The following is a 57671-nucleotide window of genomic DNA, read 5'->3' as shown; positions in this document are numbered from 1 at the left end:
AACAACGCTTGGTTGTGGAAGAGATGATCGAAAAAGTAAAAGAGATCGATCCGCTTTATGTGGAAGAAATGGATGATCCGATCCCTCTGGAAGAAACTGCGGAGTATAAATTTTTCAAAGATTTCTACCAAGACAACTTATTCGAATACAGACCGGAAGCGGCTAAAAATTTCGTAAGAGAATTCGATGAGGATATGGATAACCGTTATTCAAGACTAGTTTCCTATTCTTCTAACGGTCCGGAAGTTTTGGCTTCTTCTGTTCGTGCAGTTTTAGGTTTATCTAAAACTTCTCTGAACGATGAAGAAGCGATCCGACTCGTAATGGATCCTTCTAAGAACAAACATCTGACTTCTACTCTGAACGAAACTACTTTGAGTCCCCTTTCCAGAGCAATGTTCAATGTACATTATTCTTTCAAAAAGAGGATCTCCCATTCTGCAGACAGCCAAGATCAAAGACATAGAATGGTACCAGGCTCCCGTCCTGTGCTTATGAGCCAGTATACCGGAATGCCCGACTACATCGTTCCTAAAGTTGTATTAAAATATCCTCAATTAGAAGAAACTTATAGAAGAAGAATGGACGGAATCTTCAAGAGCCTGAACCGTTTTATTGAAGCGGGAGGAAGCCCTGAACACGCTTCTTACCTTCTTCCGAATGCATTCCCGGTCCGTTTTTATGAAAGTGGGGATCTACTAAATCTTCATCATAAGTGGAGAGCAAGAACCTGTTATAACGCTCAGGAAGAAATTTTCCAGGCTTCGATCAACGAACTTGTAGATTTAACTAAGGTCCAACCTGAGATCGCAAAATGGATTAAAGCTCCTTGTTGGATCCGCTTGCAAGGTGATATCAAACCTTATTGCCCTGAAGGGGATCATTATTGCGGAACCCAAGTTTGGAAAAGAGAATTGGATGAGTATGACAGGACTCTTTAGTCTTTCGGAAAGTTTTATCTAGTTTCTATTCTGAAAATTTTTCCGCCGTAATCTACAACGTAGATTTCTCCGTTCGCATCTTCCCCGAAGGAAGATACATTGGATGAAAATCCCATTTCGGAAGTATGTTCTAACGGGTCGGTAACTTCGGTTCCGTCCCAAAGAATAGACCAGATCCTTTTTGCAATAAAGTCGCCGTAAAAGTATCTTCCGTTTAATGCAGGAAAGTTCGAGCCTCTATACACATAACCGCCTGTGATAGAACTTCCTATAAAATGATCGTATTCTAATTTCGGAAAGCTGATCCCAGATATAGTACATCCAAAAGAAGGATCATAACAATGATTTCCTTCTGTGAGTCTCCACCCGTAATTTTTCATTCCAGTATTCGCTGGCTCTATATTCAATTCTTCGAAATTGTTTTGTCCTACGTCTGCAATGTATAGATCTCCTGTTCCCCGATCCAAACTGAATCTCCAAGGATTTCGAACACCCCAATCCCAAATATGAGGATTTTCTAATCCAGTCGCAGGTCTATTCCCAGGAACAGGAGTCGGATAATTATCTATATCTATTCTTAAAATTTTACCAAGAGAAGATTCCAGATTTTGTGCCTCGTTATTCGGATCCCCTGCCCCGCCTCCATCACCCATTCCTACCAGAAGATAACCTCCAGTATCGAAAGCCATCATTCCTCCATTATGATTACTGAATGGTTGGTCTACCGTAAATAGGATGGAACCTGAAGCAGCATTTGCAAGATCAAGGTCGCCGGAAGATCTGGAATATTCCGCAACCACCGTATCTCCATCGGATTTGCGAGTATAGTTCACCCAAAATCTTCCGTTCGAATTATAATTTGGATGGAATGCAATCCCGAGTAAGCCTCTTTCTCCTGAGAAAGCAATTAAATCTAAACCTTCCGCTCCCAGATCTAAAAATGGAGAAGGAAGAAGAGAGCCATCTTTGATCAAACTGACCTTCCCACCTTGTTCTAAAATGAAGATCCGACTTGCATCTCCGGAAGGAGATACAAGAAACAAAGGAGAATTTAATCCGGAAGCGATCTCATTAAGTTTCAAACAAGGTGGATTTCGATCTTCACTACATCCGGATAATATAGGAAGAAATGGAAAACGAGAACCGCCCGGTTTAGAACATTCTGCCAAGAATATAGATAGTGATACGATCGTATATATGCAGATCTTTTGGATTTTAGATGCCGGTTCCATCTTATTTAATTTATGATCCTTCTAATATAGAAAACAAGCTGAAAGCTCAGGCTTCTCGCATTTCAAAAAAATAAAAAAAGAAAGGACTAAAAACCGATTTCGGAGTAAACCATCCTTGAGCAGATCATGAAAACAGTATCCCCCACGAGGACCGAAGAACTGGTCCGATACCGCAGATTCATTCACAAACATCCCGAACTCAGATACGAAGAAGTAGGGACAGCGGATTTCGTCGCTAAACATTTAGAGTCTCTAGGTTATACTTTCCAATCCGGGATCGCAAAAACAGGCATCGCTTGTCTGATAGACTCCGGAAAACCGGGCAAAACACTTTTGGTAAGAGCAGATATGGATGCACTTCCTATCTTTGAAGAGAACAAGACGGATTATACTTCTACTTACGAAGGAGTCATGCATGCATGTGGTCATGACGCCCATACTTCCGTTTTAATGGGACTCGCGTCAGATCTGAAAGAAAATCCAAGTGCTATCATTCCAAAAGGAAGGGTCTTGTTGGTATTCCAACCGGCGGAAGAAGGCGGACAAGGCGCAGATCGGATGATCGAAGAAGGAATATTAGAAAAATACGATGTTTCTGCAGCGTTAGCTCTTCACGTATGGAATCATATCCCTGTAGGAAAAGTGGGAGTAGTAGATGGCCCGATGATGGCTGCAGTAGATGAATTCCAGATCACAGTCCAAGGGATTAGCGGTCACGGAGCTATGCCGCAACATACAGTGGATCCTATATTAGTAGGTTCTCATATAGTTACTTCTCTCCAAAGTATCGTATCCAGAAATACTGACCCTTTAGATTCCTGTGTGGTCACAGTGGGTGCTTTCCATGCGGGACATGCATTCAATGTAATTTCTGAAACGGCAGAGTTGAAAGGTACAATCCGAACATTCACGAAAGAAATGTTCGATAAGGCCCCTGAGTTATTTAAAAGAATCGTAGAGAATACTGCCTCCGCTTTTGGTGCAAAGACGACCATCCAGTATGAAAGAACAAATGCTCCAACAATCAATCATCCTGAAATGGCAAGTATCGTCCGGAAAGCTTCCGAGAATATTTTAGGTCCAAATTCAGTCACAGAAGAACATGCAAAAACTATGGGTGGAGAAGACTTCTCTGCGTTTTTGATGAAGGTTCCGGGATGTTATTTTTTCGTGGGTTCCATGAATGAAGAAAAGGGCTTTGTGCATCCACATCATAGTTCAAAATTTGATATAGATGAGACTTCCCTTCCGATCGGTTTGTCTGTAATGAAGGAAGCAATCAGACTTTATTTGGAAAGTAACTGAGGACCTGCGATAAGAGTCTGAAGCCAGTCGTTGGAACTCCTACATTGGAGTAAAACCGGCCCCCACCACTTCTCAGGCTCCCCAAGGCTCCTCGTTTTTCAGAATTTCCTTTTTCAGTTCTGGATTCTCTTTTCTAAACGACTGAAATCCTGAACTTAAGATCCACTCCATTCTTAAAAGTGAACTTAAAAAACTACTAGTCGAAATATTCCTTTCCCTAGCATAACCCATGGATTCCCAATAGTCGGAGCCATAAACCCTGATCCTTTTTCTGGAATCGCTATTTTTTACTTTTTCAAAATCGAATCTTAGAATTTTACCTTTTCGTCTCCTTTCTCTAAAAGAAGAGATCAAGAATTGTAGGATTTCCTTCGGTTCTCCCAAATAGATTATCGCATCTCTCCAGATCGGCTCCATTTCCATGGGGATTCTCCAATCAACTTGGATCATTCCTTTATTTTCTAAAATTTGTTTTCTAAAAACTTCTTCCATATTTTCTCCCGAATGTCGGGGTCGAATCAACAATAAGGAAAGTATATCATCAAATGAAAAATGAAAGATATATTAAAATTTTTGAATTTAGTTCGTCTTAGGTCCAAATTAGCGACTAAGACGAAAAGTTTGGAGACGTAAATAGGAAATCCAACCTGCCATCAATCACAAAACCAACAGACTAACAATTCACAAAAAAATGGATGGAATCAATATTCCGAAGAATATTATAAAAAACTGATTAATGCGCTGTAATAGGAATCTAAATTACCGGCATTTTCTTTCTCTTTTACGAATTCAGGCTCTCATCGCCTCTATCTCGTCTATTTCTTTTGCGATCATAGAAGTTAAAACTACAGGATTGTCTCCATTAACAAGAACATCATCCTCTATTCTAACTCCGATCCCTCGGAATCCTGCAGGGATCGTTTCATCCGTGGGATCGAAATACAATCCAGGTTCGACAGTTACAACAAGCCCGTTCTTCATAGGCATGCTTTTTCCATTCTCAAAATAACGACCCACATCGTGAACATCCATTCCGAGATAGTGACCGGTTCTATGCATATAAAATCTACGATATTCTCCTTTTTCAATGACCTCTGAAAGATTTCCCTTCAGCAGCCCTAAATCGATCAAACCGGAAGTTAAATTTTTAACAGTCTTCTCATGAACTGCGTTAAATTCCACACCTTGTTTTGTGTCCAAGATTGCCTGCTTCTGCACATCCAAAACCAATTGGTAAATTGTTCTTTGTTCTGAAGTGAATTTTTTTCCGGACGGGAAAACACGAGTAACGTCTGCGGTATAATAATCCTTCTCAGCTCCGCTATCCACTAAGATAAGTTCATTTTCGCCGATCTTCGCGCGATTCGTTGTATAATGTAGAATGGTTGCATTTTTTCCTGCAGCGACTATATGACCATAACCTCCGCCCCAGGCACCATGTTTTAAATATTCAGATTCCAGAATGGACTCTAATTCGAATTCGAACATTCCAACTTTGGTCTCTCTAAATAATCTTTCGTGACCGAGAGCGGTGATCCTGGAAGACTCTTTTAATTTTTCGATCTCTTCCGGAGATTTGTACATTCTCATTTCATGAAGAAAGTTCGGGATCTCCCATCTTTGAGGGCCGAATTTACCTTCTCTCAATCTTCTGTTCAAAGAACTGATGAGCTCAAGCAACTCAGAATCTCTTTTGGAGTCCTTTCCGAAAAAATGATATAATGTGAACTGATTGGTAAGAATATCAGAAATTTTATGATCCCATTCTCCCAAATCAAAACTTTGATCCAACTCTAACCTTTTTTTGATCTCTTCTTTACCGAGGCGAATGCCTGTCCAAATTTCTTTTTCCTTATCTTTAGGAAGTGCAAAATGAGAGGAGAAGTCCCTACGTAAGACCAAAATACCGTCTTCTTCCTCAATGCCTGTTAGATAATAATAATCGGAGTCCTGTCTGAACTTATACTCCACATCTCTATTACGGATCTTTTGAGGAGCTGCAAATAGAAGTAGGACTTCCGACTCTTTTAAAAGATTCTGAACTTCTCGGATCCGTTTTCTAAAAATGTTTTGGTCCATAATTATCCTTTTATTAGACGAATTCCTTCTTCCACCATTCTGTCCGTATCCTGTTCCAACATACAACGAAAATGTTTTTTTGGACAGACCCTTCCCCCATGTATACCACAAGGACGACAATCTAAGCCGTTCACCTCTGATATAAAAACTCGACTCGCGAGAGGAGTATAACCGAATGCAGGGACCGTAGCGCCGAACGCCGCTAAAGTCGGAACATTAAATGCGGAAGCAAAATGAATGGGAGAAGAATCGTTGGTCACAAGAAGTGCGGCCCCGCTCATCAAATAACTCATCTCGGGAAGACTTGTCTTACCTGCGAGATTGATCCCGAAACCTTCCCCCACTTCTTCACAAAGTTTAAAGTCTCCTTTGCCTCCGGTTAAAACGACTTTCAGACCGGTTCTCCTATGAAGAAGTTTACTGACAGTTTTGAATTTATCCGCAGGCAAACGTTTCGTTTCCCAAACAGAAGAAGGAGAAACCAGGATATAATTTCCTTTTTCTAAGCCGTTCTTTTTCATTTCGGATTGGATACCGATAACGGATTCCGGTTTCCAAAATAGTTCAGGCTGTCTGGAAATATTTTTTCTTTCTTCTTCTGAATAGATAAGAGAAAGAAGTTTGTCCACCTCGTGAGGACCTCTCAATATTCTGGGTTTTCTTTCATTCAGTAAAAATGAGAACCCTGCGGTTTTATATCCGATCCTCCTCTTAGCTCCGATTAAAAAAGAAATGATGGAAGAACGAAATGAAAAATGCGGAGAAATACAAATAGAGAAATTATGTTTTCTTAATTCTTTACAGAAATTCCAAAAACCAAAAAAGGAAGATTTGATCTGCTTTTTATCCAAAGGAATGATGCGATCTATCCAAGGATTCGCTTCCAAAACGGATTCAGTTCCCTTGTTCACGACCACAGTCATTTTAGAACCGGGAAACCTTCTCTTGATCTCCCTAAACAGTGGAGTAGTTAAGATCAGATCTCCTAAGAATGCTGTTTGGATGACTAAAATATTTTCAGGCATTTATTTTTTGGCCTCTAAGATGGTTGCAAAATTATTCACACCCAATCCACCGATGGATAAACTCAGTGCAGTGTCCGCATCATTCCCGTTCATAAATTCACAAAGTTCCGCTACTTGGGCAAGCCCGGAAACCCCTACAGGATGGCCTCTCGTTTTCAATCCTCCGGAAGGATTGATTGGAAGTCTTCCTCTTTTGTCGGTGATCCCTTCTGCTACATTCGCAAGAGCTTTTCCTTGTGGAAATAAACCCGCATCTTCTGCAGCAATAATCTCAAAAATCGTAAATGCGTCGTGAAGTTCAGCAACTTGGATGTCAGAAGATTTTTTACCAGATTCTGAATAAGCCTGCTCGAATGCGGATTTGGATGCGGGAAAACTAAGTCCACCTGGCACCCCGTTGACCTGGCCTAAGCCATGTCCAGTACCTGTGATCTCGATTTTTTTACGGTCCTTCTTCAATCTTGCCGGATCAGTTTCTAAGAGCAACGCGCAAGAACCGTCCGATAACGGAGAAATATCATATAAACATAATGGACTTGAGAACATAGGAGAAGAGAAATACTCCTCTTCACTTAAGTTTTTTTGAATATGCGCGATCTTATTTTCAAGACCATTATCATGAAGTTTCTTAGATAATCTAAAAAGTTCCTTCCTAGTATATCCAAAATCTCTTAAATACCTGGTGGCAGTCAACGCCCCGCCCTGTGCCATGGACATAGCCAGGTTCCTTTGTTGGGAAGAAAGTACGGAACCTAAAAGCAGGTTATTCTCTTCTCTCGGAAGTCTGCTCATGACCTCCGTTCCGATCACAATCCCTCTTTTAAATTTTCCTGATAGAAGAAGATAACGGGCCAGATGAAGAGCAGAAGCCCCACTGGAAGATGCAGTCTCTGAACGGATCGCGAACAAGGAAGAAAGGCCCAGATCCTCTTTGATCTTTGCAGGTAAAAAAATTTCCCCAGTATAACGTTCAGGAGCCATACATGCAAAGATTAGAAACTCTGGAATAAAGCCTGGATTCTTCTTAAGTAAATGATTCGCAGTATCATAAGAAAGCGATTGATAGTCGGAATCAGTCTTGCCAAATTTGCTTAAATGAGAGTCGAGCACATAGGCCGAGGTCATATTCCTACAAATTTCCCCGCATCTGATTTCGAGCAAAGTCAAAAACTTAAAGAACTACTCTGCCTTTTTTTGAATCTCGCTTTTCAAAATAGGCACTCTCGTTTATAGTGATCTGAGGTAGGAGAAACGACGTGAAAGGAAACCAAGAAGTCCTCGAAATCTTAGCGGAAGTGCTCTCCGCCGAACTCACAGCGATCAACCAGTATTTCATCCACGCTAAGTTGAACAAGAACTGGGGTTACGAAAAACTTGCTTCTTACATGAAGAAGGAATCCATCGAAGAGATGAATCACGCAGACCAAGTGATCGAGCGTATCCTCTTCCTGGACGGTGTTCCTGATCTGCAAAGATACATGAAGATCAATGTAGGCAAGGACATCGAAAATATCCTAAAGAATGATTTAGACGTAGAGTATAATGCCGTAGAACGTTTGAATCGTGGGATAGAAATTTCCACTAAAAACAAAGACAACGGCACACGTGAATTGCTCGAGAAGATCCTCGTCTCCGAGGAGGAGCATATCGACTGGCTCGAGGCCCAGCTAGAGATCATCAAAACCATTGGGGTCCAAAATTATTTGGCCCAACAAATCACCTAAGCATTGAATTCCAAAAAACCATCCCCTAAAAAATCCCCTTCTTCCGGCTATGGCAAGAAGGGGCCTGCTAAATCAGGTTCTTCTTTTTCAAAACCGACTCGCTCAAAAAACTCAGGGTTAGATCGAGATTCAGATCGTAAACCTTATCGCTCTAAAGAAAGAAGCGATTCAGAAAAACCTTACCGTTCCAAAGACGGAAACTCCAAGTCAGGATATTCTTCTGACAAACCAAAAGACAGACCTTTCAGAGCAAGAAAAGAAGAAGGATCCGAAAGACCTTATAAAAGAAGAGAAGATAGAGAAACTTCTGATTTTAAAAAAGAAAGAGGCAACTCCAAACCTTTTCGTTCAAGTGATGATCGTAAACCTCCAGCTCGCTCCGGAAATCGTAAATTTTCAGACGATGACAGAAAGCCTTATCGTGAAAAAGATTCAGGCAGAGAAGATTCTGACCGCAGGGCTCGTAAGCCATTTGCTCGTGATTCAGATCGCGGAGACAGAAAACCGTTCTCTCGTGACTCCGACCGTGGAGACAGAAAACCATTTTCTCGCGACTCAGATCGCGGAGACAGAAAGCCATTCTCTCGTGATTCAGACCGCGGAGAAAGAAAACCATTTTCCGGAAATACAAGAAGAGGAGAAGGTAGAAGTTCCTACGGAGAAAATTCTGACCGTGGAGATCGTAAACCATTCTCCCGTAATTCAGATCGCGGAGAAAGAAAACCGTTCTCTCGTGACTCCGACCGTGGAGACAGAAAACCATTTTCTCGCGACTCAGATCGCGGAGAAAGAAAGCCATTTTCCGGAAATACAAGAAGAGGAGAAGGTAGAAGTTCCTACGGAGAAAATTCTGACCGTGGCGAACGTAAACCATTCTCCCGTAATTCAGATCGCGGAGAAAGAAAACCGTTTCCACGCAGCTCAGATCGCGGCGATCGTAAACCATTCTCTCGCGACTCAGACAAAGGCGAAAGAGGCCGCTTCTCCCCTAGAGGAAAAGAAGGATTTCGTTCAGAACGTCCAACACATTCCTACGAAGAGGACAATTATAGAGAAGGCATTCGTGCCGGTTGGCAATCTGCAAAACTTTCTCTTTCAGAATTCGATAGACCGGAAGCGCTCACCTATCATGCGTCATGCGGTGATGGCCTGGCATTCTTATTGAAAGAAGAAGTTAAGGAAGCAGGCCTAGAAATTATCTCCGACAACAGAGGAGGAGTTTTCTTTAAGGGACCTTCTAAAAAAGTCAGAGACTTCTGTCTGAGTTCCGGAATTTCTTCCGGCATCAGCTTCGAATTGTCGTCTTGGCAAGATATACAAGGGCCAGACGACCTATATGAAGTCGCAGCAATGTTCCCTTTTGAGAAATTACTTTCTCCAGGCACCAAGTTCAGAATAGATGCTGCAACAAAAGACAGCCTGCAAGACTCACGTTACGCGACGTACCGCTTAAAAGATGCGATATTTGATAGATTCAGAGCGCAAGGTTTGGAACTACCGGAAGCCGATCGTGAAGAACCTGAGGTTTTATTCTATCTTCGTTCCAGAATGAACCAGGTAAAATTATTCCTGGCATTACACGCTCAACCTTTACAAAGAAGAGGTCATGGAAGAGAAGGTGGAGAAGCTCCGCTCAGAGAAACCTTGGCCCAGGCATTAATCCGTTTTTCAGGTTGGAAACCAGGAGAAGCGTTATACGATCCATTCTGCGGTTCCGGAACTCTATTAATAGAAGCCGCACTCAGAATGAGAAACGGCGGTTGGGTGAATTATAAAAGTTTATCCAGATCTTCTATCTTCACTAGACTTTTTGGACCTTGCAAAGCGAAAGAAGAATTGGACTCTAAGGAAATCCTACTCTTCGGTTCCGATATCTCTGAAGAAGCTATCGAACTAGCAAAGAAGAATGCAAAAGAAGCGGGAGTCGCAGACTTGATCCGCTGGAAGGTTGCCTCCGCAGAAGAACTGGATTCCAGTCTCGGATTCAAAGAAGGGAAAATCGTGACCAATCCTCCTTACGGAGTCCGTTTGGGAGATAAGGAATCCGTTTCAGAACTCTATTCTAGCTGGGGAGAAGCTCTGAAAAAGAATTTCTCCGGATCCTATGTAGCAATGGTAGCGGGAGATCCTTCCCTTTTGGGCTTCTTAAAACTGAAGTCTGACAAAGAACAATCCGTCACCATAGCTAAGTTAAAAGGAAAATTAGTTGCCTATCGGATCGACTAAGCCAGACTCCCGGGAGAGATGAATCACCAGGAGATCCTACTCAAACTTTTAGAAGTCACAGAAAACTCCAAGGACAGTTTTCAGTTCCTGAAACTATTCCAGTCCTTGGAGCCTGAAAAATTCGCGGTCATCCATGCTAGCTCAGAGACCTTGACCGAATCCGCGGAAGCATTCTTATACAACTTAAAATTATTACAAAAGTTACAACTATTCCCAGTAGTCGTTCTGGAAAAGGACGGCGTCTCTTACGCAAATTTATTCTATCGGTCCCCTACTTCCAAGATCAGTCTGGATTCTATCAAAGACCAGTTGGAAGAAGGACAAGAACTTCCAGGTTCCAGAAACCTTCCAGCAAAATGGTTCAGAAATCCAAGCCAAGCATTGGAGTCGGTTCTTTCTTCTTTAAAGGAAAAGAAGATCCCTGTATTCGTGACAGACCAAGGCGGATCGGAAATTTATCCTTATCTTTCCAACTTATGCAAAGAGCTGAGAACTAAAAAGTTAATCCTTCTTACAACAAGAAGTGGATTTCATACTTCTGAAGATAAGAAGATCTCCATCTTAGATTTCGAATCGTCCGAAACTCTTCAAAAAGAAGACGAGTCCTTATTCAAAGAATGTAAAAGAATTTTCGAATATACGGGAGACCCAAATCTTCAGATCGCAATCACTTCTGCGCCCGGTTTATTGAAAGAATTATTCACTATCAAGGGTAGCGGAACTCTATTAAGAAAAAAGAATAGAATAGAATTCCATACGGATTTTCAAAAGATAGATCATAAACGATTGAACGAGCTGATAGAAGATTCTTTCGGAAGAGGATTAAAACAAGGTTTTTGGAATAAGGAATTTTCAGGGATCGTTTTAGAGTCCGAATACAAAGGATGTGCGCTTCTTCAAAATACTCCCTGGGGAACATTTCTCTCCAAATTCGCGGTGAATGAGATCGCAAGAGGAGAAGGTGTAGGAAGAGATATCTGGGATGAGATGTTAAAAAAGGCTCCAGTCCTTTTCTGGAGAGCCAGAGCGGAAAATACAATCTCAAAATGGTATGCAAAAGAATGTAGCGGCCTCCAAAAAGAAGGTATCTGGATCTATTTTTGGATCGGAGTCCAAGAGAAAGAAATTCCTTCTGTCTGCGATTTTTTAAGAAACCTTCCGGAAGATCTGGAATCTAAACAACGGATCAATTCCTAATGGAACAGAATGTTTTTTTGTATGACGGGGACTGCGACTTTTGTTCCGGCCTTGCTTCTAAATTATCCGGACTGTCTTTGGACAAAGACATAAAATTTGTAAGTTTCAGAGATCTATCTTCTCAAGATTTGAAAGAACTACATCCAAGTTTAGAACCTAAATTAGTCGCAGGCAATGTGCAGCTTATCTCCGGAAATATGAGATACCCTGGTTTCTTTGCGGTCCGAAAACTTTCTCATTCTTTAAAAGGATGGAGATGGGTTTCTCCACTTCTTTATTTGCCATTGATTCCTTTACTCGGAATGTTCTTTATGAGCCTTTTGAAATCGATCCGATCTAAGGTCTAAAGAGAGACCTGAGGCATTACTTTTTTTAGACCTTCATAAAATACTAAACGTGCATCCAATGCGAGTTTAGATCCTTCTCTTACTTTTTGCATTTTTTCAGGGTCTGTTGCAACGGCTTCTATCAGCTTAAACATTTTTTCGGAATGAGATTCGTCTGCTTCCAGATTCACTTGGAAAAATTTCCCTTCCGGAAGAGTAATTCTTGATTTTAGGTCAAAATAAGACTTATACATTCTGGAATATTCCAATTTTAGAAGATACTCATTCGCCGGCCCAAGCGCTCCTAATGCTGAATAAAAATCGGTGGTAGTAATTCTTTTCATCAAATCCAAATAAGCACCTGTTTCAGGTAGCATATCTTCTCCAGAAACGGTCTCCCCCATTTCTGAAAGGAATTTTCTAAGGATAGAAACATGTGAATCTTCTTCTTTTCCTTCTCCCAATTCTTCCCAAATATTTTGTACGAGCACGATCTTAGAGGGCACAAAATTGGTAAGAGCCGCCGTATTTAAGAACCAGTTCACAAATTCCACAGACACAAAATATTCCTGTTTCAACCAAAGAAGAAGGTCCGAGTGCTCCATTTTTTCTTCTTTTTCTTCCAACCATAGATTTGCAGTCAATACAGGATGATATTTGACCTGGTCCATCAATTCTTCTCGAAACGTTTTCATCCGTCGATCCCGCTCGTTTGTTTTTCTCTTTTTAGTTTTGAATAGAGAAACCTTTCTTTTAAAAATTCCTCTCTTGCGATTCCCAATAATTCTTTCATCAGATCCGAATAAGTTCCGAAACTTCGGGAATAACAGATCGGAAAACTGCTATAATAGGAAGATAAACCTGGGGTTAGATTCCATTCCAAGAACATAGGCTTTCCCTGAGCATCCGCCTTCCAATCCAAACGAACCGCTCCGGAAGGTTTGAGTAATTTACATAATTCTAATGAATATTTCTGGATAAATTCAGTTCTCTCTTTATCCAAATCAAAATGTAATTTTTCAGGCATACTCAGTTTCGTTTTAGTAATTTCTCCATAGATCGTTTCAGTAGAATTTTCCAAACCAATCCTCGCGACCTTACTTGCCTTGTATCCGGACTCAGACGACCCTATAACTGCAAGTGTCCATTCTTCTCCCGGTAAATAAGATTCACAGATCCAAGAGGAATACTCGTTGAATTTAGATTGTAGGAATTGATTTAAAGCAGCCAAATCGGAGATCAGATTTTCTTCTCCGACTCCTAGACTGGAACCTTCGAATCTAGGTTTGAAGAAAACTGGGAATTCAGATTGCAGTGGAAATCGCGCACCTCGGAATATGGAATCCGAATTCCACCCCTTCGAATCCTGCGCTCCATTTTGGAAGGATGTAGTCACTTCGACAAAACCCTTCTCCCAAATTGTCCAAGGGCTGGTAGGAACACCTGCAGAAACACAAAACAATTTAGAAAGATGTTTATCCAAACTTAGATTCTGAGCATACGCATCTGAACCTGTATGAGGAAAGCCTGAATATTCTGCGATCGCCGGAAGCAAAGCCTCCCTATTTCGAGAACGGAAACCTTCTACCAAATGGAATAAGACAGGTCGATTTTGTGGCTCTAAGTTAGAATAATCAGAGAGTTTTTGTAGTAACTTCGACGGAAATTCAACGACTTCTACCTTCTCTCCCAGATCTTCCAAGCAACGTTTGATCTCTTGGACAGAACTCATATCTTCCCATTCTTGTGTGTCCTTTAGGTCCAAGTTTGGATTCTGGATATCTGCAACGATCAAAACTGATGGAGAATCTGAATTCATTTTCCAGATTCTCCTAAAGGACCAAGGCCTTTAAATGCGGAATAGGAATTCTGTAGTAACTTCGACCAAGTTTCCTCACTGATCTCAGGATAAAATTCCTCATATTCACTGCCTACAGGTTCAGGGCTCAAATGATAAGTCCCTCTCACAGCGGATCGGAACACATGATTTCGAGAAGGTTTGTGAAATCCAAGATACCAATTCGGCCCAAGGCTCACCTTTCCACCCCCGCCGGGAAGATCGTTCACAAACTGCGGGATCCCCATACCTGCAACTTTTCCGCGCATATATTCAATAATTTGAATGCCTTTTGCAAGAGGAGTCCTAAAACCGCGAGAACCAGGGATCAGTTCCGGATCATACATATAATAGGCGCGGATCCTAAGTTCCAAAAGTTTTCGATGGAGTCTGAGCATTGTTTCTTCATCGTCATTGATCCCTTTTAGGATCACACATTGGTTCCCAACGCTCACTCCAGCTTTCAGAAGTTTAAGTATCGCTTCTTTTGCCTCGGAAGTGCATTCTTTTTCATGATTGAATTGAGTATTACAGAAAATGGATAAACGATCCGTATTATGTGATTCAACGATCTTGCATAGATCAGTCGTGATCCTCATAGGAAGAGTAACAGGATTTCTTGTTCCTAACCTGCAAATTTTTACATGAGAGATCTTTTCCAAATTCTCTAAGATCCAATCTATTTTGGAATCGGAAAGATTAAGAGGATCTCCACCCGAGATCACCACATCCGAAATTTCAGGATGATTTCGAATATAATCAAAACATAATTCCAGATCCGCAGTTTCCATTCGCTCAGTTGAATCGGAAACCTTTCTTCCTCTCATACAATGCCTGCAATACACGGAACATTCATGATTCGAAAAAAGTAATACTCTATCCGGATACATATGAGTGAGTCCCTTAACGGGAGAAAGATCTTCTTCATGCAAAGGATCTAATGTTTCTTCCGGAGAAAAGAAGGACTCTTCCCTTCTTGGGACGATCATTTTTCGGATAGGACAATTCGGATCTTCCGGATCGGAAAGAGAAAGATAATAAGGAGTAGTTCCTACATTGAGTCGGATGGTTTCTTGGATCCCGATCTTTTCGGATTCGGTTAAATGAAAATATTTTGGAAGGTCTTCTGCCTTCACCCTTCTTTGGAGCTGGGCCTTATAATCAGTCCAGACAAAAGAAGAATATAAACTCTTTCTAGAATCTGCAGGTGACTCTAGATCCGCTATTCCCCGGTTTTTCCCCAATCTCTCCATCCGGAACTCTTTTCCCATCCTTATGCCCACGCAGGGAAAATCAAGCGAAGGAAAAAAGGAATGCTCCGATTTCCCTACCCAAAACTATTGTCTTGCTAATGGATTGGAATCCCAAACGGGTCCGCGCACTTGCCTTCGATGTGGACGGAACCCTATTTTCTTCCGAAGGAATCATCTTAGAGACTTATGCGGAAGCAATCCGCAGATTTTCAGCCAACTCCCAGATCCCACTCGAGGTCCCAGACAGAGAAAGGATCATGCTCGAGATCGGAAAGCCTGTCAAAACCATCTTCTTAAACCTGGTCCCACAACTGAGAGAATCCGAAAGAGACCAGATCTCCGACTCGGTCCTGGAACTTTTGGTGTCGAAGATCCGACAAGGAGAAGGTGAATTCTATCCTAAGGTCAAAGAAACAGTTACCTCCTTAAAAAATAAGGGGTATCAAATTTTAGCGGCCTCGAACGGTAGGATGGCCTATGTGAAAACCATCCTGGAAGTTTCCGGGATTTTTCCTCTCTTCGATCCGATCGTAGTCTTGGACAATGAAACGATCAAAACCAAGCCGGATATAGTCGCCAAATACATCCGAGATTATTCTTATTCTCCGGACGAGATACTGATGATCGGGGATAGAAGTTCCGACCACGAGGCAGCCCGTAAAAATGGAAGCCCTTTCGCATTCTGCGCCTATGGCCACGCGCCTGAGGGAGAAATCCCTGACTGGGAGGTGAGTCTGGCTCAATTGGAAGACCTGGATCGAATATTCTAATCACTTTTCCTGGGAAAAAGTGAGAAGGCAGTTTCCGGATCGGCCGAAAATTGTATTGTGCCCGAATCGGATAAACTTAAATCGCTTCTTTATATCCTGACAGGGGCTCTATTCGTTTTAGTTTTATTGGATAAGTCTATGGGGAACAAGAATACACCCACCCCCGGACAAGAATCCCCTTCTTTCTTTTCTAAATTTAATACGATCGGAAAAACAAACCCACTATCTCCTTCTTCTTCCGAGAACAAAGGAAAACAAACCCATGAAGAGGTAATGGACCGGGCAGAAGATGAAATTTTAACCGAGTTAATGCAGAATGGAGAAAACTCTTCTTCCGAAGAACCTATATCCGATTCCAACGATCCGGAAGAAATGTTTATCCCTATTGTAGAAATGCCGAAATCGGGACAACCATCCGGGCCATCTTCCAATATCCGTTTGGATCATTCTCCAGGAGAGATCAAACTTTACTTTTTGAAGTTTTATGGAAGAGGGAACAAAAGTCACTCCAGACTCGTTCAGTTAAAAAGGAAATTTGATCATGGGGATAAAATCCTTTTTATCTTAAAGGAACTCACTAAGGGCCCATCTACAGAGGAAAAAACCCAAGGTGTTCTGAACGCTCTTCCTAATAGAATGGAATATTCCAAAGAATACTCCGTGGAGAATGGAGTATTAAAACTGTATCTTGGCCCTGACTTCGAAGCTAGCGCCGGCCCTGAACTTCTAAAGGACAGAGTGGACCAGATCTGTTATAGCATTTTGGAAAACTCAGAACTAAGAGGGATTAGACTCTATATCAATGGAAAACAAGTCCGCTCTCTGGGTGGTGTAGGACTTCCTATCCCGGAAGTTCTTACCAAAAATCCAAGAAAGATCGCTACTCTCTAAAACGTATTCATAAAGGAATACATTTTGTAGGAGTTCCAACCTGCGAGTTAATCCGCGATATTGCTATTTCTCCTAACGCTATCGGAATTCCAATCTTCTGACAAATACGCCAATCACTTGCCTCAGAATTTTTTTGACTAAATTTAGATTCTTCCTTGCTCCAAGATAGGTTGTGTTTGAACGCTGGTCTTATTAGGGAGGTGCGAGCCTTCCATGCGGAAATGAAAACAAATGTTCAAGTGGTTCCCAGGCATAGACCGAAGAATTCGCTTACTATCTAAGCGGATCTTTTTTAATCGATATCCCCAAGGATTTTTAGAAACCAATTGGAGCGAAATTCGCCAATCCTTGGTGGCCCATTATTCTCTCTGTATTGTAATCAGTTTAATCACCTATTTCCTACCTAATTCACGGGACTTCGAAGACGAATCTCTGATCCTTCTTCAATCCAGTAGGATCACGTTAATCGTCCTTTCACTTGTATTTTTATGGAGACATGCCCGCAAAAAGGACTGGGTCCCTAAAAAGCTGGAATTCTACAAGGTTTGGACCTCTTCTACTCTTCTTATCTCATTCTTTCCTTTCTTGTATTTGGATAAGATCCACTACGATGTATATCTTCACCAAGCATCTGCGATCTTACTCAGTATGAATCTTCTTCTTTGGTTAACCACTACCACCGCAGTTGCCACAAACCTAGCATTTTGCCTGATGTTCTTAGGTGTTTGCTACTTAGGAGATTCTCCCGTGGAAGCAATGAAAGAATTTCCGAGCCTTCTCACCTATCTATTCGTAGGGACTTTCGGAAATGTGATCATGAACTATTGGAGAACCATGGATTACCGAGATAAAAGAAAATTATCCGGCGCTGTCCTACGACTAAAGGCAAAAAATCTGCATATCAGAATGATCTCCAATCTGGATGATCTTACTGATCTTTATAATCGCAGGTATCTGATAGAACAATTTGATATCTTCAAGAAGAGAGCAAGACGTCACAAATTCCAAATGGCTTTAGTGATCTTGGATCTAGATCATTTAAAAGAGATCAATGATAAGTACGGGCATATGATGGGAGACGAGGCTCTCCAAACTCTTTCGGCAGTCATGAAGTCCAGGGTAAGATCGACTGATATTTGTGCTCGTATTGGTGGAGATGAATTCTGTGTTCTTTTGGATTCGGTGGATCCTAAAAGTTTAAAAACCCTATGTGAGTCATTGCGTATGGGCGTAGAATCTCATGCACTTTCCGTCAGAGATACGAATAACAAGCCCGTGAATATTACAGTATCCATAGGCGCTGCTATTCTTTCTTATGATGAAGATTTTACTTTCGACGATCTATACCAATCCATAGATTCAGGATTGTATAAGTCCAAATCTTCCGGTCGAAACAGAGTTACTATAGTAGAAGCTACTAAGCTAAATACTAAGGTTGATCTTTCTGCTTCTTGGCCTGAGGAAGTTCGTATATATAAGTAAGTTCGCAGTATTCTCCGTCGCCGAAGTATTTCTGTTCTTTTTGTTCTAAGAAGAATTGTCTATGCTTTTGGTCCGCTTCCAGCTCATCCAATCTTTGGGTGACTTGCAATTTTGCGGCCTCACACGAAGTCTTTTTCATTTTAAAAAGATCCTGTTCTTCTACGGATGGAACGGAAGCTTTTCCGATCGCTATGAATTGGTATTTATGAGGACCTAAGGTTTTTACGCTGACTCCAGTATCCATATGGATCCGATCTCGATGAGAATCCAAACAATTTGATACACAGAATAAAAATCCGCAGATCGCGGATAACTGAAGTATTTTAGAGCTCAAAGATTTTTTCATTCTTCCCCCGTTCGAATCTATCTATTTAGGAAAGTTTACAGACTAAGTCATCCGGATTTTTGAAAAAAATTTACACGGACAAGAAAAGATCAAACCGCTGAAAGTTCTCTTCCCTCGTATCTTTCGTAATTATAGAGAAGGTCTCTTCTTTTAGGCGTGAATCCGCCTTCTTTCAAGAACTTGATAGCTTCTTTTTCGGTTTTTAGACCAAAAGAACGTAGCACATTCTCCTCAATTACCACGGAAGAAATATCATCCGCACCGCTTGTAAGAGCCAACTGCCCTACACCTTTTCCAAGCACCATTACAGAAGTTTCAATATGTTTAATATTGTCTAAGAAGATCCTACAGATCCCAAGAACTTTCAGATATTCTTGTGTAGAAACTGCTCTTACCTTAAATCTTTTGGTTTGAGGCTGGAATGTCCAAGGAATAAAAGAAAGAAATCCTCCAGTCCTGTCCTGAAGATTTCGGACCACAGTGAGATGTTCTATCACTTCTTCTTTGGTTTCTTCCGAACCAAAAACAATATTTGCACTTCCAAGGAGTCCCGCTTCGTGGCAGGTTTCCATAGCGCGAACCCATTCTTCAGTTGTTGCTTTTTTAGGAGAGATGATGTTTCTCATTCTATCCGTTAAAATTTCCGCACCAGCTCCAGGAACGGAATCCAAACCGACTGATTTAAGAATTTGTAAAACTTCGAATAAGGATTTTCCTGTGATCTTTTCTAAATTGATAATTTCTACGGGGGAGAATGCACGTATATGCATGTCAGGGTATTTGGATTTTACGGTAGAGATCACATCTAAATAATAATCGAAAGGTAGATCAGGATAAACTCCACCTTGCAAAAACATTTGGTCCGCTCCTTCCGAAACGGCATAATCCATTTTTTCTAATATTTCTTCTTTAGAAAGTACGTAACCTTTTCCATTTCCTATCTCATCCATGAAGGAACAAAAATTACATTCTACATTACAATAGTTCGTGTAATTCACTACTCTGAACATTGTATAACTTGCACTAGTATGTGGGAGAATTCTTTCTCTCAAAGTCCGAGCAGTCGCCATAATTTTAAGATGGTCACCGGACTCGTACAACTCCAAGGCCTCTTTGGGAGAAATACGTTCTCCGTCTAGGGCTTTTTCTAATATAGGATCTGTAGAATGGTTTGGGAATATTCGGCTCATCTGGATGGAAAGTTTTCTTCCTTTAACTTCTTCAAAGTTTTCTATTTCTTCAAAAATGCACGTCCTTTTTAGATTGCATTCTCATTTATTGCGATTGAGTCGCAGTTAAACATGTACACGATTTATAAGAAGAAGGGACCAGACCTTTTCCGCATGTAGGAATTCCCACAAGGAGACTCAGTATCTTTTTTCCTGGACAGGGCGCTTCCCCGTCATTAGGCTGCTATGAAAGACCATCCAAATACAAAGGGTAACCTGAAAAACTATGGCCATTTCTCAAATCGCCTTCCACGTGATCTTCACGGCTCTGTTTATAGTAGCAAATGTTGTGTTCGTTCGTGCCGTTCTCTACAGATTGAATCTTGTATTTAATGCTAGAAAGGCAAACGGAACCGAAAACTTCCTGGAACATAAAAACTGGGGATTCCGGATCAAAAGTTTCGTATTAAACGTAATCTTACAAAAAAAGAACTTTAAAGAACCATTACGCGGTATTATGCACGCATTCGTATTTTACGGATTCGTCACTTACTTACTTCACACTACCAGCCAGTTCATCTCCGGTGTATTTGGATATGCTTTGGACGATCCATACAAATTCACCTTAGTTGGAAGTATATTCGGAGAAACTGCGAACCATTATTACGAAGCCGCTCTTCAAGTAGTTTCCATTTTGGTATTAGTGGGGCTTGGCTTCTTTGCTTGGAGACGTTGGATCCAAAAAGCAAAAGGATTAGATGTTCATTCTCCTGCTTCCGCAATCGTAATCGGAATGATCTCCCTACTCATGATCTCCACCCTATTGGGAGAAGGTGCAAGAGCAGTTGGAGCAGAATATGCAAACCCATTCCATGACGCGGCTCCAATCGCTGCAGGCATCGGAGCATTTTGGGAAGCGATCGGTGTGGAATATTCTTCCGCAGATCTAGTTTTCCAGATTATGTGGTGGACCCATATTCTTTCAGTGTTCGCGTTCATGTTATATGTTCCAACATCCAAACACGCACACTTGATCTTCGCGCCATTTAACTATTTCTTACAATCAGATACTCCTAAAGGTGCTCTTTCTAAATTGAATTTGGAAGATGAGACTGCTGTTTGGGGAGTTACAAGAACGGAAGACTTCCCTTGGCCAAACCTTTTAGACGGACTTTCTTGTATCGAGTGTGGTCGTTGCCAAGTGCAATGTCCTGCGAACAGAACCGGAAAAGTCCTGAATCCTAAAGCGATCATCGTGGAATTAAAACACGCGCTTATGGATAAAATGCCTGAAGTAGTAAAGATCAGAGAAACGAATCCGGAAGGTGCTGCTGATGCAGTTGCTGCATTAGACACTTCTGTGATCGGAAAATACGAAGGACTTTCAGAAGAAGCTCTTTGGGGATGTACCACTTGTTACGCTTGCGTAGAAGCTTGTCCTGTTGGAAACAACCAAGTGAACGCGATCATGGAAATGAGAAGACACTTAGTACTTGTTGATTCTAACTTCCCTGCTGAATTACAAGGCGCATTCGTAAACATGGAAAACAACTCCAACCCTTGGGGAGTTGCTGCACACTCCAGAGCGGATTGGGCAGAAGGTCTTGGCGTTAAAACCATGGCAGAAGATTCCAATGTGGATGTTCTATACTGGGTAGGTTGTGCTGGAGCTTTTGACGATCGTAACAAAAGGATCGCTCAGTCATTCGTTAAGATCATGCAAAAAGCAGATGTTAAGTTCGGTATCTTAGGAACTGAAGAAGGATGTTCCGGAGACTCCGCGCGTAGAGGTGGTAACGAATATCTCTACCAAACATTAGCACAATCTAATGTGGACACAATGAACGGATACAACGTGAAAAAAATTGTAACCGCTTGTCCGCACTGCTATAACACGATCAAAAATGAATATCCTCAGTTCGGTGGTAACTTCGAAGTAATTCACCACTCTGAATTCATCAACGAACTTTCTAAAGAAGGAAAGATCGATGTAGGTGTCGCAGAAGATGCAAACGCTGGAAAATATACCTACCACGACTCCTGCTATATCGGAAGATACAACGACAACTATGAGAACCCAAGAGACCTGGTTAAAAAGGTTTCCGGTGGAAAACTTGCAGAACCTGTCGACCATCACACAAAAGGACTCTGCTGCGGTGCAGGTGGAGCCCAAATGTGGATGGAAGAACATGGCGAAAGAGTCAACTTCAAGAGATCCAATCAACTTCTGGATACCGGAGCTACAACGATCGCAACCGCTTGTCCTTTCTGTATCACTATGATCACAGACGGTGTAAAACAAGAAGGAAAGATCGAAGAAGTAAAAGTAAAGGATATCGCGGAATTAGTCGCGGAAAACTTGAAATAAGAAAAAGTCCATCTTCTTTGAATAGGAGCCTCGGTGAAAGCCGGGGCTTTTTTATTTTAAGGACAAGCGGCTTGCTCGCTTCCTATGGGTCGCTCGCAAAGATAAAAAAATAGCGGAATGTTTCCATCCCGCCCTGAATCATCTGGTGCAAATACATTATATACGACGGAAGGGATTTCCACCATACTACAGGAAATTATTTATTTTCTTTAGAAATAAATTTCAGGGCATAAAACTAGACTGAAAGGATTAGACTCTATGTATAGCGCGGGCTTTGCGCATCCCTTGGAGGATACCTCAGTATTCCTGATTTAACTCAGAAACATCTTGCGTAGGATAATCCAGAAGTCGGATCTCAGGATTTTTCTTTTGGAAATAACCCTTCTCCCATTCCGAATCGAATAGAAGAGCTGCTCTTCCTAAACTATCAGTCACAAGATTGGAACCTTGAGGAACCTTTGGGATATCTTCTTCAAGTAACCAACAAGAGACTTGGTAAGGAAGAATATTGATATTCGTAGGGGCAGAATATTCGTCTTGGAGCCTTCTTCTAAAAACCTCGAATTGCAACTGACCCATTGCACCGATCACAGGCAATCCACCACCCACGGTTTGGGAAGTGAATAAGTGGAGAATTCCCTCTTCTGCGAGTTGTTCGATTCCCTTTCTGAAACTTTTAAGAGCTCCTGTTTCCACACAGGAAAGAGTCGCAAAAATTTCGGGAGCAAATACAGGAAGAGGCTTTAGATCAGGAACCTTGCCAGTCGCCAATATATCACCGATAGAATAAGTGCCCGGGTTCACGAGACCTATAATATCTCCAGGATACGCCTCATCCACAGTATTACGATCCTGTCCAAAGAATGCAAAAGAAGAAGAAAGTTTTACAGCTTTTCCTAATCTTCCATGATTCACGTTAAGTCCTCTTTCGAACTTACCCGAACATACTCTTAGGAATGCGATCCTATCTCTGTGCGCCTTGTTCATATTGGCTTGCACCTTAAACACGAATCCGCTGAAAGGAGTTGTGATCGGATCTAAACGATCTCCATTCTTCAGAGGAAAATATAAAGGAGGAGGAGCGATCTCTAAAAAATGATCCAAGAATAATTGGATCCCGAAGTTATTCACCGCGGATCCGAAAAACACAGGTGTGATCTTAGAATCTAAAAATTCATCCAAAGAGAAGGGAGCGATCCCTTCTTCTACAAGTTCTACTTCTTCTCTAAATTGTTTTAAGACCCAGTCCTCGAACATAGAGTCCAGATTTGTATCTTCTATTCCGGAACTTTGGAATGCAGACTTTTGGGAACCGCCAGGAGTTTTGTCGTAAGTGTAGATCTTTTTATCCACACGATTATACACTCCGCTAAAATCCACTCCTGTACCGATTGGCCATACCATTGGAATAGCGGTGATCCCTAAAACTTTTTCGATCTCATCCAAGAGTTCGAACATTTTTTTAGTCGGGCGGTCCATCTTGTTTACGAATGTAACGATCGGGATCCCACGGTCCCTACATACTTTAAATAATTTGATTGTTTGGGGCTCTACTCCCCTACCTGCATCTAACACCATCACTGCGGTGTCCGCTGCTATCAATGTGCGATACGTATCTTCGGAGAAGTCTTCGTGACCCGGAGTATCTAATAAATTTAATACATGATTTTTATATTCGAATTGTAGAGCAGCTGAAGTGATCGAGATCCCTTTCTCTTTTTCCATCTCCATCCAGTCGGAAGTGGCTGCCTTACGATTTTTACGCGCCTTTACTGCACCCGCAAGTTGGATAGCACCTCCGTACAGTAGAAGCTTTTCGGTCAGGGTGGTCTTACCCGCATCCGGATGGGCTATGATTGCGAAGGTTCTCCTACGTTTGGTTTCCTCTTCTATTATATTCTGGCCAATAGCGCTTTCCGACACGGTTCCCCTCTCTATTAGGAAACGTTTTTGGAACGATAGCCCTTGTCAGCATGAAAACAGCGCTAATTCTTCACTGATTCGTATTCCTTCGGTAAAATCGGCGTAACCAAAAGGTTTTATCCTTCCTGCCGAATCCATAAACTTGGATCACGCTTTTTTCCCCGGAAAACACTTAGGGAGGGAGATTTAGATCCCTCCCCCTTTTCCCCATCTATCTTCCAGAGTTTTGAGATTGTCGAATCTACCTGCGCCTATTTTCTAGACTGTAATAGTTTACCGATCTATGGAATCTCCTAAAATTAAACATCTTATCTCCTGGCAGGATTGGTCGGACGCAGAGGTCCTGGACCTTCTACAATTTGCTGTCCATGTTAAAAATCATAGGGCCAATTATCTGGGACATATGACCGGTAGGACTCTTGCTATGCTTTTTCAAAAGACTAGCACTCGTACTAGAGTTTCTTTTGAAGTGGCAATGACTGAGATGGGAGGACATGCAATCTATTTGGATTGGATGACTTCTAACTTTCTTCTTTCAGATATCGATTTGGAAGCGGAATATCTTTCCAGAAACGTTTCAGTCATCATGGCTCGGATGAGAAAACATGAAGAACTTTTACAATTAAAATCAGGTTCTCAGGTCCCAGTCATCAATGGATGTTGTAATAAATTCCATCCTTGCCAGTCTCTTGCGGATATTCTCACTATTAAGATGGATAATCCCAAACCTCTGAAGGAACTGAAGCTTACCTATATCGGTGTACATAATAATGTGGTAAATTCTCTTATCGGAATCACTTCCGCTTTGGGAATGGAACTCACTCTTCTTACTCCAATCGCTGAGACTGAAAACATAGATCAGGAAACTGTAGAAAGAGCTAAGAAAAAAGGTACAATCCAATGGGAGACTGACCTGATCCGTTCCGTAAAAAATGCGGACTATATTTATACGGATACATGGATAGACATGGAGTTCTTTAACGATCCTGCCTTCGCGGATAAGAAGAAAGAACGCATGAACCTAATGATGCCTTTCCAGATCAACGAGGCATTATTGAAAGAGACCAAGGCAAAGGTTATGCACGATATGCCTATCCACTCAGGATACGAAATTACTAGAGAAGTAGTCAGAAGTCCTAGATCCATTATCTTCCAACAGGCGGAGAATCGTCTGGATGCGCAGAAAGCGGTCATTCTACAACTCTTAGAAGCTTAGGTCTTTCCTCCAAAAATCCGTTGCCGGGAAGGCCTTTCCTGAAAACCCTGTTCTAAGACAGCCGAGCCAGGCTAAAATCGCAAAAACTTAAAAGGTACTTGTATGTCCAAATTACCACATCCTAAGGATGCATTATTCGAAGGAGAAAAACCTTTCCCCATCATCCCGGCCTGTGAACATTTTGCCGGATCCGAAAAACTGATCACTAAAGCTCTGGAGTTACAAAACAAACTCGGCGGTCTTTTCGACATTACCATGGACTGCGAAGACGGTGCTCAAACCGGAAAAGAAAAAGAACATGCGGAAATGATCGTCCGTATCCAAAACTCCGAACTCAATAAACACAATATGAGCGGTGTAAGGATCCACGATTATACCAACTCTTTCTGGAAACAAGACGTAGACATTATCGTTCCAGGTGCAGGAAACAAGATCGCATACATCACCATTCCTAAACCTACTAAAGCTTCCCAAGTGGAAGAAATGATCAGTTATATCCAAGGCGCTGCTAAAAAAGCAGGGATCACTAGAGAGATCCCTATCCACGTTTTGATCGAAACTCACGGAGCACTTGCTGATGTAGACAAGATCGCGGCTCTTCCTTGGATGCAAGTAGTCGATTTCGGTCTAATGGACTTTATCTCCGGTCACCACGGAGCGATTCCAGCTTCTTGTATGAAGAGCCCGGGACAATTCGACCACGAATTATTAAGAAGAGCAAAAGCGAGCTGTGTAGCGGCTTCCTTGGCTCACGGAGTAATCCCGGCTCACAACGTTACTCTTGACTTGAAAAACCAATACCAAACCTACAAAGACGCGAAAAGAGCTCATGATGAGTTCGGATTCCTTCGTATGTGGTCCATCTATCCAACTCAGATCCAAGCGATCTTAGATGCGATGGCTCCTGATTATAGTGAAGTTCAAACTTCTGCTGCTATTCTTGTAAAAGCACAAGATGCAGAATGGGGACCGATCCAACACGACGGAGATCTTCACGATAGAGCGACTTACCGCTATTTCTGGGAAGTTCTTCAAAAAGCAAAACTCACCGGTATTGCAGTTCCGGAAGAAGCAGATAAAAGATTCTTCTAATCTATTAACTGGATCTCAAAATGAAAAAGCCGCAGAACTCTGCGGCTTTTTTTATTTATGAAACTTGTCGTTCAGTTTGCCGATCAGTTCCGACAAACTTCTTTCCAGATATTCCCAGCCCTTTTTGTTCATAGGTTCCAAAGGCATTTTTTTCTGTAATTGTTTGAAGCGATCGAAGGACTCTCTTGCAAATTCTAAAAACCGTCGAGGAGTGATCCCCAATCGGTCGAACTGACTTTCGTTACGATTGAATAAGTCGGCAATCTTGCTTCCGTATTCGCCTTCTAAAAAATAATATCTTAGGTCCGAGAGAGATTCTTCTATGGCCTTATAAATTTTAGAACCAGGCCCATCGTCTCCTTTGGAGTCACCTGAATTACCTTTGTCAGGTCCTACGATCCTGGAAGCTTTTGCTTTTTCGTTAAGGGCGATCTTCTGTAATTTCTCCCTCATAAGAACGTCGGGGAGAACTGTTTTCTTTTTATCCGCCAATTTTACTGAGGTCCTCAAAGCCGATTGTCCGAATTTTCGGACGGAAACTATTCTATGGACGTATTCAATTTATGTCCAGAAATTTCCGCCCTATACTTGTTATAACAAGATAGACGAAAAAGTTCTCAAAAATTCTTTCAAAGTTCTGGGTGATCTTTCCTTAATTTTCTCAATTCGCAGTTTTGAAGCCATTCACAACGAAGACAAAACATATCGTCCGGATTATAGTCCGAGGGAGGACATAGATTCGTATTCTCTGCTTGTATAGATGTGAGAATATTTACCTTCTCCTTTGCATCTGAAATTCCATATAGTTGACTTAAGAGTTCTCTATTTTTTCGGATCTGTGTCTCGAATGGGTCTCCTAAATTTTTAGGACGAACGATTACACCTTCCTGATTTTCCTTAGGCTTTTCCCATCTTCTTACGAACATAGGGGTTTTTGTTTTTCCTCCGAATTTTTGTAGACCAAGAAGGCTGAGTAGACCGAAGACCGCTCCACCCAAATGGCCGGAGTTACTCATCATCCCAAAAAAACTTTGGGACACAACTCCGCTGGAATGGAATTGAAGAAGGTTATAAGCATCTACAGAAAATCCAAAACCGATCAGCACCCAAGGAGCAAATTTTGCTCTCACAGGTGGAAATACGAATCTTGCTTCAGGGAACATCAAACTGAATGCAGCAAGAACTCCGAAAACTCCACCACTTGCACCTACAGTAGTGGAATGATAACTATCCCAAATAGAATTTTCCGGAACAAGCCCTGTCTTCAAACCAATATAAGAAAAAGACAAAACGAAGAGTCCTCCACCCAATTGAGAGAGAAGATACACGCATAGAAATTTCCAACCGCCGATATATCTGCAGAGCCAGAAACCTACAGTGAATAGTCCGAACATATTCATTCCGATATGGATAAGAGAAGAGAAAAAATCTCCGCCTACCACATGCAAGAATCCGTACGTGAACACCTGCCAATACATTTTCTTTTCGATGACTAGGCTTGGGTTTAATCCGAAAAAGTAGTTAATAATTCCTCGCCCACCTTCCAACAACAGAAGGACCCACACGAAAATATTGAAGAATAAGACCAGATTCAGCGGGTGAATTAGCGAGAATCCGAAAAGCTTCGGACCTGAGGTCGGATTTCTCTTTGCCATTATGTAAGGATTAAAGGTACTGGTATCCTAGTCAAGTAGGCAAAGCCGGGGCGGGATCTGCCCCGGTTCGTCCTCATCCTCCAGGGAGTTGGCGGATGTTTTCAATCACAGTTTTATCATCGAAAAAACGAAAGCCCTGCTTTAGCCTTGGAGAGTAAAAAAATGAAAAAAGAGAACTTAAGGCCGATTTTTTGGGAGAAAGAAGGACTCAAACTTTTAGACCAAAGACAGATCCCGGGCAAGAAAGAATGGTTTACCGCTCAAAACTCCGATGACGCAATTTTTGCCATCAAAGAAATGGTAGTTCGAGGCGCTCCCGCAATCGCCATTACTGGGTTATTCGGTGCAGTTCTAGAATTAAAAAAATTCTCTAAAAAACCGAACTACCAAGAATTCCAGACCATACTTTCCAAAATCCTAGCATCCAGGCCGACTGCAGTAAATCTTCGTAGAGCTTTCGAAGAACTCTCCTCCATATTTCCAAAAGAAAAATATGATAATACCTCTTTGTCGGAACTCCAACAAAAGTCGGAAGAATTTGCTACCCACGTTTTCGAAGAAGATATCCGAAACAATTTAGCATTAGCGAAGAATGGTGTGGGACTTTTTCCTTCTTCTCCTTCGAAACTAAAAATTATCACTCATTGTAATACAGGCGCTCTTGCGACTGCAGGTCATGGAACCGCACTCGGAGTCATTCGTTCTCTCAAAGATGCGGGACATGATCTTACTGTATATGAAGACGAGACCCGCCCTTATCTGCAAGGAGCAAGACTTACCGCCTGGGAACTAATGGAAGAAGGGATCGAAAATTATCTGATCACGGATAGTATGGCAGGTTGGCTCATGTCTTCCCAGAAAATAGACGCTGTCATCGTGGGCGTTGATAGAGTAGCAGCTAATGGCGATTCTGCGAATAAGATCGGGACTTATCCTTTGGCAATTTTAGCAAAATACCATGGTGTGCCGTTTTATATTGCAGCCACTGAAAAAAGTTTTGATTTCAAAATTACGGACGGCTCTCAAATTCCGATCGAAATGAGAACCCAAGACGAGGTGACCCGTTTAAACTTTTTAAAAAACGAACAAGGAGAAGCGATCCTATCAGAAGGAATAATTGCCCCGGTAGGAGTAAAAGCCCTCAACCCTTCTTTCGATGTCACTCCAGCGAATCTAATCAAAGCATTTATTACTGAGAAAGGGATCGTTCCTCCGGATAAGATCAAAGATTTCTTTGGCTGATTATTTTTGAGGCTTAATAGCAACCATAGCCGCTTTGTCTTGACCCGGTTGGAAACGCATCATGAATGCAGACTGGAATTTATCGACCTTCTCCACCTGCCTTCTATACTTGATGATACTTCCTTTATAAGAACCTTTGCGGACTACAAGCTGAACTTCACCTGTATTGAATCTAGAAGACTTTAATACTTCCAGTTTTTGTTTCACAAGTTCTATGAATTTGTTCTGCTTATTATATTCTTCGAAGACCATACGATAGCCTTCTTTTTTATCTTCAGGGATCTGCCCTCTGGATCTTTGGACCATTTGTTTGATCTGCTGGACTTTAGGAACGATCTTCTCTATTTCCTTCTCCGCAACTTGAAGACGTTTGGTAAGATCTTGGAAACTTTTCTCATTCCTAAAATGAAATCCTAACTCCACAGTCACATCCAACTCAGCTTGAGATCCTAGAGTGGCACAGGTCAAACCCATATAAGTAGAAACGGTAGAAGATACCAAGTTACCGCTGGATCCGTTCAGGATCACATTGCCCAAAGAATGGATCTTGGAGTTTAGGATAAACCCCTCTACAACCACGTCTCCATCTACTTCTATCTCTGCGTTCTCGATAAACTTAGCGTAAAGATGCCCGCCGATCTTGATTACATTCTTTCCGTCACCTTTGATCCCACCACTGACTTCTAAGTCGCGAGCGATTACTAGATCTGAAGATTCCACATTTCCTTTTACCATCAGGTTTCCCTGGGTCTTGATGGAAGTAGCAGCTTCGACATCTCCTTTTACTAAAACGTTTCCGTCATAATTGATATTTCCAGTTCCGAGTCCCACATTGGAATCGATCTGTAATTCTTGGGAAACAGTGATAGAAGATTCGGTGGAGAAAATCGCACCATTACAGGTTGCGAAATATTCTACCAAAGGTTTGTTCTCATGGACCAAACCTTTTTCCTGAACATTCTTACCTATAGTAAGTTTAGGTCTTTTGATAGGAGGAGGAGCGATCGGTTTTCCGAAAACATCCATGCCTGGTTTTCCCGGAATTCCTTCGAATAATGTGGCAAGTTTTTCTCCTGCCTTCACATAAATATATCTTTCAATATTTCTATAATCAGCGTGCCCATCTTCGCCGATCTTGACCCTTTGGGCTTGCGGATGATAGAATTTTACCCAGCCGTCTTCTCCTTTTACTGGAGGGAAACCTTGGGCTACCACGAAAGAAATCGGAGAAAAATCCATCCTTGCTGTGGATGTCTGCAGTTGTTTTAAAGCGGTGTAGATATTGTCCCCAATGATACGGTCTTGGGAAATATCCTTATTATGAAGATATTCGATAACAATGCTAGTGGAAAGAGCCCTTCCCTTGATCATCCCTGGACGAATCGTTAGATCGGCGCCCAGATTATCCGAACTGATCTTAAGAGAGAATACACTCTCCCAACTTGTCTCTTGATCTGATACACCCGAAGTTTGCTCTGTACTCACAACCATACTACCTAGCTAACAATTCAATAAGAAGTTTCCTCCGCCTTTTTTTTATCACGGAAGAAATCGTTTCTCAAACCCTTTTAAAAAGGTCCGAAAAAGATCGTATTTGAACCTGCGAGGTTATTCCTTTTCGCGTTTTTAACGATAGAACACTATAACCTTTTACTCCGAATATACAAGGCTTCGGAGCCTAAAAAAGACGCAAGGGTCCTATCTCTAAGGACGGAATATTCTCAGAAAATATTACGTAAACAATATTAGAGACCAGAATTTTTTAGAAAAAAACCCCAGAGTCCGGCGAGCTTAGGGATCTCGCCTAATTGAGTGTAAAATGGAAGATGATCCCCATGGGTGATCAGTTTAGACCTTAAGATCACCTTCCATTCCTCCTTCCCGTTCCCCAAAGAATCGAATAATTGCTCTGATTCGTCCGGAGAGATCACTGCATCGTCCGATCCATGCAATAATGCGATAGGCGCCTTCCAATCAGAGAGGAAGTTTTTAGGAGAATTGCGTAGAATGAAGTTAGGCGGTAATACGGACAAGATCGGCTCTACCAAACCCATTCTAAATCCTGGATCGGATTGAACCCGGTATACGAAATCCTTTTCCTTCTGGCCGAGCTTTTGCAGAAGTTTGGAGGACTTCTCCTCATCTCCCGTTCTTTTTAAACCGTTATCTAAGGCAGCCTCAAAATAGAACTCTTCTAATTTAGAAAGTTTAGGCCTAAGCTTAGAAATATAATTATATAACAAAACATGAACTGCATACGGATCCACATCATAGTTGGATAGAATGAAAGGAAGAGTATCTGCGAAGTCGGAATAAGTTCCTACAAGTAGAGCGGATTTTAGATTTTTCTGTTCTTCCTTTCCGGATAATGCCACCATTCCCATCCCTGCGGAGAAGCTTGCGGATAAGAAGGAGATTGCCCGACCTTCTCTATTTACAATCTCTTGGAACAAGGCCCTAATATTCGGAACAGTATCAACCGAGATTTCGAGACCTTTCACTTCCGGGAGTTCCGGAAGATAAACAGTGGCACCAGTATTCTTCAGATGTTTTGCAAGAGTGAGAATTCTAGGGTCGTCTATTCCACGGTTACTCATCCCATGTTGCAGGTAGATCACTGGAGAATTTTCAGGGCCTGGGAATATTTTGGTCCGAAAAGAAGACTTCTTAGAAACTTTTAAATTTTCCTCCTGTATTTCAGAATCGGGAGAATCTATCATGTCCGCGTATTTGAGTAAGAATGGAAATCCCTGGAAAGAATATCGAATCATGCAAAGGAAGCCTTATTATCTATATTAATATTTTTGCATCAGAAGAATGAGATAGATCCTGCCCAGATATTCTTTGGCATCTTCGTCTTTCAAAAAATAGATCAGAATATACTGTCTTAAATTATCCAGATCGATAGGGACCAATTTATTGTTCAGATTTTCAGGAGGAAGAATATCTATTTGGAATCTTCCCAATTTCATTTCAGAGATAAGTTCTGCACAGATCTGGTTGGCAAATTCCAGCATGATGGAAGCGGCATGACTTCGGATCGTGGGATCTATATGAAAGGATCTCGCGATCTTAGGCAAAAGTTTCAGTTTGGTATAACCGTCCATTGCTAGAAAAAGCCTGCCTTTTGCTTCTCCTTGGAATTCCACAGCGGTACAATTCTCATAACATAAACCTTCGTTTTTAGAAGGACCAAATGCTTCACGTACAGCTTGGACTCCCAGGTTTTTTTCCAAAAACTCTGGGAAGATCTGGGAAATTGTAAGTATGAATTTTTCATCCAATAAAGGATCTATGTTCAAAGACATACTAAACGGTTCGGCCCCTCTTCTTTAGAAGAATGTAATGCTTTTTTAGCTCTTGGTTCCCATTCTGAGTCTTCTTTTCTGACTCGAACCGAGGCGCCAATATTCAGCCTGGTTTTTTCTGGGCCTAAAAATTCCATAAGCCCTGAGAGTGAGTTTTGGAATCCGATCCAATCTTCCGCATTGAAGAATGTGGCTAAACGGTTTTTTCTGACACGATAGATGGGAGAATTTTCTCCAAATCTAGATTTCCACCAATTACCTAAACTTCTAAAATCAGAAACTAAATCTCCGTCGGACTCGAATTCCAAAAAAACCAGAATTTTGGTATCTTGTCCCTCGTATTTCTCCCTTTCTAAATGTTGGGAAAATACTGGGTAGGAACTCCAGCCAGTCTCTCCGTCCTGGGATTCTCCGGCAAGAACCAGTCCTTCTACAAGTTTATCCAATCTAAAAGAAATTTCATCAAGGGAAAATTCGGAAATCGTAGAAGAAGTTTGTCTGACTTCTCCCAGGGAAAAGGAATCCCATTCCAATTTCCAAACGATTGCTCCTTCCTTTGGTTCGGAGGCCCTCTTTCTTTCGGAAGGAAATACGGAAATACTTCCTGTCTTACTTGCTACAGTTTGTAGATCTCCATTTGAATCGTGGAGTAAAACTTCCCAATATTCTTCACCTGCTCGGATGGAATCTAAGAATGATTTCACTGCCTCGTAGGTTTTTCCGCGAACTGGGAAGTAGAAGGACTGGAAGGGAATTGTCTCCTTGGGAACTTCTTCTTTAAAAATGGTTAAGGGCTGTTCTTGGGAGATGGTAGGAACACCTTCCTCTATACCATTCTCAATGGTAACCGGTGCTTTTGATGAGACCTCGGAAACTTCTTCTTTTGAAACTGCTTGGAAGAATGGAACAATATCCTCAGTTCCTTTCTCCTCTCTTCTATCCATTGTAGTATGTATTACGTATCCAAAAAGGGAAAGTAGGCAGAATGAGATCCCACCCAAGGCCAAAACTTCCCCGTCGATCCAGGTGGAAAGAGAAGTGGAAGCGATTGGAAAAACTTCTGAAATTGGAAAAAATTCGAGGAAAAATTGCATTTTGTAAACTTCAGTTCCGTTATTATATGTAACGGGTTTTCCCCGGTCCGGCTCAAACGATTTTTCTATGAAACTCTACTCGGAACTGGCAGAATATTACTTCGATATTGAAAAGAACGCTCGAAAATTCGAGATGGAAACCCAATTTATAGACAGGCTTTTCCGAAAACACAGGGTCCGAAATATTTTGGATCTGGGTTGTGGCACAGGAGAGCATGTCACCCATTTCCAAAGCCTTGGATACAAATCCAGAGGAATAGATTCCTCCATCAAAATGATAGAGGTCGCCAAAAAAAGATATTCCCATTGTAAATTCGAAGTGGGAGCAATGCAATCCTATAAGTCCCAGGAAAAATGGGACGCGATCATCAGCTTATTCGGTTCCTTTAATTATTTATTATCTAATGAAGAAGTAGAAGCAGCTCTCAAAAATCTGGAGATGAACTTAAAGCCGGCAGGTATAGCCGTTTTAGAAGTTTGGAATGCGGAACCACTTCGTAAGATCAAAAGAAAAGCGATCGGCCCGGTCGCCCAGATCAAAGCCAAAAACACAACCATCCAGAGAAACAGAGGATTTCGTCTAGTCAGAGCGGACCAATCCACAGTAGTCGAAGTAAATTATATCTATAATCTGAACGCAAAAGAGATCAAAGACAAACACTTGATGAGAGCCTACTTCCTGGTAGAACTCCAGAGAATGCTCGCAAAACACAGGATGGAAATCCTACATGTCTACTCCAATTACAGCGAATTAAAATTCAAAAGTAATGCGAGTAGAATGATCTTAGTTCTGAAGAAAAAAAGTAACTAGAAAATCTTCTTCCCAGAGTCGGAATAAAAATCCAAAATTGCCATCCGGAGGAATGAGATGGCGGAAAACTACGACCTTACTGTGATCGGCGGAGGCCCTGGAGGATATGTGGCCGCCATTCGAGCAGCCCAACTCGGATTGAACGTTTGTCTAGTGGAAAAAGAAAAACTAGGCGGGGTATGTTTGAACTGGGGATGTATTCCCACAAAAGCACTTTTAGAGTCCGCACATCTATTAGAGTCCATTCGCAAATCCGAATCTTTCGGCCTGAAAGTAGAAAAAGCCTCTCCGGATTTTCCAAACATTATCAAACGTTCCAGAGGTGTCGCTGACACAATGTCTAACGGAGTCGAGTTCTTGATGAAGAAGAATAAGATTTCCGTAAAGAAAGGAAACGCAGTTTTTAAAGACAAAAATACGATCTGGCTTCCGGACACTTCTAAGGAAGAGATCCAATCCGAATATTTTATCATAGCAACCGGTGCCAGACCCAAAGAATTTCCAGGACTTCCGTTCGATGGAGAGAAGGTTTTATCCAGTAAACATGCAATGATCCAGGACTCCCCTCCTAAAACTCTGGCAGTTATTGGTGCGGGAGCCATAGGAATAGAATTTGCCGACTTCTATTCCAGCATGGGAACCCAAGTTACGATCGTAGAGATGCAGGATAAGATCCTTCCATTAGAAGATCCTGAAATATCAAACCTTCTCAATCGTTCCTTTGTAAAAAGAGGCATCCAAATCCTAACAAGTGTAGGGGTTTCAGAACCAAAACTGGAATCGGATGGAGTTTCTATTCTTCTAAAAGGAGAAGGTATAGCACAAGAAGGAGAAAGAAAAAAATTCGATAAGGTCTTAGTAGCAATAGGAGTCACTCCAAATACGGAAGGAATACATCTGGAAGAAATAGGAGTATTTCTCCAAAAAGGATTTATCAAGGTAGATACTAAATATAAAACCAAGGTCCCGAATATCTACGCGATCGGAGATTGTATAGGAGCGCCATTACTCGCACACGTAGCTTCGACAGAAGGAGTAAAAGCAGCGGAAGCAATCTCCATCCAAAACAAAAATCCTCACGGACTAGTTTACGAACCATTAGATTATCTTAAAATTCCAGCATGCACATACTGTCATCCGGAAGTCGCCTCTGTCGGCTTAAAAGAAGAAGAAGCCAAAAAATCAGGTATAGATGTTGTAGTAGGAAAATTCCCATTCAGAGCGAACGGCAGAGCACAAGCTCTAGGCGAAGTGGAAGGAATGGTAAAACTAGTAGCAGACCGCAAAACAGGAGAAGTATTAGGAGCTCATCTAATCGGGCCGAATGTTACCGAAATTTTAGGAGAGATCAATTTAGGAATGGGATCCGAACTAACTTTGAAAGAAATTGCTGGAAGGATACACGCCCATCCTACACTTTCAGAATCCGTAATGGAAGCGGCAGGACAGGCTTTGGGTGAGGCGATTAATATCTAACGGGATTTAGGCGGAAACGTTTGATTCTTCCAAGGATCCCGTGAATAAGATATCCATCTTATTCACTTTAAACTCTTTAGGCAGTTTGGAATCGATTGTTAAAAGTTCCGCGTCCAGATCATGAAATTTACCTGATTTCTCATCAAAGAAATGGAAATGGTCGTCAATATTACTGTCAAATACTGACTTACCCAAACAGGAAAATTTAAATTCTCTTAATAAACCGGCGGATACTAAAACGTTTAAAGTATTGTAGACGGTTGCTAAGCTCATCTTTAAAGAACGTTTATCTACCCATTCTTTTACTTCTTCTGCAGTCGGATGATCCGCTTCACAAAGTACGTATTGGCAAATAGAAATCCTTTGCATGGTCGGTTGTATCGAAACCGATTTTAATCTACTCTCTATTTCATCCGGAGTCAGGCAGTATTGTTTTTGTTTACCTAAAACAGTCATGGTTGTCGGTTCTCTCTAAGGCCTATATATCTGACGGTCCGAAAGGCCCGAATATAAAGCAAAAAGTCTAGAAGATATGAATTCCTATTAGGATCTTGCAAAAAAGGAAGGATTTATGCAATCCAAAAAAGGAGACCAAAAAAACCCGAGAAATCATGGATTTTCCTTTGAAACAATACTGGAATCTCTATAACCTGACGAAAAATCTTCGAAAAGCAGAGAATGATGAGAAACAAATTTTTTACTACCCTACTCTTTCTCTCCCTGGTCCTGAACGTTTCCCTTTGGGCGGAAACAGGGGCATCCCCTCAAACAAACACACTGGCTCAATCCGAAACGGATCCTGGTCATGGGGAAAATGGGACTGGAAGCCAGCACCAAGAGACTGCATCGGCTCACGGTGAGGCGGGAGATGATCTTCCTCTTTGGTCGGTCATTCCTTTCGTTCTAATCCTACTAAGTATTGCACTTCTTCCGCTGATCTCTCATACAACTGAGCATTGGTGGGAAAACAATAATAACAAACTTCTTCTTTCCTTAGCACTTGGAGGAGTTTCTTTCGGGATCTTAATGGCACATAGCTGGGGTGGAAAAATTTTCCACACTATGGTATTCGATTATATTCCGTTTATCATTCTACTCGCTGCACTCTTTTATATTTCAGGCGGGATCGTTTTAAAGGGAGATATAGAAGCTACTCCTGTAAATAACACGATCTTCTTGATCGTAGGAACCTTCCTGGCTTCTTTTATCGGAACGACTGGAGCTTCTATGCTTCTCATCCGACCTCTACTCAAAACCAACTCGGAAAGAAAACATGTGGTCCACACTGTGATCTTCTTCATTTTTTTGGTTTCGAATATCGGCGGTTCCTTGACTCCACTAGGTGATCCTCCTTTATTCTTAGGGTATCTGCAAGGAGTTCCATTCGTTTGGACATTTAAACTATTCCCTCAGATGATCATCGCATCCGGAATTTTACTCGTGGTCTATTTTATCTGGGACACGGTCATGCACGGAAAAGAAACCAAAAAGGACATCCGTTACGATCATTCTCATAGACAACCTCTAGGTTTGGAGGGTCAGGTAAACCTACTCTGGCTTTTAGGAGTGATCCTTTCCGTAGCGTTCTTAAACCAAAACTATATTCCTGCCATCGGAAAATATCCGTTTTTAGGATTCATCAGAGAAGCGGTTCTAGTTGGTTTGATAGCTCTTTCCAAGGTGACTTCAGATCCTAAACTAAGAGAAAAAAATAAGTTCACCTTGGGTCCTATCCAAGAAGTGGCTTACCTATTCATCGGTATCTTCTTAACCATGATCCCTGCATTACTACTTCTGGAACATCATGGTAAAGAATTGGGAATTACCGAAAGATGGCAATTCTTCTGGGTAACAGGTGGATTCTCTGGAGTTCTGGACAATGCTCCAACTTATTTGACTTTCTTATCTTTAGCAAAAGGATTATTAGGATTCTCTAATGTAACTCAAATCCTGGCAGATCCTATAGGCGAAGAGTTACTTAAGGCGATCTCAGTAGGTGCCGTATTTATGGGAGCATTGACCTATATAGGTAACGCTCCGAACTTCATGGTAAAATCAGTAGCAGAAGAGAATAAGATCAAAATGCCAAGTTTCGGAGGATATGTAGTGTATTCCTTCCTACTTTTGGTCCCTACTTTTATACTTTTAACCTGGATCTTCTTTATCTAAGGATTTCCTTCTTCTCCGCTTCGATTAAGAAGCGGAGAAATTTTACTCTTCTTTAACCGGAATAAATACGACTGAATGGATTGTTTTAGTCCCGAGCGTCCCATCTTCAGCTAATCTTTGAGTGTACATAACTTCTGCCTTTGTGCTTCTTGCAGGTTTGTACATTATGATCTGATTCACATAATCGAATACGGAAACGGAATAATCGATCACAGTCAAAGCTGCCTGTAAAGGAAGGAACCTAGATCTGCTCAAAGGTTTCATTTCGGTTTCCTTGGGAAGTGCGAGCCATTTGTACATTCTAGCAGATCTTCCTATACTTTTTACATTCTCCCATTCCAGTTTTGTTTCCGGAAAAGAAGCCTGGACCTGTTTGAAATTCACTCTGACTGGAAGCCCCTTTTCCTTGGATTCTCTGAGTGCTGTGGATAGTTGAAGATCGAATGTGTCTTCGTCCAAATATTCTATTTCGTTGCAGGAAGAAAATACGGTCTCACATATATCACCGTATCTTTTATGAACGAAGAAGATCAGATTGATCTTTCCGCTTCCTGGATGATATAGGACTTTTGCGTTATAATCTCCGGTCCTCTTAAAATATACACTTCTATAAATTCTACGGATTAAACCCCAACCGATCAGACCTACATCCTTTAAAACAGGAGGATCTGCGATCTCGAGTCCTCGGATAGCAATATGAAGTTTTTCGACTGCGACCCTTCCATCTCTTTTAGAAATTTCTAATAGAAAATCCCTGAGATCGTCCAGTTCATCGTCTGCAAGTTTGAGATTTTTTCCGGAAAGATCTACGAGTACCTTTCCTACATTTTCTTCCAAAAGTTTTCGAACTTCAGATTTTCCACCTTTGGAATTCAATTCATCCAAAGTATAGCGGATACAATCCTCTTCATGACAAGAGATTTGCTCTTCGTATCTGTCGATACCGAAATAACCTGTGGAAGGATCGGGCGCTTCTGAAAACAAAAGGCCCGGAGTGAGAAATAAACTTAGAACTAAAAGTTTAGTTAGCTTCGTCCGTATATTCCATGACCAGATACATAAGAGTTTCGGTATCCGTTGGATTGATATATTCGTGGGGAACGTCCGCTCTAAAATATACGGAATCCTTTGCATCCAGTTCTACCACCTTGTCCCCCACACGGAGGCGCAATTTTCCTTGGACCACAACAAGGTTCTCAGTTGTTCCAGCCTTGTGAGCTTCTGCAACTTCGATGCCGCCGGGTTTCAGGATCAGTTCGTAAAATTCTACCCTTCTGCCTCCGATAAACGGAAACAAGGCACGACTAGAATATACCTTTGAACTGGAATATAAGACTTTTGTATTCTCTGCTTTTAAGAGAAAAACGCCTTCTGTTCCTTTTTCCTTCAGAAGTTCGCTGAAAGGAACATTAAGCCCGGTTGCGATCTTCCATAATACTGCGATTGTAGGAACACTTTTACCTTGCTCTATTTGAGAAAGCATGGCTCGGCTCACTCCACAACGAGATGCCAATTTGTCTAATGAGAGTCCTTTAGTATGGCGAATTAATTTTAGGTTTTCTTTAACGACTTCTGTTATATGTTCGCTGGAGATGAGTTCCTTCCCATCCAGTTCTTCGGCGTCTGCCTGTTTCATTCCTAATTCGTCCAATATAACGGAAGATGTGTCAATCCAATTTCAATCCTTTCAAAAGCAGATGTTCAAATTAGAGAAGATACGACAGGAAAACAAATGAAGGAATATAAGCCTAAATTCCAGTCTCTGACCCATCCTATTCGCAAATGGTATGAGAAGGGGTTCCTACTCGCTGTAGAAAAACCTGCTGGCATCCCTGTTCATGCCACATTCGATCCAAACCGTCCCAACCTGGAAGATCTTGTTCGACAACAGGAGAAGGAGCCGGAATTAAGACTTCTCCATAGACTGGATCGAGATACAAGCGGCATACTTCTATTCTGTAAGAACCCATCCAAAAACAAAGAAGCGGATCTAATCTTAGCTGATTCGGAAAAAACCTATCTGGCCGTTTGTGTTGGAATTCCAACGGAGAAAGAATTCAGAGTAGAATGTTTTTTAAAAGATGGAAAAGGAAAGGTAAGTTCCGTTCGTTCAGGTGGTAAAAAAGCGATCACTGATTTTACTGTTCTTTCCATTTCAAGGGAGAAGAATCTCTCTTTGCTTGCCGCAAAATTAGTTACGGGAAGAAGGCACCAGATCCGATTTCATCTTTCTTCAATAGGAACTCCTATCTTGGGAGATGAGACTTACGGTGAATCTTCTGCTAAAAGTTTAGTTCCTAAACCAAAACGATTTTTATTACATTCTTATCTTCTAAAATTCAAAAACGAATTTGAAGAAGAAGTGAAAATTGTATCGGAGCTTCCTGCGGATTTTCAACCTTATCTACGCTTTTTTTCTGGCATACGATTCCCGGAATGAGTAAGCTGGTCCTCTCTTTCCAGGAGGCTAAAATGAGCGAATCAATTGCATTGATCATAGGCGGATCAGGAGCGGCAGGCCAAAGCGCAATAGAAGGTCTTCGGGAACATTCCAAAAAATCCGGTGTGAAATGGAATATTATCTCCACTACTTCCGCTGATTCTCAGATCAACGGAGCAGACAAAACCATTCATCATATACAATTAGAAGAACCTGATATAGCGGTTCAAAAAGTCCTAAAAGAAATCCAAAACTTAAAAATAGAACTTTTTATCTACACTCCTGCGAGAGGGAATCTAGGTTATCCAGTTTCAGAAACTCCTGATGCTGATATCATAAACACGGCTAAATTTTGTTTGGACCCGATGGTAGAACTGGAGACAAAACTTAAACCACGTTTAACAATAGGATACTCCGCTTTTTACTATCTTCCACATTTACTCACTTCCTATGGAGCCTTAGCGTTCATCAAAAAGAAAATGGAAGAATGGGCACTCGAAAAACCGGATTCCAGAAAAATGATCCGTGCAGGAAGCTTTATAAGCACAAGTGCAAGAGGGATCGGAATACTTTTGCAAAAAATCGGCAGGACTTCTCCTTATCCGGAATTACAAAATCTAATGAAAGAGCATAAAGAATCCGGCAAAAAGTTTTCTGAATTCTTCTGGGACTATGTTCGCTCATCTGAAAAAAGGATTTTTGAAAAACAATTTCCGAATATTCCATATAGAGCTACCGAACAAAACGATTTAAAGATCGGTTTATTAAAAATTCTAGATGGAGAAAAGGCTCCCATTGTTTCCTTGATCGGAGATTGGATCTGGACGGAAGATAAACTTCCGGATATGCCTGAATATTTGAAAGTTAGGTAATTGGTTTAGGAACAGTTTTCCAGTTTGCCACACTTTGGATAAGAGTTCCATTGGGTGGGACCTTCTTCTTGCCTCGATCCAAAAATATTCCTTTGGATCTTACATGAGAAAGCATAGGAAAATCATTCTCGGAATCTCCGAATGCAATATCATATCCTTGGTTTTCGTTAGCAATGTTGAGAAATTCTACCTTTCCAATCCCATATGTGAAAGGTTCTATCAGCTCGTGGCTTAAGATCCCATTCCTTTCAATGAGCCTCATACCAAGCACGTTCTCTTTTGGAATCCCCCATTGATCTGAAACCACTTGGATCACCGGTCCAGGAGAAGCAGTCAGGATCCAAATTTTAGTCCCCGCCTTCTGCAATTCTTTCACGAGTTCCGACATAGGATGAAATGCTTGGACTGCGCTCGGACTTGTATCCTGCTGATTCTTCTCCCAAACAAACTTTGCAGTATTTTGTAATTCTTGCGTAGATCTACCGGAAAAGATCCAGGTGGACCATCTATACCCTGCTTCCAGACCTTCTTTCTCTATCTTGGATTCATAATATTTCCAGACTTCTTCCATAAAGGACCGGGTGTTTGTCTTACGCAAAGTTTCCATTTTTTCGAAGATCGTAACTTCCGAGAAAAAAGGAGAAAGTGATTGGATCCAAGGAACCCCAGCTTTCAAAAGTTCACACATGACTTCTTCTCCGAAATCGCCTCGGACAAGAGTATTATCAAAATCGAATAGAGCTGTTTGGAATTTCCGACCGGTCAGGTTCTCTTCTAAATAGGAAAAGATTTCGGAAGACCAGTCGGAATTAGAAAACACTATTATTGTTGGATGGTTTCTTTTGCGATTGCAACTTGGGATTCTTTATCCGCTAAGAAAGGAGGAAGATAATGTTCAGGGTTTAACACTACGTTTTGATAACGAACTTCGAAATGAACGTGAGGTCCAGTCGTATGTCCCGTGTTCCCGGAAAGCGCAAGCACCTGTCCTTTTTTAACTTTATCCCCTTGCTTTACGAAAAGAAGAGAATTATGAGCGTATAATGTTTGGATCCCATTGATCTGAGGATGAGAAAGAACAACTCTTAGTCCATATCCACCGTCTCTTTTGGAATCAGTCACAACTCCATCAGCCGCAGCGATTACAACAGAACCGTTCGGACAAGCGATGTCCACACCTGCATGCAATGCGTTCCAACGTCTTCCTAATCTGGAAGTAACTCTGGAATATTTGAAGCTTAAAGGCCAGACCAATTCTCTGGCATCAGAGGTGAAGATCTCTCTTCCTTTATCCTCTAACAGAAGATTGCGAGTATAATTTGCGTTATAAGGGAAGAATACCGGCTCTGAGTTTTGGATCTTTCCACTGTCATGGATCCCATTTAAAAGGCGGACTTCTCTTTCTGAGGTGCCGAATTTATGATATAGATCCTCTAAGGATTCTTTTACTTTTCCGGGAACAATCCAGATACCTTCTCTTGATTGATAGGTTTGGATGAATTGGTTATCTACCTTGACTTCTTCCAAATATGTATTTGCGAAAGATTTCCAGGAAAGGAATATGAGTGCAGATGCGCCTACTAGCGAAAGGATAGTTTTTCTTTTCATTTGATTCTTTCCTTTTTGCGCCGCCAAAAATTCTCTTAAAAAACGGGTATTGCTTTTAAGATCGGCGGTAAATTTCCGAAAGTTCAACCTATCCTCCTGGTCCATAATCTCGGGACAAGGATTTTTCTCCACCCAAATCCAGAGGAATTAACGATATCAAACGAATTCGACCGAATCCTAATGAAATTAATTATTTTTATCTTTATTCTATTAATTTTTAGCATATTTTGATAGATTTCAGTTATTTTTACGAGGTGTCACATATAGAGTCCCGAAAAAATACAAACTTACTGAAAAGTTTTCAGAAATTTGGGGAAAGTTTCGTCATGGTTGGATTTGCAAACAAGGAAGGAATAGACATAAACTGAGGCACTTAACGGCCATGTTTTGTGCGGGTTTTGGGGAGAAAATGAGAGAAGAGAGGTTTCGCACAGAGACCATAGAGAACATGGAGGATGTAGGAACTCCTAAATGCGATTTGACCAGAAAAATCTCTGTGTCCTCCGTGAGCTCGGTGCGAAAATTCTTAGCCTAGGATCCTTTCCTTCAATTCAGGAGTTGGCATCCTGCAGGATTCTCTTTTTCCAAAGAGTCTATATCTATTTTTTGCAATCAGATCATATACAATATTGCGAAGAGATTTAGGAATGATATAACCAAGTTTTAAGATCTTCCAGAAGCCGCCCACCTTGCCGCAGATCTCAATGATTGCATTTGATTTGATATGAATTTCCTTCCCATCCCAGAAAAGGATACTGTCTATCCTCCGGATCTTTTCTTCCAAGGATTTAGATTGGATCAGGTTCTTTGCATATTCAGATTGAAGACTCGCAAATTTTAATCTTTTGTATTTGTCCAGATCCAAAAGTACATTTACAGCACCGTTGCATAAATTGCAAACTCCATCAAATAGTACGATCGATTCTGTAAATTCCGACAAGTGGACCTTCTTCCTTTTATTTAGACAGCTTAGAGGTGTATAATTTTAGGATTTCTTTAGGACTTGCAGCTTTCCAGGATTTAACGCTAAATCCTCTTTCTCTAAATTCCACCACGATTTCGGAATCTTCTTCAAAATCAAAAACAGAATAGGAGCTGTTTTCAAAAAAGAACGCTCTGTTTCGAGAAGTAAAAAAAATCGGCTGGTCTCCCCTTCCCACTCCTTGCTCTTCAGAGAACAAGAAAGATTTTTTTCCTTTTAGATTAAGATGGGAGAATTGTTCTCCTAATCCATAAATACTTTCTGATCCGTCCGATTTGAATTTTATAAATGTACGATTTAATTCTGGGTTAGAAATTTCTACCTTCCAATCGAGTCCAGAATTGGAAGAAGATACAAATCTGATAGAATATTCCGTTTCACAATTTTTTCCGATAAGTTTTCCTTGGACGACTAATGCACCGGATTCAAATCCAAGACTTTCAATTGATTGAGATCCACATTCTAATATGATCTTATCTTTGATCTTGAAGGTTGCCTTTCTATAATTTACGATCTGTTCTCCTTTTGCAGAAGAGAGAAATGGTTCCTGGACGGAAAATTCCAATATTCTACCTTTAGAAGTAATGAACGACAGTTCAGTCGGTAAGAATACCGCTTTGACTCCGTTACCAAGATCGAATTCTTGAGGAGGAATGGAAAACGGAGAGATTTTTTCAAATATAGATCCGCAATCCGATAAAAATGCAAATAATATGCTTATAATAAAAAAGAACCTCATCGTTATTCCTCTTAGAAACTAACGAGAGGTTCTTTTAAGAAGCTTAAGAAGTCTTTCTTTTTTTAACTTTTTCTGTCTACACCACCGACTCTTGGCGCAGAAGCTCCTGCTCCAGTCTGTCCGTATATATTTGCTGCTTGTTTAGGTAGATTGGATTTTCTCCATTCAAACCAAGAGCCAACATATACGTTCACGTCGTTGTATCCTACTTCTTTGAGCATCATTGCAAGCAGAGATGATCTTGCTCCGTTATAATCGTAGATAACGGTGGTCCTTTCCGGCATGAAAGGAAAACCTCTTAACTTTTTATTGAAGAAGGTTTTATCCACGAGTTCACCGTTCGCGTCATACAACATTCTCCAATCCCAAAGAAAAGCGCCTGGCAATCTACCGCATAGACTTCCCGGTTCAGGAGCAGTCAAACGAGGAAGTTTTCCGTCGTATTCTTCAGGTGTGCGAGTATCGAAAATTTGGAGTCTAGTTAAGTTCTTTTCTAAGAAAGCTTTATCTATTACTCCTTCGAGCTTGCGTATTTTGGAAGCAGGGCCACAATCTAATTCTTTAGAACCTTTTTCTTTGGTTCCGTCGACAGGCCAGCGTTGTCCGATCAAAAACGCATTTTGAAAACCTGCGGCTCTTAAAAGGAATACAAGTCTGGATGCGAACATACCCATTCCTTCGTCGAAAACCAAGATCCTAGACTTCTCCTCTTTTTTAGCGAGAGCAAGTATCTCTTCGATCGGACCCAATAATTTTTTGGAAGAGTCCGGATCGGAAGCAAAAGCCTTTTTGACGAATGGAAAATAATACGCACCCTTTAAGGTGGATTCCTGATATTGCGCTTGGGAGCGACAATCGATGAATAAGTCCTGCTTTTCGTTCAGGTCGGTTTTAAGAAAACTCCAGTGAGACAAGATGAATACCGTTATATTTTTTACTCTTAGTTTTAACCATATTCCAGAGTCCCGTTTCAGAGTTTAACTTTTTTTTGGTATTCTTGAAAATTCGAGACATAATCGCAAGAATTCTACGGAAATTCCTCTTCTATTTTCAGATCTGTAAAATCCGCTTTTTCCCGAACCGATAATAATTAAGAATGTTTTCCCCGATGCAGAATATTTTCCATTTAAGAACGAAAAGACTCCTTCTTTCTTTTGTAAGCCTAGGAGTTTTACTGTTTTTTTCCGTTTTTATTCCTGATTCGGGAAGTTTTGCAGAAGAACCCCAACTCCAAAAGGCAAATTCCAGGATTGGAGACTTTGCTGAGAAAGAATTTCAGGAAGGATGGAGAAAATATTCCAAAGAAAAAGACGCAAGGCCTTTAAAAGAATGGTTCAAGCAACATGGAACCGTTCATATCGGTGAGTGTAAGTTCAGATCTACTCATGAAATGGAAGAAATACAGGTTCTTTCTCTGGATTGTCCCGGAAAAAAACTAAACGGTTTCTTTTATTCCGGAGAAGAAAGATTACGTTCTCCAGAAAGAATAGATTCCTTCAGAGTGAAAGGTCCTGTTAAGTTAGGAAAAACCGTTTACTGGGAGTTAGAATTTTCTGCGGAGAATTTAAAAGCTGCAAGTTCCAAACCTGCACCGGGTGGGAAATCCAATCCGGAAACAAAATTAGTGGAGAAAGCTTCCACGGTGAATTTTGGTCTGCAATATTTCTTAAGCATCGCAAAACATCCGATAGACCGTCCTACTCCTAAAGGAAAGGAGATCTTTTTTGATTCTTCCTGCCCTCTTCTTTACTTAGGTAAGGATGCGGACTTTTATTGGGACAAGTCTTTGTATTATTCTTTCCAAGCTAGTTGTTTACCGGATTCTCCGTATTCTTGGATCAGGATTAAAGCGGATCTGAGCGGAAATGTTTTAGTGGATAACCAACCCACGGAAGAACTACAAGAAGGTGCACGTTACCTGGCAAAATTGAAATTAGAATCGGTAGAAAAGGATAAAATTGTATGGTCCGACGCGGAGTTGTTTCATGAATAAATTTTGGATACTTCGCGCGGGACTAGTCCTACTTTTTAGTTTTCCTGTCTTTTCCCAAACGAATGGGAATTCGGATCTTAAAACGTTATTGAACGGTGTTGTTATCGTTAGGAGCGATATTTATCCTGATGCAAGCGATCCTTTGGAATTCGGGGACCAGGATCTTTCCCGAGATGTGGGTTCCGGCTTCATTATTGCAGGAAATAGAATATTAACAAACGCTCATGTGATCTCGGAATCCAAGTATTTGAAAGTCAAACGTTTTAATAGCAGTAAATATTATAATGCAAAAGTGGAATTTATAGGTTTTGACTGCGATTTAGCTTTGATCTCCGTTGAAGACGAAGAATTTTTTTCAGGTGTAGAACCTTTAGAAATTACGGAAGAATCCCCTTCTCTTGGTAGTAATCTTTTGATGCTCGGTTATCCGGAAGGTGCGGAAAATCTCACTTTGGAGAATGGACTAGTCAATCGTGTGGAAAGATTGAGATATTCTTTTACAGGCCTAGATTATAGAAAAGTAATCCGCGTAGGAGCTAATATTCTTCCAGGATATTCAGGTGGTCCTGCGATCCAAAACGGAAAAGTGGCAGGGATTATCTTCGAAGTTAGCCAGATCCAAGGAAATACCGCTTATCTGATCCCTCCTGAAGTAGTACAACATTTCCTAAAAGACATACAAGACGGTCAATACGACGGGTTTCCTTTCGTAGGTTTTACATTTCAAAACGGGAATTCCGAATCTGTAAAAAAGTATTTGGGAGTTCCTCAGAATTTACAAGGCGTGCTTGTGAATAAGGTTTATCCGAATTCTTCTTTTTCGGATGTTTTGCAAACGGATGATTTTTTATATAAAGTAGATGAGGCTTACCTGAATAACGAAGGTGGGCTTTTAGAATTTACAGGAAGAACAATCGTAGATTTGATCGAGCCAGGTTTTGTAGGCCAAAAGCTTACTCTGTATTTTTATAGAAATGGCAAAAACTTTAAGATCCAAGCAGAATTAAAAAAGACGGACTCTTTGGAATTGTATAGAGATCGTCAGATCAGAAGCTTTTTGGGAGCGGGACTCTTGTTCCAACCTGTAAACCGTGCATTATTCGGCAAAGAAAGCCAACGAGTAGAAACTGCGCTCAGATACCATTACAGTTATTTTATACAGGACGATCTTTTCAAATTTACGGAAAGAGATCTGATACTGACTACTATCTTCCCGGATCCTCTCAACTCTAAATACTTAAATTATCGTTTCAAAATATTAGAATCCATTAATGGAAAAACTCCCGCCAATATCTCCGAATTTAAGGACTATTGGAAAAAGTATTCGAATGGAACCTTGGTTTTAAAATTCAGAGGTGTTGGACTTCCTTTGGTTTTGGATGCTAAAACTGTTAGGACAATAGACTTAAGAGTTAGAAAAAGATTCGATATCAAGTCGGACGAATCCAAGGAGGGAAAATGAGATTTCATAAATTCACATTACTTCTCATCTTTTGTTTCTCAGGATTTTTAGAAAATGTAGAAGCCAAAGCAGATTCAGAATTTTCGCTTCTGGTCCATTTCAGAAAGTATTCTCATCATAACCCTTTCCAGAAAGGAACTCCATATCAGAAAAAAGTTCCTGCAATTCGTGTGGATGAAAGAACTGCACTTGCACTTTTAAAACCTGGAGAAGTTCCGCTCTTTGCTGAGATCCATCCGGAGGAATCCGCAGGCAGAAAAGCGTATTTCCAAAAAGTAGATTTAGACACTGGGATTGGGATCGTTCTTCTTCCTGAAAACTACGGAAGATCTAAAAAAGTCTCTCCTATTGCGATCTTAGAAGAAGGTGTAAGGACCCAAGGGGTTTGCTCCTCCTTCTTCACTAATTTTGAATGGGGAAGTTTAGAATTTTCTAAATCGATTTTGCCTCTTTCTAAACTTTCCAGAAAGGAAAACCAGGACGGAGCCAGAAGTTTTCTTTTTTCAGGAAAAAAAGTCTGCGGATTTACTGACGGTACTTGGAACGCAGGTGCAGATCTTCTTCGTAGATTTTACCAGAGTAGATTTTCTTCCTTATCCCCATTTCCACATCCGGGTTTTTCCGCAGAAGGTTCTTTAACTCCTGCAGAAGAAGATTATTATTTTCCGAAAGGTAGTGTTGGTGCTGTAGTTTCCGAAGTCCTTCCTGGGATCGGTCCTATGCATAATCTATTTCCGGGTGATGCAGTTCTTTCCGTGAATGGGACTCCGGTTGCTTCTAAACAAAGGCAAGTATTGTATGATATCCTACTCAGTAAGAATGGATCTTACCTCAATTCGGGCGAATGGGTCACTCTATCATTGTATCGTGACGGTAGAAAAAGAGAGATACGTTATCAGCTAAAACCGTATAACGAGGATTCTTTTCTGATCCCGGAAAGTTCGGACAAGATCGCTCCTAAATATATCATCGCAGGCGGATTACTTTTCACCGAACTCACTCATACATATTTGAAAGAATATGGAGAAAAATATAAATCCGCAAGCGATAGAAAGTTAGTATACTTAGCCGAAAGTTATTCTAAAAAACTTCATCCTGAAAGAAGTCGTATCGTATTACTTTCCAGAGCCTTTCCAGACGAGAAGAACAGGGCTTATCAGGAATTCCAAGATTTGATCTTAGAATCTGTGAATGATAAGGTTGTGGATTCTGTAGAAGGTTTGAAAGCGGCAATTTCAGAAAATAAGGACGAATTTTTGATCTTCCGGTTTTCAGGAAATAAATTGGCAGTTTTCGATAAGTCAGAGTTAAAAAGTTTGGACGAAAGGATAAAATCCTTATATTCTCTCGATTCTCTAGATAATATACGCTGACAAAATTCTTGACTTGAATACCTTTCCAAGGTTTTCTTTTGTTTTCCGAATAAGGCCACTAAGCATTCGGAAGTTCTGAATTAGGAATTTATTATGAAAATCCTTTTCGTTGATGACGAAGAAGTTATCCGAGATCTATTCCAAGAAATTTTCGGCAGCGAATACGAACTCGTTCTGGCCGGGACCGCGGAACAAGGTTTAACTTTAGCGGAGTCGGAGACTTTCGATCTTATCATCACCGATATTCGCCTTCCAAGGATGAACGGTATAGAGTTCATCACTAAATTGAGGGAAAAAGGAGTAGAAACTCCTTTTATAGTCATCACAGGAAATCAGGACATCCAGATCTCTATCAATGCACTCCGATTAGGAGCCGTAGATTTTTTCCTAAAACCGTTCCGGATGGAGGCAATCCGTTACTCTCTCTTAAGGTTTAAAAACTTATTTTATGCGGGCAAGGATCTGGTGGACAAACGAATGTTCCAGGTCCGAGAATCAAGACAGAAGTTTGCACTACTTCCTAGACTTGGGAATTTGAACCAATATGTTCATTTAATCCTGAAATCTCTGGCTCATCTTCCAAATCTGCATAACGAAGATCAGCTCTCCTTAAAGGTCGCATTATATGAATTGATCGGCAACGCGATTGAGCATGGTTGTGCTCACATTACATATCACCAAAAACAAGAGTTGATGTTCCAAGAGAATGATTACTTCTCTTATGTGGACAAGATCTGCGAATCTAAAGAAGAATGGATCCGAGTAGAAGTCGACTACGACGATACAAGAGTAACCGTTATCTTGGAAGATGGAGGAGACGGTTTCGATCCTGCAAGAGTTCCGGATCCGGTACAGGATCCGAATGCAAGCCAGCTTTCAGGCAGAGGGATCTTCTTAGTTCGTATGAATGTGGATTCTCTTTCTTATAATGAAAAAGGAAACCAAGTCACATTCGTAAAAAAACTTCAAAAAACGGAAGTTAAACCGAAACAAGTCTAGGCTGGCAATTCATCATAAAGATAGAATATTCTAATTTTAGAATATATTTCGTCATCTATTTGGTAGAAGGTCTATAATACGCTAAAAAATAGCCGCTAAGCAAGAACCAGGAAGGGATCTGTCCTAAGAAAAATGCTCCCGCCGCTCCCATAGTCCCATATTCTGGGATCAAAAGATTATCCAAAACCAATCCGAAGATCAATCTTACCAATGCAAGTATAGCAAGTAACCTAGGCTGGCCCAAAGCGAACAAAGCCATTCCAAGCGGAGAAAACACCAATTGAAATAGATAATTCGGATACAATAATTGGAATACGGGAACTGATTCGGGATATTTTCCGGAGAACAATGCGGAGAATACCCAGTCTCCTAAAAACACCCAAGGCCCTAATGCCAATGCAAATACAACCGCTACTAAGATAGATTTGCCTAAATAACTCGTGAATTCCTTATTCTCAGTAAGTCTGGAGAGTTTAGGATAGATCATTGAATTCAAAACTGAAAACAAGATCACAAATCCACTGAAAGGTTGTAATGCCACTCCGTAAGCCGCCACTGCCTCGTTAGAATGGTATTTGTTTAAGAAAAATAACTCCATTCTATCGGACACGATCGCAAACAAAGATGCCAAAAACGCGTAACGGTTGAATGAGATGAGTTCCCTGGTCTGTTGTCGGACTTCTTCTTTATCGCCCGCCCAATGTAGTTTTCCTCTCGGGAATAAAAGGAAAAATAGTACAATTGTAAAAACCGGAGCAACGGAGAAGATCCCAAGTATATCCAAATGCCCGAGCGCATGCTCCGAAAATTGGTCCGCTAAATATAGGATCAAAATACGGATCAGGTTCGGAAGTGGATACCATATCGAAAGTGCGTGATATTGTCCGAAAGAAACAAATATACTTTCGAAATACGAATTGAAAGAAAGAACAAAGCTACCGAATACCAGAAGGAATGCAGCCAGTGCGTTCTCCTTTAAAAAATAAACGGCAATTCCAGTAACAAACACCAACAGAAATAACGCTGCCCATTTGACCCAAAGAGAAGATGCGAGAAGCACTCCAATCTTACGTTTGTCTTCTGTCATTGGAGCAAGGAAACGTACTAAGGCGGTGGGCAATCCGAATTCTGCCACGGCTAAAAGCACCGGCAGAAATCCGGAATAATATTGGAAGATCCCATTCTCGTTCTTACTCAGGATCCTGACCGAATATACCATGAAGATAAAATTCAGTAAGGAGGCGATTACCTTGGAAAACCCTACTGAAAAAAAGCTACGTATGAATCCGGAGGTCCGTAATTTTCCGAAACTTTCGAAAATGAACTGTAAGGAGGATCCAAGGCGAAGCATGAAGTTAAGTCAGATAGATGCCTCCGCGTATCCTTTTCAAAAGAATGGGAGCGAGATGGCCGATATAGTAACACACGATCCCATACTTAAAGTATCTGGCAACCGGATTTTCCCCAAATAGAGAGGAGAGAATTTTTCCGAGAGCCAAATAAAAGATCAAGATCCCAAGAATAATCACACCGACTCGGATTAAAAATACGATCCAAGAATCGACTGATTTCCAATCTAGCCCTTCCCTCTTGTTGTACAAAATCCCGATCCCGAAACCTGCAAGCGCTCCCGCAGAAGAGATCACCTGCTCCCAGGATCTATTTGTAGACTCAGGTTGGCTAGGATCATGAAGAAGAATACTAGGCACAGTAATAGCTAAAATGAAAAGCACAAATGACTTCAATTTTTTTTGGTCAGGGGCCTGTCCCGTATTAGGGGTCTGTCCCACAAAACTCGGCTCTAAAATTTCCGGATCTTTTGTGAACAAGAACTCTAATCCGAATAATATGAGTATTCCTAAAGTAAAACCTCCCAAAGTATCTCCCAAAAAATGAAGTCCCGCGTACATTCTTGAGATGGGCATGAATAGGATCAGAAACGCGGTGAGTATCCTCACCCAGCGAATTCGTATATGCAAAAATAATGTTCCGTATAACACCACTGCAGTCTGTACATGTCCGGATGGAAATCCGTATGAACCCTCCATGAGTCCGAGTTCGGAAGGAAAAGGTAAACCGATCGGTCTAGGCATTGTAAGAAGAGCCTTAAAAGCTCCATTCACAACTCCTGCGATTAGCAATCCCAATGTCATTCTGATCCCTATCTTACGATCCACACAAAGATAGATGAGAGAGACCAAAGCCATAAAAAAGAGAGAAGAGCCCAAGTAATGGAACAAAATCGTAAAAGGGTCCAGTACGGTTTTTAAGAAGGAAATATGAAGAGCCTCTAAAGGCGCGTTAGAGAATAAGATCTCTTTCCACAGGAAACTATCCGTCATAAAAACGAACATATAAAGTTTCGGTTTTAAACGCAAAATGAATTCTTTTCCGGATCTTTACCTTCCGGGTGTTTTTAGAACAGTCGTTTTGTATGCCAAAATCCGGTTGATAGATTCTTATTCCTGCAGCATGATAGATATATAGATGGAATTTATTGAACGATCGTTCTCCAAACGACAAAACAAACAAAGTTCGGTTAAAATTTGCCCAAGCTCGAACATTAGGAGAATATAATGGAACCTGAAGTTTATATCCCCCATAATAAATTAAAATTTGTGACAGCGGCCTCGCTTTTTGACGGCCATGACGCTTCCATCAATATTATGAGAAGAATACTCCAATCCTCAGGAGCGGAAGTAGTTCATTTAGGTCATAATAGATCGGTTCAGGAAATTGTAGATTGTGCCATCCAGGAAGACGTTCAGGGAATTGCTGTCACAAGCTACCAAGGAGGTCATGTAGAATATTTTAAATACATGATAGACCTTTTAAAAGAAAAAGGAAGCTCTCATATCAAAGTATTCGGCGGAGGCGGAGGGACCATTCTTCCTTCGGAGATACAAGAGTTAGAAGCTTACGGAGTTTCTAAAATTTATTCTCCGGACGATGGACGTTCTTTGGGTCTCCAAGGAATGATCAACGATCTATTACAAAAATCTGATTTTATTCCACCTCATAGATTTAACGGAAATCTATTCTCTGAAATTCGCAAAAAAAATCCAATCGCGATCGCAGAATCCATTTCCTTAGTGGAATCTTCCGAAAATGATCCTAAGAAGGTAGATACGGGAAAATTAGATTTTCCGATTTCTAAGAAGACAATTCCGATCTTAGGAATTACTGGAACGGGAGGTGCTGGAAAATCCTCTCTTACCGATGAACTTGTCAGAAGATTTATTCATGATTTCGAAGATAAAACTATAGCCATTATCTCCGTGGATCCTTCCAAAAGAAAAACGGGCGGTGCCCTCTTAGGAGATAGGATCCGAATGAATTCTATCTCTCATCCAAGAGTTTATATGAGGTCTTTTGCGACCAGAGAAGCAAATATCGCATTAAACCGAAATGTCAAAAAAAGTTTGGATGTTCTCAAAAGTTCCGAATTCGACTTTGTGATCGTAGAGACCGCAGGGATCGGGCAAAGTGATTCGGAGATCACGGAAGTATCCGATCTTTCACTCTACGTAATGACTCCCGAATTCGGTGCCGCTACACAATTAGAAAAGATTGATATGATCGATTATGCGGACCTGGTCGCAGTCAATAAGTGCGACAAAAGAGGAGCGTTAGATGCCATCAGAGACGTTCAGAAACAATACCAAAGATCCAGAAAATTGTTCGATTCCTCTCCGGAAAAAATGCCAGTCTTCGGAACAATCGCTTCTCAATTTAATGATCCGGGAACAAATAACTTATATGTTGCACTCATCGATTCTTTGAATAAAAAATTCAATCTTGGATGGAAATCTAATTTTGTTTCCAGTGCCGAGACTAGCCAAAAGATCCACATCATTCCTCCTGATAGACAAAGATATCTTGCGGAGATCGCAGAAGAATGCGAGAAATACGAGAACTTCGTCAAAAAAGAATCCGAAACTGCAGAAGTTTTATACAGGATCAAAGGCACAATCGAGGTATTAAAAGAAAGAGGCAAAAACGTTTCCGACTTGGAAGAAGAATATTCCAAAAGAGAGGCCCAGCTTCATCCGGATACAAAAAAGATCCTGAAAGAATGGGATTCCAAACTGGAAAAATATTCAGGAGAATTTTTCACTTATACAGTTAGAGACAAAGAGATCAAGGTAGAGAATTTTACAAAATCTTTAAGTAATCTAAATATACCCAAGGTTTCCGTTCCTAAATTCCGAAATTGGGGAGAGATCGTAAAATGGTCTTACACTGAGAATTTCCCAGGAGAATTCCCATTTGCAGCGGGAGTATTCCCTTTCAAGAGAACCGGTGAAGACCCTACTCGTATGTTCGCCGGAGAAGGCGGACCGGAAAGAACAAACTCAAGATTCCACTATGTCAGCCATGGAATGCCGGCTCATCGTTTAAGCACTGCATTCGATTCAGTCACTCTATATGGAGAAGATCCTGGACTTCGTCCGGATATTTACGGTAAGATCGGGAACTCCGGAGTAAGTATCGCCACTTTAGACGATGCTAAAAAGCTCTATTCAGGTTTTGATCTTTGTAGCCCGAGCACTTCCGTGTCCATGACGATCAACGGACCGGCACCGATGCTTCTATCCTTCTTCTTAAACACCGCGATCGACCAAACCTGTGAGAAGTATATTCGAGCAGAAGGGAAAGTGGAAGAAGCAAAATCCAAACTTGCAGAGATCTATTCTAAAAAAGATGTTCCTGTTCCTCATTATAAAGGAGAGATCCCGAAAGGAAATGATGGTCTGGGCCTTCTTCTTTTAGGAACTACCGGAGATCAGATACTTCCTAAAGAAGTTTATGAAAAGATAAAGAAGGAAACTCTTTCTTCCGTTCGAGGAACGGTTCAGGCAGACATCTTAAAAGAGGACCAGGCACAGAATACGTGTATCTTCTCCACTGAATTCGCATTAAAATTGATGGGAGATATCCAAGAATATTTTATCTGGAATAAGGTCCGAAATTTTTATTCCGTTTCTATTTCAGGATATCATATCGCAGAGGCGGGAGCAAATCCGATCACTCAGGTTGCATTCACTCTCGCAAACGGATTTACATTTGTGGAATATTATCTATCTAGAGGAATGAAGATAGATGATTTCGCTCCGAATCTTTCCTTCTTCTTCTCCAATGGAATAGATCCAGAATATGCGGTAATCGGCAGAGTAGCCCGTAAGATCTGGGCCAAGAGTATGAAGTATAAATACAGCGGATCTGAACGTTCTCAAATGTTGAAGTATCATATCCAAACTTCCGGTCGTTCTTTACACGCGCAAGAGATCGCATTCAACGATATCCGCACCACCTTACAAGCATTATATGCAATCTATGATAATTGTAATAGTTTACATACAAACGCATATGATGAGGCGATCACAACTCCGACAGAAGAATCAGTCAGAAGAGCGATGGCTATCCAGCTCATCATCAATAGAGAATTGGGATTAGCTAAAAATGAAAATCCTCTACAAGGTTCCTTCATCATAGACGATCTTTCCGATCTAGTAGAAGAAGCGATCTTGTCCGAGTTCCGACGTATCTCTGAAAGAGGAGGAGTTCTCGGTGCAATGGAAAGAATGTACCAGAGAAATAAGATCCAGGAAGAATCTTTAGAGTATGAGCATAGAAAACATACCGGAGAAATTCCTGTGATCGGAGTGAACACTTTCTTAGGAAAGGATGGATCTCCTACTATTCTTCCGGAAGAAGTGATCCGCTCTACAGAGGCTGAGAAAAAAGCACAAATCAACGAATTGGAAGCATTTCAATTTAGGAACCAAGAGGATTCAATTCACGCTTTGAAAAATCTGCAGGCTGCCTGTCTTTCCGGAGAGAACGGATTTGAGGCGTTAGTAGAAGCAGGAAAAGTTTGCTCTCTAGGACAAATGACCCATTCTCTTTATGAAGTGGGTGGCCAATACAGAAGAAGTATGTGATCCGTTAGAGTGATACAAATCAATTCTGAGGACCTTTTTTTGTTTCCCTTCGGGTTTCAAAGTAGAAAATTTGGTCCAAAGCTATGACTTCTTCTGCAATTCAGTTTACGGAGACACATGTATACGCGGAAAAAAAACGGTTTAGAGTCGTTTTTGTGCGAAATGTATGTTCTGTCGAAACAGAAGAAATCGGCCTGATCCTACAAAAGATCCAAGAAATCCAGCCGAACATTGTAGAGCTTGATCTCGAAAACGTAGTCGCCATTCCTTCTCTTATCCTGAATCGGATCCTAAAACTTTTGGCTGAATTAAAATCCAAAGGAGTCCCGGTGGAAATCAAAACCAGCGAAGGACTCAAAACTGTCTTAAATCGACTGAAAATCTCCCTGCAATGAAAACGATCTCGATCATTCTGGCCCAATGCTTCCTATTCCAAAGTTTGGTATTCGGAAGCGGTTGGTTCTGCGGAATGCTCGCAGGAGAGATCAAACTTTGCCATTGTAATCACGGAAGCCAAAAAGAAAAACACTCTAACTCTGAAGATGCAAGATTCTCCTCTAAACTTGCCGATGCGGGAGAAGATCATTCAGATCACAAAGCTTCTTCCCTACCTGATTGTCATTCCGCTAAATCGGGAGAAGTTCATAAATGTGCCTGTAAAAAAGCAAAAGATAAAGCTTCTAATTTAAGCGGTACTATCTGCACTCAATTTTTCACTTATTCCAAATTAGAAAACATCGCTCCAGAGGCTCTTGGCTCTGAACTTTTAAGCCGTATACAAGAAGGCTCAGGAGTGTTTGTTTCTTTTGACTTAGAAAGACCACCTCGATTCTCCTAAACATTTTCCAAGCCTCGAACGAGGGCGTATAGGATACCCATATCCTCATGCGTATATGAAAAACCGGAAAGCAAAATGCTTTCCTCAGGAGAATATTATGAAATCATTATATAAATATATTATCTTACTTTTTTCGTCCGCCGTTGCACTCAATTGCGACGGATCTTCCAAACCGAACATGGCCCTTTTGGCATTAGCCACCCTAAACCAACCAGGAATCGAATTCAAAGCAGTAGTTGGAGATAGCGAAGCTACATGCGGAG

At 41.1% G+C, this 57671-nt stretch carries 53 protein-coding genes (2 of these 53 running past the window's edge); 26 read left to right on the top strand and 27 right to left on the bottom strand.

Going from position 1 to position 57671, the window contains the following annotated elements:
• Positions 1 to 941, top strand: partial view of an FAD-dependent thymidylate synthase gene (locus CH352_RS14040; RefSeq protein ID WP_100707671.1) — the 3' portion only. 634 nt of this gene lie to the left of the window's left edge; 941 of the gene's 1575 nt are visible here — the last part of the coding sequence; its start codon lies beyond the left edge, outside the window; it ends in the stop codon at positions 939 to 941.
• Between the two features lie 14 nt (positions 942 to 955).
• On the opposite strand, the gene CH352_RS14035 is transcribed toward CH352_RS14040, so the two are convergent.
• Complete coding sequence (locus CH352_RS14035; protein ID WP_100707672.1) at positions 956 to 2173, bottom strand: PQQ-dependent sugar dehydrogenase; 1218 nt, start codon at positions 2171 to 2173, stop codon at positions 956 to 958.
• A 126-nt stretch (positions 2174 to 2299) separates the two neighbouring features.
• On the opposite strand from CH352_RS14035, the gene CH352_RS14030 reads away from it, so the two are divergent.
• Complete coding sequence (locus CH352_RS14030) at positions 2300 to 3478, top strand: M20 metallopeptidase family protein (protein WP_100707673.1); 1179 nt, start codon at positions 2300 to 2302, stop codon at positions 3476 to 3478.
• A 72-nt stretch (positions 3479 to 3550) separates the two neighbouring features.
• Here CH352_RS14030 and CH352_RS14025 read toward each other — a convergent pair whose 3' ends face one another.
• From CH352_RS14025 to CH352_RS14010, 4 genes are all read right to left on the bottom strand, one after another.
• Positions 3551 to 3970 (bottom strand): hypothetical protein, encoded by a 420-nt coding sequence (locus tag CH352_RS14025; protein WP_100707674.1) that lies wholly within the window; start codon positions 3968 to 3970, stop codon positions 3551 to 3553.
• Positions 3971 to 4267: 297 nt separating this feature from the next.
• Positions 4268 to 5557, bottom strand: a complete 1290-nt coding sequence (locus CH352_RS14020; protein ID WP_100707675.1) for an aminopeptidase P N-terminal domain-containing protein — start codon at positions 5555 to 5557, stop codon at positions 4268 to 4270.
• A 2-nt stretch (positions 5558 to 5559) separates the two neighbouring features.
• Positions 5560 to 6582, bottom strand: a complete 1023-nt coding sequence (locus CH352_RS14015; RefSeq protein ID WP_100707676.1) for a glycosyltransferase family 9 protein — start codon at positions 6580 to 6582, stop codon at positions 5560 to 5562.
• A complete protein-coding gene (locus CH352_RS14010) occupies positions 6583 to 7707 on the bottom strand; it encodes a thiolase family protein (protein ID WP_100707677.1) in 1125 nt (374 codons plus the stop codon).
• A gap of 131 nt (positions 7708 to 7838) precedes the next feature.
• Here CH352_RS14010 and bfr point away from each other — a divergent pair, with 131 nt between their 5' ends.
• The 4 genes from bfr (at position 7839) to CH352_RS13990 (ending at position 12076) form a co-directional block, all read left to right on the top strand.
• A complete protein-coding gene (gene bfr / locus CH352_RS14005) occupies positions 7839 to 8306 on the top strand; it encodes a bacterioferritin (protein ID WP_100707678.1) in 468 nt (155 codons plus the stop codon).
• 1059 nt (positions 8307 to 9365) lie between these two features.
• Complete coding sequence (locus CH352_RS19270; RefSeq protein ID WP_100707813.1) at positions 9366 to 10532, top strand: THUMP domain-containing class I SAM-dependent RNA methyltransferase; 1167 nt, start codon at positions 9366 to 9368, stop codon at positions 10530 to 10532.
• Between the two features lie 18 nt (positions 10533 to 10550).
• Entirely contained in the window at positions 10551 to 11729 is a 1179-nt protein-coding gene (locus CH352_RS13995; RefSeq protein ID WP_100707679.1) for an acetylglutamate kinase, read from the top strand.
• Positions 11729 to 12076 (top strand): DCC1-like thiol-disulfide oxidoreductase family protein, encoded by a 348-nt coding sequence (locus CH352_RS13990; protein WP_100707680.1) that lies wholly within the window; start codon positions 11729 to 11731, stop codon positions 12074 to 12076. Before CH352_RS13995 ends, CH352_RS13990 begins: the two co-directional genes overlap by 1 nt.
• Here the strand turns inward: CH352_RS13990 and CH352_RS13985 are convergent.
• From CH352_RS13985 to CH352_RS13975, 3 genes are read right to left on the bottom strand one after another with little or no spacing between them, the layout of a single operon-like run.
• Complete coding sequence (locus CH352_RS13985; protein ID WP_100707681.1) at positions 12073 to 12750, bottom strand: iron-containing redox enzyme family protein; 678 nt, start codon at positions 12748 to 12750, stop codon at positions 12073 to 12075. The genes CH352_RS13990 and CH352_RS13985 overlap by 4 nt on opposite strands.
• Positions 12747 to 13874, bottom strand: a complete 1128-nt coding sequence (locus CH352_RS13980) for a D-alanine--D-alanine ligase family protein (protein ID WP_100707682.1) — start codon at positions 13872 to 13874, stop codon at positions 12747 to 12749. Before CH352_RS13980 ends, CH352_RS13985 begins: the two co-directional genes overlap by 4 nt.
• Positions 13871 to 15145 carry a KamA family radical SAM protein gene (locus CH352_RS13975; protein WP_100707814.1) on the bottom strand — a complete coding sequence of 425 codons (1275 nt, stop codon included), beginning with the start codon at positions 15143 to 15145 and terminating at the stop codon, positions 13871 to 13873. The genes CH352_RS13980 and CH352_RS13975 overlap by 4 nt, the downstream gene beginning before the upstream one ends.
• Positions 15146 to 15243: 98 nt before the next feature.
• Here CH352_RS13975 and CH352_RS13970 point away from each other — a divergent pair, with 98 nt between their 5' ends.
• From CH352_RS13970 to CH352_RS13960, 3 genes are all read left to right on the top strand, one after another.
• Positions 15244 to 15915, top strand: a complete 672-nt coding sequence (locus CH352_RS13970; RefSeq protein ID WP_100707683.1) for an HAD family hydrolase — start codon at positions 15244 to 15246, stop codon at positions 15913 to 15915.
• A gap of 57 nt (positions 15916 to 15972) precedes the next feature.
• Entirely contained in the window at positions 15973 to 16806 is an 834-nt protein-coding gene (locus CH352_RS13965; protein WP_165780196.1) for a GerMN domain-containing protein, read from the top strand.
• Between the two features lie 231 nt (positions 16807 to 17037).
• A complete protein-coding gene (locus tag CH352_RS13960) occupies positions 17038 to 18288 on the top strand; it encodes a GGDEF domain-containing protein (protein ID WP_100707685.1) in 1251 nt (416 codons plus the stop codon).
• Here CH352_RS13960 and CH352_RS13955 read toward each other — a convergent pair.
• Together CH352_RS13955 and mqnC are read right to left on the bottom strand one after the other, a co-directional pair.
• A complete protein-coding gene (locus CH352_RS13955) occupies positions 18236 to 18634 on the bottom strand; it encodes an LIC11299 family lipoprotein (protein WP_100707686.1) in 399 nt (132 codons plus the stop codon). The genes CH352_RS13960 and CH352_RS13955 overlap by 53 nt on opposite strands.
• An 89-nt stretch (positions 18635 to 18723) precedes the next feature.
• On the bottom strand, positions 18724 to 19824 hold the full coding sequence (gene mqnC, locus CH352_RS13950; protein ID WP_100707687.1) for a cyclic dehypoxanthinyl futalosine synthase: 1101 nt from the start codon (positions 19822 to 19824) through the stop codon (positions 18724 to 18726).
• Positions 19825 to 20089: 265 nt separating this feature from the next.
• Here mqnC and CH352_RS13945 point away from each other — a divergent pair, with 265 nt between their 5' ends.
• Complete coding sequence (locus CH352_RS13945) at positions 20090 to 22171, top strand: heterodisulfide reductase-related iron-sulfur binding cluster (RefSeq protein ID WP_100707688.1); 2082 nt, start codon at positions 20090 to 20092, stop codon at positions 22169 to 22171.
• Positions 22172 to 22468: 297 nt separating this feature from the next.
• Here CH352_RS13945 and CH352_RS13940 read toward each other — a convergent pair whose 3' ends face one another.
• Complete coding sequence (locus CH352_RS13940) at positions 22469 to 24094, bottom strand: peptide chain release factor 3 (RefSeq protein WP_100707689.1); 1626 nt, start codon at positions 24092 to 24094, stop codon at positions 22469 to 22471.
• 283 nt (positions 24095 to 24377) lie between these two features.
• Here CH352_RS13940 and CH352_RS13935 point away from each other — a divergent pair, with 283 nt between their 5' ends.
• Together CH352_RS13935 and CH352_RS13930 are read left to right on the top strand one after the other, a co-directional pair.
• The gene (locus CH352_RS13935; RefSeq protein WP_100707690.1) at positions 24378 to 25310 is read left to right on the top strand and encodes an ornithine carbamoyltransferase; all 933 of its coding nucleotides are present in this window, start codon (positions 24378 to 24380) and stop codon (positions 25308 to 25310) included.
• A 102-nt stretch (positions 25311 to 25412) separates the two neighbouring features.
• On the top strand, positions 25413 to 26402 hold the full coding sequence (locus CH352_RS13930) for an HpcH/HpaI aldolase/citrate lyase family protein (protein WP_100707691.1): 990 nt from the start codon (positions 25413 to 25415) through the stop codon (positions 26400 to 26402).
• A gap of 51 nt (positions 26403 to 26453) precedes the next feature.
• Here the strand turns inward: CH352_RS13930 and CH352_RS13925 are convergent, their stop codons facing one another.
• Both CH352_RS13925 and CH352_RS13920 read right to left on the bottom strand, forming a co-directional pair.
• Positions 26454 to 26894 (bottom strand): LIC11177 family protein, encoded by a 441-nt coding sequence (locus CH352_RS13925; protein WP_100707692.1) that lies wholly within the window; start codon positions 26892 to 26894, stop codon positions 26454 to 26456.
• 137 nt (positions 26895 to 27031) lie between these two features.
• Positions 27032 to 28057 (bottom strand): rhomboid family intramembrane serine protease, encoded by a 1026-nt coding sequence (locus CH352_RS13920; RefSeq protein ID WP_100707693.1) that lies wholly within the window; start codon positions 28055 to 28057, stop codon positions 27032 to 27034.
• Between the two features lie 162 nt (positions 28058 to 28219).
• Between CH352_RS13920 and mtnA the strand changes: the two genes are divergently transcribed.
• Complete coding sequence (mtnA, locus tag CH352_RS13915; protein ID WP_100707694.1) at positions 28220 to 29299, top strand: S-methyl-5-thioribose-1-phosphate isomerase; 1080 nt, start codon at positions 28220 to 28222, stop codon at positions 29297 to 29299.
• Here mtnA and CH352_RS13910 read toward each other — a convergent pair whose 3' ends face one another.
• The 4 genes from CH352_RS13910 to CH352_RS13895 form a co-directional block, all read right to left on the bottom strand.
• The gene (locus CH352_RS13910) at positions 29300 to 30790 is read right to left on the bottom strand and encodes a DUF342 domain-containing protein (protein ID WP_100707695.1); all 1491 of its coding nucleotides are present in this window, start codon (positions 30788 to 30790) and stop codon (positions 29300 to 29302) included. It lies immediately after the preceding gene.
• 254 nt (positions 30791 to 31044) lie between these two features.
• Entirely contained in the window at positions 31045 to 32070 is a 1026-nt protein-coding gene (locus CH352_RS13905; RefSeq protein WP_100707696.1) for an alpha/beta hydrolase family protein, read from the bottom strand.
• Positions 32071 to 32094: 24 nt separating this feature from the next.
• Positions 32095 to 32607, bottom strand: a complete 513-nt coding sequence (locus tag CH352_RS13900; protein ID WP_100707697.1) for a chemotaxis protein CheX — start codon at positions 32605 to 32607, stop codon at positions 32095 to 32097.
• Positions 32598 to 33701 (bottom strand): hypothetical protein, encoded by a 1104-nt coding sequence (locus tag CH352_RS13895; protein ID WP_100707698.1) that lies wholly within the window; start codon positions 33699 to 33701, stop codon positions 32598 to 32600. Before CH352_RS13895 ends, CH352_RS13900 begins: the two co-directional genes overlap by 10 nt.
• Before the next feature lie 67 nt (positions 33702 to 33768).
• Between CH352_RS13895 and CH352_RS13890 the strand changes: the two genes are divergently transcribed.
• Positions 33769 to 34512 (top strand): class I SAM-dependent DNA methyltransferase, encoded by a 744-nt coding sequence (locus tag CH352_RS13890; RefSeq protein ID WP_100707699.1) that lies wholly within the window; start codon positions 33769 to 33771, stop codon positions 34510 to 34512.
• Between the two features lie 57 nt (positions 34513 to 34569).
• Positions 34570 to 35988 (top strand): dihydrolipoyl dehydrogenase, encoded by a 1419-nt coding sequence (gene lpdA / locus CH352_RS13885; RefSeq protein ID WP_100707700.1) that lies wholly within the window; start codon positions 34570 to 34572, stop codon positions 35986 to 35988.
• Positions 35989 to 35994: 6 nt separating this feature from the next.
• Here the strand turns inward: lpdA and perRB are convergent, their stop codons facing one another.
• Positions 35995 to 36444 (bottom strand): peroxide-responsive transcriptional repressor PerRB, encoded by a 450-nt coding sequence (gene perRB, locus CH352_RS13880; RefSeq protein WP_100707701.1) that lies wholly within the window; start codon positions 36442 to 36444, stop codon positions 35995 to 35997.
• A 225-nt stretch (positions 36445 to 36669) separates the two neighbouring features.
• Between perRB and CH352_RS13875 the strand changes: the two genes are divergently transcribed.
• Entirely contained in the window at positions 36670 to 38157 is a 1488-nt protein-coding gene (locus CH352_RS13875) for a sodium:proton antiporter (RefSeq protein WP_100707702.1), read from the top strand.
• Positions 38158 to 38199: 42 nt separating this feature from the next.
• Here CH352_RS13875 and CH352_RS13870 read toward each other — a convergent pair whose 3' ends face one another.
• Both CH352_RS13870 and CH352_RS13865 read right to left on the bottom strand, forming a co-directional pair.
• Positions 38200 to 39198 (bottom strand): hypothetical protein, encoded by a 999-nt coding sequence (locus CH352_RS13870; protein WP_423789719.1) that lies wholly within the window; start codon positions 39196 to 39198, stop codon positions 38200 to 38202.
• Positions 39179 to 39793, bottom strand: coding sequence for a helix-turn-helix domain-containing protein (locus CH352_RS13865; RefSeq protein WP_100707703.1), 615 nt, complete (start codon positions 39791 to 39793; stop codon positions 39179 to 39181). Before CH352_RS13865 ends, CH352_RS13870 begins: the two co-directional genes overlap by 20 nt.
• A 96-nt stretch (positions 39794 to 39889) precedes the next feature.
• Between CH352_RS13865 and CH352_RS13860 the strand changes: the two genes are divergently transcribed.
• Both CH352_RS13860 and CH352_RS13855 read left to right on the top strand, forming a co-directional pair.
• Positions 39890 to 40597, top strand: a complete 708-nt coding sequence (locus CH352_RS13860; RefSeq protein ID WP_100707704.1) for an RluA family pseudouridine synthase — start codon at positions 39890 to 39892, stop codon at positions 40595 to 40597.
• Positions 40598 to 40629: 32 nt separating this feature from the next.
• Positions 40630 to 41469, top strand: coding sequence for a hypothetical protein (locus tag CH352_RS13855; RefSeq protein WP_100707705.1), 840 nt, complete (start codon positions 40630 to 40632; stop codon positions 41467 to 41469).
• Here CH352_RS13855 and CH352_RS13850 read toward each other — a convergent pair.
• The 5 genes from CH352_RS13850 to CH352_RS13830 form a co-directional block, all read right to left on the bottom strand.
• On the bottom strand, positions 41462 to 42289 hold the full coding sequence (locus CH352_RS13850) for an HAD family hydrolase (RefSeq protein ID WP_100707706.1): 828 nt from the start codon (positions 42287 to 42289) through the stop codon (positions 41462 to 41464). The two genes, CH352_RS13855 and CH352_RS13850, sit on opposite strands and share 8 nt — an antisense overlap.
• Positions 42290 to 42291: 2 nt before the next feature.
• Positions 42292 to 43077, bottom strand: a complete 786-nt coding sequence (locus tag CH352_RS13845) for a M23 family metallopeptidase (protein WP_423789717.1) — start codon at positions 43075 to 43077, stop codon at positions 42292 to 42294.
• 526 nt (positions 43078 to 43603) lie between these two features.
• The gene (locus CH352_RS13840) at positions 43604 to 44017 is read right to left on the bottom strand and encodes a thiol-disulfide oxidoreductase DCC family protein (protein ID WP_100707707.1); all 414 of its coding nucleotides are present in this window, start codon (positions 44015 to 44017) and stop codon (positions 43604 to 43606) included.
• Positions 44018 to 44033: 16 nt separating this feature from the next.
• Positions 44034 to 44798, bottom strand: coding sequence for a hypothetical protein (locus CH352_RS13835; RefSeq protein WP_243396401.1), 765 nt, complete (start codon positions 44796 to 44798; stop codon positions 44034 to 44036).
• Between the two features lie 62 nt (positions 44799 to 44860).
• Positions 44861 to 45712 (bottom strand): sulfurtransferase, encoded by an 852-nt coding sequence (locus CH352_RS13830; RefSeq protein WP_100707708.1) that lies wholly within the window; start codon positions 45710 to 45712, stop codon positions 44861 to 44863.
• Between the two features lie 194 nt (positions 45713 to 45906).
• Between CH352_RS13830 and CH352_RS13825 the strand changes: the two genes are divergently transcribed.
• The 4 genes from CH352_RS13825 (at position 45907) to CH352_RS13810 (ending at position 50625) form a co-directional block, all read left to right on the top strand.
• A complete protein-coding gene (locus CH352_RS13825; RefSeq protein ID WP_100707817.1) occupies positions 45907 to 46791 on the top strand; it encodes an LIC11113 family protein in 885 nt (294 codons plus the stop codon).
• Complete coding sequence (locus tag CH352_RS13820) at positions 46784 to 48253, top strand: S1C family serine protease (protein WP_100707709.1); 1470 nt, start codon at positions 46784 to 46786, stop codon at positions 48251 to 48253. Before CH352_RS13825 ends, CH352_RS13820 begins: the two co-directional genes overlap by 8 nt.
• Positions 48250 to 49626, top strand: coding sequence for a PDZ domain-containing protein (locus CH352_RS13815; protein WP_100707710.1), 1377 nt, complete (start codon positions 48250 to 48252; stop codon positions 49624 to 49626). The genes CH352_RS13820 and CH352_RS13815 overlap by 4 nt, the downstream gene beginning before the upstream one ends.
• A 93-nt stretch (positions 49627 to 49719) precedes the next feature.
• Complete coding sequence (locus CH352_RS13810; protein ID WP_100707711.1) at positions 49720 to 50625, top strand: ATP-binding response regulator; 906 nt, start codon at positions 49720 to 49722, stop codon at positions 50623 to 50625.
• A 55-nt stretch (positions 50626 to 50680) separates the two neighbouring features.
• Here the strand turns inward: CH352_RS13810 and CH352_RS13805 are convergent, their stop codons facing one another.
• The gene (locus CH352_RS13805) at positions 50681 to 51976 is read right to left on the bottom strand and encodes an oligosaccharide flippase family protein (protein ID WP_100707712.1); all 1296 of its coding nucleotides are present in this window, start codon (positions 51974 to 51976) and stop codon (positions 50681 to 50683) included.
• A gap of 4 nt (positions 51977 to 51980) precedes the next feature.
• Positions 51981 to 53003, bottom strand: coding sequence for a phosphatase PAP2 family protein (locus tag CH352_RS13800; protein ID WP_100707713.1), 1023 nt, complete (start codon positions 53001 to 53003; stop codon positions 51981 to 51983).
• 198 nt (positions 53004 to 53201) lie between these two features.
• Here CH352_RS13800 and CH352_RS13795 point away from each other — a divergent pair, with 198 nt between their 5' ends.
• From CH352_RS13795 to CH352_RS13780, 4 genes are all read left to right on the top strand, one after another.
• On the top strand, positions 53202 to 56570 hold the full coding sequence (locus CH352_RS13795) for a methylmalonyl-CoA mutase family protein (RefSeq protein ID WP_100707714.1): 3369 nt from the start codon (positions 53202 to 53204) through the stop codon (positions 56568 to 56570).
• Between the two features lie 83 nt (positions 56571 to 56653).
• Positions 56654 to 56965 (top strand): beta clamp domain-containing protein, encoded by a 312-nt coding sequence (locus CH352_RS13790; protein ID WP_100707715.1) that lies wholly within the window; start codon positions 56654 to 56656, stop codon positions 56963 to 56965.
• On the top strand, positions 56962 to 57408 hold the full coding sequence (locus CH352_RS13785; protein WP_100707716.1) for an LIC_11090 family protein: 447 nt from the start codon (positions 56962 to 56964) through the stop codon (positions 57406 to 57408). Before CH352_RS13790 ends, CH352_RS13785 begins: the two co-directional genes overlap by 4 nt.
• Positions 57409 to 57505: 97 nt before the next feature.
• A protein-coding gene (locus CH352_RS13780) for an MbnP family copper-binding protein (RefSeq protein ID WP_100707717.1) crosses the window boundary here: on the top strand, positions 57506 to 57671 show its 5' end (the start). 743 nt of this gene lie beyond the right edge of the window; the window shows 166 of its 909 coding nt (coding positions 1–166); the start codon lies at positions 57506 to 57508; the stop codon falls past the right edge of the window.

This window comes from Leptospira hartskeerlii (assembly GCF_002811475.1).
Classification (GTDB): Bacteria; Spirochaetota; Leptospiria; order Leptospirales; family Leptospiraceae; genus Leptospira_B; species Leptospira_B hartskeerlii.
The sequence above is the reverse complement of the archived record's forward strand: the minus strand, read 5'-3'. Positions and strand labels throughout refer to the sequence as shown.

What these genes read in the sequence shown, in the direction of transcription:
- CH352_RS13955 (WP_100707686.1), bottom strand. Translation starts at nt 18,634, where the DNA reads ATGAAAAAATCTTTGAGCTCTAAAATACTTCAGTTATCCGCGATCTGC.
- CH352_RS13970 (WP_100707683.1), top strand. Translation starts at nt 15,244, where the DNA reads ATGGATTGGAATCCCAAACGGGTCCGCGCACTTGCCTTCGATGTGGAC.
- CH352_RS13935 (WP_100707690.1), top strand. Translation starts at nt 24,378, where the DNA reads ATGGAATCTCCTAAAATTAAACATCTTATCTCCTGGCAGGATTGGTCG.
- CH352_RS13995 (WP_100707679.1), top strand. Translation starts at nt 10,551, where the DNA reads ATGAATCACCAGGAGATCCTACTCAAACTTTTAGAAGTCACAGAAAAC.
- perRB (WP_100707701.1), bottom strand. Translation starts at nt 36,444, where the DNA reads ATGACTGTTTTAGGTAAACAAAAACAATACTGCCTGACTCCGGATGAA.
- CH352_RS13900 (WP_100707697.1), bottom strand. Translation starts at nt 32,607, where the DNA reads ATGTCTTTGAACATAGATCCTTTATTGGATGAAAAATTCATACTTACA.
- CH352_RS13820 (WP_100707709.1), top strand. Translation starts at nt 46,784, where the DNA reads ATGAATAAATTTTGGATACTTCGCGCGGGACTAGTCCTACTTTTTAGT.
- CH352_RS13835 (WP_243396401.1), bottom strand. Translation starts at nt 44,798, where the DNA reads ATGAGGTTCTTTTTTATTATAAGCATATTATTTGCATTTTTATCGGAT.
- CH352_RS13960 (WP_100707685.1), top strand. Translation starts at nt 17,038, where the DNA reads ATGTTCAAGTGGTTCCCAGGCATAGACCGAAGAATTCGCTTACTATCT.
- mqnC (WP_100707687.1), bottom strand. Translation starts at nt 19,824, where the DNA reads ATGAGCCGAATATTCCCAAACCATTCTACAGATCCTATATTAGAAAAA.
- CH352_RS13920 (WP_100707693.1), bottom strand. Translation starts at nt 28,057, where the DNA reads ATGGCAAAGAGAAATCCGACCTCAGGTCCGAAGCTTTTCGGATTCTCG.
- CH352_RS13845 (WP_423789717.1), bottom strand. Translation starts at nt 43,077, where the DNA reads ATGAAAAGAAAAACTATCCTTTCGCTAGTAGGCGCATCTGCACTCATA.
- CH352_RS13790 (WP_100707715.1), top strand. Translation starts at nt 56,654, where the DNA reads ATGACTTCTTCTGCAATTCAGTTTACGGAGACACATGTATACGCGGAA.
- CH352_RS13945 (WP_100707688.1), top strand. Translation starts at nt 20,090, where the DNA reads ATGGCCATTTCTCAAATCGCCTTCCACGTGATCTTCACGGCTCTGTTT.
- CH352_RS13795 (WP_100707714.1), top strand. Translation starts at nt 53,202, where the DNA reads ATGGAACCTGAAGTTTATATCCCCCATAATAAATTAAAATTTGTGACA.
- lpdA (WP_100707700.1), top strand. Translation starts at nt 34,570, where the DNA reads ATGGCGGAAAACTACGACCTTACTGTGATCGGCGGAGGCCCTGGAGGA.
- CH352_RS13860 (WP_100707704.1), top strand. Translation starts at nt 39,890, where the DNA reads ATGAAGGAATATAAGCCTAAATTCCAGTCTCTGACCCATCCTATTCGC.
- CH352_RS13985 (WP_100707681.1), bottom strand. Translation starts at nt 12,750, where the DNA reads ATGAAAACGTTTCGAGAAGAATTGATGGACCAGGTCAAATATCATCCT.
- CH352_RS13990 (WP_100707680.1), top strand. Translation starts at nt 11,729, where the DNA reads ATGGAACAGAATGTTTTTTTGTATGACGGGGACTGCGACTTTTGTTCC.
- CH352_RS13980 (WP_100707682.1), bottom strand. Translation starts at nt 13,874, where the DNA reads ATGAATTCAGATTCTCCATCAGTTTTGATCGTTGCAGATATCCAGAAT.
- CH352_RS13785 (WP_100707716.1), top strand. Translation starts at nt 56,962, where the DNA reads ATGAAAACGATCTCGATCATTCTGGCCCAATGCTTCCTATTCCAAAGT.
- CH352_RS13910 (WP_100707695.1), bottom strand. Translation starts at nt 30,790, where the DNA reads ATGGTTGTGAGTACAGAGCAAACTTCGGGTGTATCAGATCAAGAGACA.
- CH352_RS13895 (WP_100707698.1), bottom strand. Translation starts at nt 33,701, where the DNA reads ATGCAATTTTTCCTCGAATTTTTTCCAATTTCAGAAGTTTTTCCAATC.
- CH352_RS13825 (WP_100707817.1), top strand. Translation starts at nt 45,907, where the DNA reads ATGCAGAATATTTTCCATTTAAGAACGAAAAGACTCCTTCTTTCTTTT.
- CH352_RS13930 (WP_100707691.1), top strand. Translation starts at nt 25,413, where the DNA reads ATGTCCAAATTACCACATCCTAAGGATGCATTATTCGAAGGAGAAAAA.
- CH352_RS13975 (WP_100707814.1), bottom strand. Translation starts at nt 15,145, where the DNA reads ATGGAGAGATTGGGGAAAAACCGGGGAATAGCGGATCTAGAGTCACCT.
- CH352_RS13865 (WP_100707703.1), bottom strand. Translation starts at nt 39,793, where the DNA reads ATGAAACAGGCAGACGCCGAAGAACTGGATGGGAAGGAACTCATCTCC.
- CH352_RS13855 (WP_100707705.1), top strand. Translation starts at nt 40,630, where the DNA reads ATGAGCGAATCAATTGCATTGATCATAGGCGGATCAGGAGCGGCAGGC.
- CH352_RS13890 (WP_100707699.1), top strand. Translation starts at nt 33,769, where the DNA reads ATGAAACTCTACTCGGAACTGGCAGAATATTACTTCGATATTGAAAAG.
- CH352_RS14010 (WP_100707677.1), bottom strand. Translation starts at nt 7,707, where the DNA reads ATGACCTCGGCCTATGTGCTCGACTCTCATTTAAGCAAATTTGGCAAG.
- CH352_RS14025 (WP_100707674.1), bottom strand. Translation starts at nt 3,970, where the DNA reads ATGGAAGAAGTTTTTAGAAAACAAATTTTAGAAAATAAAGGAATGATC.
- CH352_RS14015 (WP_100707676.1), bottom strand. Translation starts at nt 6,582, where the DNA reads ATGCCTGAAAATATTTTAGTCATCCAAACAGCATTCTTAGGAGATCTG.
- mtnA (WP_100707694.1), top strand. Translation starts at nt 28,220, where the DNA reads ATGAAAAAAGAGAACTTAAGGCCGATTTTTTGGGAGAAAGAAGGACTC.
- CH352_RS13815 (WP_100707710.1), top strand. Translation starts at nt 48,250, where the DNA reads ATGAGATTTCATAAATTCACATTACTTCTCATCTTTTGTTTCTCAGGA.
- CH352_RS14030 (WP_100707673.1), top strand. Translation starts at nt 2,300, where the DNA reads ATGAAAACAGTATCCCCCACGAGGACCGAAGAACTGGTCCGATACCGC.
- CH352_RS13805 (WP_100707712.1), bottom strand. Translation starts at nt 51,976, where the DNA reads ATGCTTCGCCTTGGATCCTCCTTACAGTTCATTTTCGAAAGTTTCGGA.
- CH352_RS14020 (WP_100707675.1), bottom strand. Translation starts at nt 5,557, where the DNA reads ATGGACCAAAACATTTTTAGAAAACGGATCCGAGAAGTTCAGAATCTT.
- CH352_RS13810 (WP_100707711.1), top strand. Translation starts at nt 49,720, where the DNA reads ATGAAAATCCTTTTCGTTGATGACGAAGAAGTTATCCGAGATCTATTC.
- CH352_RS13875 (WP_100707702.1), top strand. Translation starts at nt 36,670, where the DNA reads ATGAGAAACAAATTTTTTACTACCCTACTCTTTCTCTCCCTGGTCCTG.
- CH352_RS13905 (WP_100707696.1), bottom strand. Translation starts at nt 32,070, where the DNA reads ATGATTCGATATTCTTTCCAGGGATTTCCATTCTTACTCAAATACGCG.
- CH352_RS14035 (WP_100707672.1), bottom strand. Translation starts at nt 2,173, where the DNA reads ATGGAACCGGCATCTAAAATCCAAAAGATCTGCATATATACGATCGTA.